At 68.7% G+C, this 57,671-nt stretch carries 51 protein-coding genes, 1 other RNA gene and 3 pseudogenes; 24 read left to right on the top strand and 31 right to left on the bottom strand.

Going from position 1 to position 57,671, the window contains the following annotated elements; genetic code table 11:
* Nucleotides 1-113 precede the first annotated feature (113 nt).
* Complete coding sequence (locus LBW94_RS31870; RefSeq protein WP_225059327.1) at nt 114-437, bottom strand: ArsR/SmtB family transcription factor; 324 nt, start codon at nt 435-437, stop codon at nt 114-116.
* 68 nt (nt 438-505) lie between these two features.
* Here LBW94_RS31870 and LBW94_RS31875 point away from each other — a divergent pair, with 68 nt between their 5' ends.
* Nucleotides 506-1,726, top strand: a complete 1,221-nt coding sequence (locus LBW94_RS31875; RefSeq protein WP_225059366.1) for an MFS transporter — start codon at nt 506-508, stop codon at nt 1,724-1,726.
* A 20-nt stretch (nt 1,727-1,746) separates the two neighbouring features.
* Here the strand turns inward: LBW94_RS31875 and LBW94_RS31880 are convergent, their stop codons facing one another.
* Nucleotides 1,747-2,646, bottom strand: a complete 900-nt coding sequence (locus tag LBW94_RS31880) for an alpha/beta hydrolase family protein (protein ID WP_225059328.1) — start codon at nt 2,644-2,646, stop codon at nt 1,747-1,749.
* 603 nt (nt 2,647-3,249) lie between these two features.
* Here LBW94_RS31880 and LBW94_RS31885 point away from each other — a divergent pair.
* Nucleotides 3,250-4,926 carry a sodium:solute symporter family protein gene (locus LBW94_RS31885; protein WP_225059367.1) on the top strand — a complete coding sequence of 559 codons (1,677 nt, stop codon included), beginning with the start codon at nt 3,250-3,252 and terminating at the stop codon, nt 4,924-4,926.
* A 26-nt stretch (nt 4,927-4,952) separates the two neighbouring features.
* The gene (locus tag LBW94_RS31890; RefSeq protein WP_225059329.1) at nt 4,953-5,171 is read left to right on the top strand and encodes a hypothetical protein; all 219 of its coding nucleotides are present in this window, start codon (nt 4,953-4,955) and stop codon (nt 5,169-5,171) included.
* Nucleotides 5,172-5,496: 325 nt separating this feature from the next.
* On the opposite strand, the gene LBW94_RS31895 is transcribed toward LBW94_RS31890, so the two are convergent.
* The 8 genes and pseudogenes from LBW94_RS31895 to LBW94_RS44505 all read right to left on the bottom strand — a co-directional run bounded on the left by LBW94_RS31895 (nt 5,497) and on the right by LBW94_RS44505 (nt 15,361).
* Nucleotides 5,497-7,068: a PepSY-associated TM helix domain-containing protein gene (locus LBW94_RS31895; RefSeq protein ID WP_225059330.1), complete on the bottom strand. Its 1,572-nt coding sequence runs from the start codon at nt 7,066-7,068 to the stop codon at nt 5,497-5,499.
* 584 nt (nt 7,069-7,652) lie between these two features.
* A complete protein-coding gene (locus tag LBW94_RS31900) occupies nt 7,653-8,240 on the bottom strand; it encodes a hypothetical protein (protein WP_225059331.1) in 588 nt (195 codons plus the stop codon).
* Between the two features lie 30 nt (nt 8,241-8,270).
* On the bottom strand, nt 8,271-9,929 hold the full coding sequence (locus LBW94_RS31905; protein WP_225059332.1) for an acyl-CoA synthetase: 1,659 nt from the start codon (nt 9,927-9,929) through the stop codon (nt 8,271-8,273).
* A gap of 153 nt (nt 9,930-10,082) precedes the next feature.
* Nucleotides 10,083-11,315: an acyl-CoA dehydrogenase family protein gene (locus LBW94_RS31910; RefSeq protein WP_225059333.1), complete on the bottom strand. Its 1,233-nt coding sequence runs from the start codon at nt 11,313-11,315 to the stop codon at nt 10,083-10,085.
* A gap of 49 nt (nt 11,316-11,364) precedes the next feature.
* Nucleotides 11,365-12,750, bottom strand: coding sequence for an acyl-CoA dehydrogenase family protein (locus LBW94_RS31915; protein WP_225059334.1), 1,386 nt, complete (start codon nt 12,748-12,750; stop codon nt 11,365-11,367).
* Nucleotides 12,751-12,955: 205 nt separating this feature from the next.
* Nucleotides 12,956-13,738, bottom strand: coding sequence for a histidinol-phosphatase (hisN, locus tag LBW94_RS31920; RefSeq protein ID WP_225059335.1), 783 nt, complete (start codon nt 13,736-13,738; stop codon nt 12,956-12,958).
* A gap of 10 nt (nt 13,739-13,748) precedes the next feature.
* The gene (locus LBW94_RS31925) at nt 13,749-14,561 is read right to left on the bottom strand and encodes an SDR family oxidoreductase (protein WP_225059336.1); all 813 of its coding nucleotides are present in this window, start codon (nt 14,559-14,561) and stop codon (nt 13,749-13,751) included.
* A 141-nt stretch (nt 14,562-14,702) separates the two neighbouring features.
* A pseudogene (locus tag LBW94_RS44505) lies at nt 14,703-15,361 on the bottom strand (nuclear transport factor 2 family protein).
* Between LBW94_RS44505 and LBW94_RS31935 the strand changes: the two are divergent.
* Nucleotides 15,353-16,002, top strand: a pseudogene (locus LBW94_RS31935) (alpha/beta hydrolase); the annotation flags it as partial. The pseudogenes LBW94_RS44505 and LBW94_RS31935 overlap by 9 nt on opposite strands.
* A 132-nt stretch (nt 16,003-16,134) precedes the next feature.
* On the opposite strand, the gene LBW94_RS31940 reads toward LBW94_RS31935, so the two are convergent.
* Nucleotides 16,135-16,731, bottom strand: a complete 597-nt coding sequence (locus LBW94_RS31940; protein WP_225059337.1) for an NADPH-dependent FMN reductase — start codon at nt 16,729-16,731, stop codon at nt 16,135-16,137.
* A gap of 275 nt (nt 16,732-17,006) precedes the next feature.
* Here LBW94_RS31940 and LBW94_RS31945 point away from each other — a divergent pair, with 275 nt between their 5' ends.
* The 8 genes from LBW94_RS31945 (at nt 17,007) to LBW94_RS31980 (ending at nt 24,635) form a co-directional block, all read left to right on the top strand.
* A complete protein-coding gene (locus tag LBW94_RS31945) occupies nt 17,007-17,915 on the top strand; it encodes a helix-turn-helix domain-containing protein (protein ID WP_225059338.1) in 909 nt (302 codons plus the stop codon).
* A 168-nt stretch (nt 17,916-18,083) separates the two neighbouring features.
* Nucleotides 18,084-19,196 (top strand): peptide chain release factor 2, encoded by a 1,113-nt coding sequence (prfB, locus tag LBW94_RS31950; RefSeq protein ID WP_225059339.1) that lies wholly within the window; start codon nt 18,084-18,086, stop codon nt 19,194-19,196.
* A gap of 110 nt (nt 19,197-19,306) precedes the next feature.
* On the top strand, nt 19,307-20,164 hold the full coding sequence (locus LBW94_RS31955) for a mechanosensitive ion channel family protein (RefSeq protein ID WP_225059340.1): 858 nt from the start codon (nt 19,307-19,309) through the stop codon (nt 20,162-20,164).
* Nucleotides 20,157-20,342: a hypothetical protein gene (locus LBW94_RS31960; protein ID WP_225059341.1), complete on the top strand. Its 186-nt coding sequence runs from the start codon at nt 20,157-20,159 to the stop codon at nt 20,340-20,342. Before LBW94_RS31955 ends, LBW94_RS31960 begins: the two co-directional genes overlap by 8 nt.
* Before the next feature lie 73 nt (nt 20,343-20,415).
* Nucleotides 20,416-21,105, top strand: a complete 690-nt coding sequence (gene ftsE / locus LBW94_RS31965) for a cell division ATP-binding protein FtsE (RefSeq protein WP_225059342.1) — start codon at nt 20,416-20,418, stop codon at nt 21,103-21,105.
* Nucleotides 21,105-22,010 (top strand): permease-like cell division protein FtsX, encoded by a 906-nt coding sequence (gene ftsX, locus LBW94_RS31970; RefSeq protein WP_225059343.1) that lies wholly within the window; start codon nt 21,105-21,107, stop codon nt 22,008-22,010. The genes ftsE and ftsX overlap by 1 nt, the downstream gene beginning before the upstream one ends.
* 155 nt (nt 22,011-22,165) lie before the next feature.
* Entirely contained in the window at nt 22,166-24,235 is a 2,070-nt protein-coding gene (gene recQ, locus LBW94_RS31975; RefSeq protein ID WP_225059344.1) for a DNA helicase RecQ, read from the top strand.
* A gap of 160 nt (nt 24,236-24,395) precedes the next feature.
* Entirely contained in the window at nt 24,396-24,635 is a 240-nt protein-coding gene (locus tag LBW94_RS31980) for a hypothetical protein (RefSeq protein ID WP_225059345.1), read from the top strand.
* Between the two features lie 9 nt (nt 24,636-24,644).
* On the opposite strand, the gene LBW94_RS31985 is transcribed toward LBW94_RS31980, so the two are convergent.
* The 3 genes from LBW94_RS31985 to LBW94_RS31995 form a co-directional block, all read right to left on the bottom strand.
* Entirely contained in the window at nt 24,645-25,565 is a 921-nt protein-coding gene (locus LBW94_RS31985; RefSeq protein WP_225059346.1) for an esterase/lipase family protein, read from the bottom strand.
* Nucleotides 25,562-26,461 (bottom strand): alpha/beta hydrolase family protein, encoded by a 900-nt coding sequence (locus LBW94_RS31990; protein ID WP_323137971.1) that lies wholly within the window; start codon nt 26,459-26,461, stop codon nt 25,562-25,564. Before LBW94_RS31990 ends, LBW94_RS31985 begins: the two co-directional genes overlap by 4 nt.
* Before the next feature lie 308 nt (nt 26,462-26,769).
* Nucleotides 26,770-27,591 (bottom strand): hypothetical protein, encoded by an 822-nt coding sequence (locus LBW94_RS31995; protein WP_225059347.1) that lies wholly within the window; start codon nt 27,589-27,591, stop codon nt 26,770-26,772.
* Between LBW94_RS31995 and LBW94_RS32000 the strand changes: the two genes are divergently transcribed.
* Entirely contained in the window at nt 27,572-27,829 is a 258-nt protein-coding gene (locus LBW94_RS32000; protein ID WP_225059348.1) for a hypothetical protein, read from the top strand. The genes LBW94_RS31995 and LBW94_RS32000 overlap by 20 nt on opposite strands.
* A gap of 278 nt (nt 27,830-28,107) precedes the next feature.
* On the opposite strand, the gene LBW94_RS32005 is transcribed toward LBW94_RS32000, so the two are convergent.
* A complete protein-coding gene (locus LBW94_RS32005; RefSeq protein ID WP_225059349.1) occupies nt 28,108-28,728 on the bottom strand; it encodes a dihydrofolate reductase family protein in 621 nt (206 codons plus the stop codon).
* A gap of 142 nt (nt 28,729-28,870) precedes the next feature.
* Here LBW94_RS32005 and smpB point away from each other — a divergent pair, with 142 nt between their 5' ends.
* Both smpB and ssrA read left to right on the top strand, forming a co-directional pair.
* Nucleotides 28,871-29,344 carry an SsrA-binding protein SmpB gene (smpB, locus tag LBW94_RS32010; RefSeq protein WP_225059350.1) on the top strand — a complete coding sequence of 158 codons (474 nt, stop codon included), beginning with the start codon at nt 28,871-28,873 and terminating at the stop codon, nt 29,342-29,344.
* A 102-nt stretch (nt 29,345-29,446) separates the two neighbouring features.
* Nucleotides 29,447-29,816, top strand: a transfer-messenger RNA (tmRNA) gene (ssrA, locus tag LBW94_RS32015).
* Between the two features lie 155 nt (nt 29,817-29,971).
* Here the strand turns inward: ssrA and add are convergent.
* From add to LBW94_RS32030, 3 genes are read right to left on the bottom strand one after another with little or no spacing between them, the layout of a single operon-like run.
* The gene (add, locus tag LBW94_RS32020) at nt 29,972-31,009 is read right to left on the bottom strand and encodes an adenosine deaminase (protein WP_225059351.1); all 1,038 of its coding nucleotides are present in this window, start codon (nt 31,007-31,009) and stop codon (nt 29,972-29,974) included.
* On the bottom strand, nt 31,002-31,976 hold the full coding sequence (locus LBW94_RS32025) for an isopenicillin N synthase family dioxygenase (protein ID WP_225059352.1): 975 nt from the start codon (nt 31,974-31,976) through the stop codon (nt 31,002-31,004). The genes add and LBW94_RS32025 overlap by 8 nt, the downstream gene beginning before the upstream one ends.
* Nucleotides 31,973-33,373 (bottom strand): purine-cytosine permease family protein, encoded by a 1,401-nt coding sequence (locus tag LBW94_RS32030; protein WP_225059353.1) that lies wholly within the window; start codon nt 33,371-33,373, stop codon nt 31,973-31,975. Before LBW94_RS32030 ends, LBW94_RS32025 begins: the two co-directional genes overlap by 4 nt.
* A 136-nt stretch (nt 33,374-33,509) precedes the next feature.
* On the opposite strand from LBW94_RS32030, the gene LBW94_RS32035 reads away from it, so the two are divergent.
* Nucleotides 33,510-34,133 carry a helix-turn-helix domain-containing protein gene (locus LBW94_RS32035; protein WP_225059354.1) on the top strand — a complete coding sequence of 208 codons (624 nt, stop codon included), beginning with the start codon at nt 33,510-33,512 and terminating at the stop codon, nt 34,131-34,133.
* A 64-nt stretch (nt 34,134-34,197) separates the two neighbouring features.
* Entirely contained in the window at nt 34,198-34,401 is a 204-nt protein-coding gene (locus LBW94_RS32040; protein ID WP_225059355.1) for a hypothetical protein, read from the top strand.
* A 22-nt stretch (nt 34,402-34,423) separates the two neighbouring features.
* Here LBW94_RS32040 and LBW94_RS32045 read toward each other — a convergent pair whose 3' ends face one another.
* The gene (locus tag LBW94_RS32045; protein WP_225059356.1) at nt 34,424-35,122 is read right to left on the bottom strand and encodes a helix-turn-helix transcriptional regulator; all 699 of its coding nucleotides are present in this window, start codon (nt 35,120-35,122) and stop codon (nt 34,424-34,426) included.
* A gap of 56 nt (nt 35,123-35,178) precedes the next feature.
* On the opposite strand from LBW94_RS32045, the gene LBW94_RS32050 reads away from it, so the two are divergent.
* Nucleotides 35,179-36,903 carry a recombinase family protein gene (locus LBW94_RS32050; protein ID WP_225059369.1) on the top strand — a complete coding sequence of 575 codons (1,725 nt, stop codon included), beginning with the start codon at nt 35,179-35,181 and terminating at the stop codon, nt 36,901-36,903.
* A gap of 9 nt (nt 36,904-36,912) precedes the next feature.
* Here the strand turns inward: LBW94_RS32050 and LBW94_RS32055 are convergent, their stop codons facing one another.
* Entirely contained in the window at nt 36,913-37,044 is a 132-nt protein-coding gene (locus tag LBW94_RS32055) for a hypothetical protein (RefSeq protein ID WP_255634578.1), read from the bottom strand.
* A gap of 145 nt (nt 37,045-37,189) precedes the next feature.
* Complete coding sequence (locus LBW94_RS32060; protein ID WP_266272653.1) at nt 37,190-37,792, bottom strand: hypothetical protein; 603 nt, start codon at nt 37,790-37,792, stop codon at nt 37,190-37,192.
* Between the two features lie 423 nt (nt 37,793-38,215).
* Between LBW94_RS32060 and mobF the strand changes: the two genes are divergently transcribed.
* Entirely contained in the window at nt 38,216-42,883 is a 4,668-nt protein-coding gene (mobF, locus tag LBW94_RS32065) for a MobF family relaxase (protein ID WP_225059358.1), read from the top strand.
* A 176-nt stretch (nt 42,884-43,059) separates the two neighbouring features.
* Here the strand turns inward: mobF and LBW94_RS32070 are convergent, their stop codons facing one another.
* The gene (locus LBW94_RS32070; protein WP_225059359.1) at nt 43,060-44,397 is read right to left on the bottom strand and encodes a helix-turn-helix domain-containing protein; all 1,338 of its coding nucleotides are present in this window, start codon (nt 44,395-44,397) and stop codon (nt 43,060-43,062) included.
* Between the two features lie 840 nt (nt 44,398-45,237).
* On the opposite strand from LBW94_RS32070, the gene LBW94_RS32075 reads away from it, so the two are divergent.
* The 3 genes from LBW94_RS32075 to LBW94_RS32085 all read left to right on the top strand — a co-directional run bounded on the left by LBW94_RS32075 (nt 45,238) and on the right by LBW94_RS32085 (nt 47,143).
* Nucleotides 45,238-45,894, top strand: a complete 657-nt coding sequence (locus LBW94_RS32075) for a histidine phosphatase family protein (protein WP_225059360.1) — start codon at nt 45,238-45,240, stop codon at nt 45,892-45,894.
* Between the two features lie 322 nt (nt 45,895-46,216).
* On the top strand, nt 46,217-46,822 hold the full coding sequence (locus tag LBW94_RS32080; RefSeq protein WP_225059361.1) for a hypothetical protein: 606 nt from the start codon (nt 46,217-46,219) through the stop codon (nt 46,820-46,822).
* Nucleotides 46,823-46,828: 6 nt separating this feature from the next.
* Nucleotides 46,829-47,143, top strand: a complete 315-nt coding sequence (locus LBW94_RS32085) for a hypothetical protein (protein WP_225059362.1) — start codon at nt 46,829-46,831, stop codon at nt 47,141-47,143.
* A 102-nt stretch (nt 47,144-47,245) separates the two neighbouring features.
* Here the strand turns inward: LBW94_RS32085 and LBW94_RS32090 are convergent, their stop codons facing one another.
* The 3 genes and pseudogenes from LBW94_RS32090 to LBW94_RS32100 form a co-directional block, all read right to left on the bottom strand.
* The gene (locus tag LBW94_RS32090) at nt 47,246-48,253 is read right to left on the bottom strand and encodes an IS3 family transposase (RefSeq protein ID WP_225062797.1); all 1,008 of its coding nucleotides are present in this window, start codon (nt 48,251-48,253) and stop codon (nt 47,246-47,248) included.
* Between the two features lie 29 nt (nt 48,254-48,282).
* Nucleotides 48,283-48,744, bottom strand: a complete 462-nt coding sequence (locus tag LBW94_RS32095; protein ID WP_225062796.1) for a hypothetical protein — start codon at nt 48,742-48,744, stop codon at nt 48,283-48,285.
* Nucleotides 48,745-49,570: 826 nt separating this feature from the next.
* Nucleotides 49,571-49,723, bottom strand: a pseudogene (locus LBW94_RS32100) (transcriptional regulator); the annotation flags it as partial.
* 131 nt (nt 49,724-49,854) lie between these two features.
* Here LBW94_RS32100 and LBW94_RS32105 point away from each other — a divergent pair.
* Together LBW94_RS32105 and LBW94_RS32110 are read left to right on the top strand one after the other, a co-directional pair.
* A complete protein-coding gene (locus LBW94_RS32105; RefSeq protein WP_225062054.1) occupies nt 49,855-50,898 on the top strand; it encodes an aldo/keto reductase in 1,044 nt (347 codons plus the stop codon).
* Nucleotides 50,899-50,919: 21 nt separating this feature from the next.
* Nucleotides 50,920-51,231 (top strand): putative quinol monooxygenase, encoded by a 312-nt coding sequence (locus LBW94_RS32110; RefSeq protein ID WP_225062053.1) that lies wholly within the window; start codon nt 50,920-50,922, stop codon nt 51,229-51,231.
* On the opposite strand, the gene LBW94_RS32115 is transcribed toward LBW94_RS32110, so the two are convergent.
* The 6 genes from LBW94_RS32115 to LBW94_RS32140 all read right to left on the bottom strand — a co-directional run bounded on the left by LBW94_RS32115 (nt 51,210) and on the right by LBW94_RS32140 (nt 57,493).
* Nucleotides 51,210-51,899, bottom strand: coding sequence for a DUF899 domain-containing protein (locus tag LBW94_RS32115; protein WP_225062052.1), 690 nt, complete (start codon nt 51,897-51,899; stop codon nt 51,210-51,212). The two genes, LBW94_RS32110 and LBW94_RS32115, sit on opposite strands and share 22 nt — an antisense overlap.
* A gap of 78 nt (nt 51,900-51,977) precedes the next feature.
* On the bottom strand, nt 51,978-54,212 hold the full coding sequence (locus tag LBW94_RS32120) for an MFS transporter (protein ID WP_225062051.1): 2,235 nt from the start codon (nt 54,210-54,212) through the stop codon (nt 51,978-51,980).
* Nucleotides 54,213-54,302: 90 nt separating this feature from the next.
* The gene (locus tag LBW94_RS32125; protein WP_225062050.1) at nt 54,303-54,842 is read right to left on the bottom strand and encodes a MarR family winged helix-turn-helix transcriptional regulator; all 540 of its coding nucleotides are present in this window, start codon (nt 54,840-54,842) and stop codon (nt 54,303-54,305) included.
* Nucleotides 54,839-56,461: an FUSC family protein gene (locus tag LBW94_RS32130; protein WP_225062049.1), complete on the bottom strand. Its 1,623-nt coding sequence runs from the start codon at nt 56,459-56,461 to the stop codon at nt 54,839-54,841. The genes LBW94_RS32125 and LBW94_RS32130 overlap by 4 nt, the downstream gene beginning before the upstream one ends.
* Nucleotides 56,462-56,534: 73 nt before the next feature.
* Nucleotides 56,535-56,963 carry a nuclear transport factor 2 family protein gene (locus tag LBW94_RS32135; RefSeq protein ID WP_225062048.1) on the bottom strand — a complete coding sequence of 143 codons (429 nt, stop codon included), beginning with the start codon at nt 56,961-56,963 and terminating at the stop codon, nt 56,535-56,537.
* Nucleotides 56,964-57,058: 95 nt separating this feature from the next.
* Nucleotides 57,059-57,493 carry an SRPBCC family protein gene (locus LBW94_RS32140; protein WP_225062047.1) on the bottom strand — a complete coding sequence of 145 codons (435 nt, stop codon included), beginning with the start codon at nt 57,491-57,493 and terminating at the stop codon, nt 57,059-57,061.
* Between the last annotated feature and the right edge of the window lie 178 nt (nt 57,494-57,671).

A 57,671-nucleotide genomic window follows, 5' to 3' on the forward strand; every position in this document is an offset into this window, starting at 1 on the left:
CGCGACGATGATCGTCACGCCGCCGGGAACGGCCCGGAACGGGTGGCGGCCGGAGCACTTCGAGCCGGGGCGCGCCGCCGCCGTGAATCCGGTTCCGGCGCACTGTGATTCGGTTACCGGGCGTCGGCGCCCAGTATCGCCTGTAGCAGGCCGGGGAAGCGGGCCTGTACCTCGTGGCGGCGCACCGTGACGATGCGCTTGCGGCCGTCGGCCACCGACCGGATCAGGCCCGCCTCCCGCAGCACGCGGTAGTGGTGCGACAGGGTCGGACTGCTCAGCTCCAGGCCGGCCTCGCCGACGAGGACGGCGCAGTCGACGGGCTCGGACCGCCGGTACAGCGCGGTCATCAACGCGCGCCTGCCGGGATCGGCCAGGGCGCTGAGAACGACGGTGAGATCGAAGGATTCGACCGCGGGCTCCGGCAGTGTGCGCGGCATCCGTGGCTCCTCTCGATGCGCTGATTCTTTGACGGTCATCGAATAATAACCTAGCCTTCGATAGTGTGATGATTCGACAACAATCAAACGAATTGGCCGGGTGGCGTCTCGTCACACTGGCCGTGGGCACGTTCGCACTCGGCGTCGACGGCTTCGTGCTGCCCGGGCTGCTGCCCCACCTCGCGGCCGGCCTGTCGGTGAGCGTCCCGGCCGCGGGCCAGCTGACCACCGCGTTCGCTGTCGCATACGCGGTCGGCTCGCCGGTCATCGCCACCGTGACCGCGCGATTCGATCGGCGCACCGTCATCGGAACCGGGATGGGTGTGTTCCTGGCCGGCATGATCCTCCAGGCCGCCGGGCCGACCTACGGTCTCGTGCTGACCGGTCGCGTCGTCGCGGCGCTCGGCGCGGCGGCGTTCCAGGCCAACGCCTTCGCCGTGGCCGCCGTGCTGTCCCGCCCCGAACGCCGGGCCCGATCGCTCGCGGTGATCGGTGCGGGCTCGAGTCTCGCCGCGGTGCTCGGCGTTCCGCTCGGGCTGCTGATCGGGCAGTGGCTGGGGTGGCGCGGCACCCTGTGGGCCATCGCCGCGCTCGCCGCTGTCGCCGCGGTGCTGGCCACCGCGGTCCTGCCCGCGGTCACGCTGCCCGCGACCTCGTTGCGCGACCGGGTGTCGGTGCTGGTCGAGCGCCGTATTCTCGTCCTGCTGGTCACCAGCGCGCTGGTGCTCGCGCCGGTCTACCTCGTCACGGCCTATACCGCCGCCCTGGTGGACGAGAGCACCTCGGCGGACAACGCCGTGCTGGTCGCGCTGGTGGTGTTCGGCCTCGGCTTCTTCCTGGGCAATCGTCTCGTCGGACGATTCGTGGACCGATTCGGCTCCCTCACCGCACTCACGCTCGCACTGGCGGTCACGATCGTCGCCACCGTCGTCCTCGCCGTGGCACAGCAGGTGTTCGGGGCGACCCTCGTCATCCTGTTCGTGCTCGGCCTCGCCGGATCGTTCCTGTTCATACCGCAGCAGAACCGGGTCTTCGTCGCCAGCGGCAATCTGGCCACTGTGGCACTGGCCATGAACGGCTCGATGAACTATCTCGGCACCGCCATCGGGGTGGCCCTCGGCGGTATCGTGCTGTCGGCCACGGGAATTCGCTGGCTCGCCCCGGCCGCGGCCGTTCTCGCCGCCCTCGTGCTGAGCATCACCGTGGCGACCGCGCCCGAGCGCCACCGAGCCGCGGCCAGCACCGGGCCGGCACCGGCGCCCGTCGGCCCTGGCCCGGCGGGCAGCTGAGCGCGGCCCCGACCGGCGCGCTACTTGACGGCGCTGCCGGACCAGTCGGTATTGTGCACCAATTCGGCGTCGTCGCCAGTGAACGCGGCGGTCGCCCGCTGGTCGCCACGCAGTTCGGCGAGGAACCACGCCGTCGTGTATCCGAGGTCGGCGTCCGGCCGAGACTTGTCGGTCGGCATGGCGTGATCGGTGTCCTTGGCCACGATACCGAGCGCCGCGTGCCCGGGAACGCTGTCGTAGTAGGCGGTCTCGGTGCGCGGTGAGGCGATCGCGGCATCGAAGGCGCCGCGGGTGCCGATCAGGAAGATCGGGGCGCGCAGCTGATCGGGATGGGTGCTGCACGCCGCGGCGGTCGGGCAATCGGAGTTCGGCCGGGACCACGCCTGGTCGGGAAGCGAGAAGGTCAGCACGGCCGCATAGCGATCCGGATCGTGCAGCGCCGCGTTCACCGCTCCCGCGGCGCCCTGTGAATGGCCGAACACACCGATGCGTGCGGTGTCCAGACGACCGGACAGCTCGCCCGCTCCCGCGGCGTTCTGCGCGACCAGATAGTCTGTCCCGGCGTCGATTTCGACACCGCTGCCGGTATTCGACAGCTCGCTGGCGACGACGGTGAACCCGTAGGACGCCAATTGACCCAGCAGCCGGGTGTATTCACGAGGCGTCGAGGCGGTTCCGTTGCCCCAGCTGAGGATCGGGCTCGGGAACCCCAGGGCCGAATAGTCGGCCGGGCGCACGATGGTGAACCCGCGTCCCTGCTCATCGACGACGGTGCTGGTCGTCGTCGCGTACGGCCCTGCGGCACTGTAGGAGGACTCGATCGTGTTCGCCCCGTCCGCCGCGGCGTCCGGCGCACCGCCCGCCACGATCGAGGCGCCGACGCCGAGGGCCGCCGAGACGGATGCCGTGATTGTGCTCATTCGCATACCGAAGTCCAATTCTCCGAAAGCTGTTGGGAGAGTGTTCTTTCCGTGTACAATCCGATCCAGCCGGTACCTGCGGACCGATCCGGAGGTGATCCCGGCCCGATCTGCTCGCTGCCGGGCCACTTGCTCTTACGACGTCGTCGGCCCACCGTACCGGCTCCGGAGGCTTCGCCGACAACGGCGACACCCGGAATCCTCACACCTCCGGCCACCGGAGCGAGCACAATTGATGCGGTGGTGACAGCCAGAACGACGGCCGGATCCTGGAAGGCGAGAGGACGGCAGACATGAACGGCCTCCTCGGCACGATTCTTCCAGTCATCGCATAACCACACCTGTCGGCATCGCGTAGCACGAAGCGGAAGACCAGACAGTGGATGCCGCCGAACCGACCGTAGAGTATGTGGCCCGTCCGAGACGCCGGCTGCGTTCCAGGCTGTCCGCTACCACCGTGACCACGCCCGGGTGAGCTGGCGCTGCGGCGGGGTATGCGGTGGCTAGGATCCCAGGGGCGCGACGACTGAGCTCCGGGACCAACAGCACCGACAGGAGAGTTGTATGCCGCCTACCGCTGCCGCGGGGCACACGATCGGTTCGATGGCGGCGGGGGGTAGTCAGCTGCGGCTGGATGCCGCACCGGTCGATTACGCCCTGGTCGCCCTGTATTTCGTGTTCGTGCTCGGGATCGGGTTGCTGGCCCGGCAACGGGTGTCGTCGAGTATCGACTTCTTCCTGTCGGGGCGGTCGCTGCCCGCGTGGGTGACGGGGCTGGCATTCATCTCCGCGAACCTCGGCGCGGTGGAGATCATGGGCATGTCGGCAAATGGCGCCGAGTACGGCATGCCGACCATGCACTACTTCTGGATCGGCGCGGTGCCGGCCATGCTGTTCCTCGGCGTGGTCATGATGCCCTTTTACTATGGCTCGAAGGTGCGCAGCGTGCCGGAGTTCATGCGGCGGCGGTTCGGCACCGGGGCGCATCTGGTCAACGCGCTGAGTTTCGCGGTGGCGCAGGTGCTCATCGCCGGGGTGAACCTGTATCTGCTCGGGTCGATCGTGAACGTACTGCTCGGGTGGCCGTTGTGGTTGTCGGTGATCGTCGCGGCCGTCATCGTGCTCTCGTACATCACCCTCGGCGGATTGTCGGCGGCGATCTACAACGAGGTGTTGCAGTTCTTCGTGATCGTGGCGGCGCTGCTGCCGCTGACCCTGGTCGGGCTGCACCGCGTCGGCGGGGTCAGCGGGCTGAAGAACAAGGTGCTCGGGCAGCCGGACGGCTCGCAGCAGTGGCATTCCTGGCCGGGTAACGAGTTGAGCGGCTTCGCGAACAACACGCTGTCGGTGATCGGCATCGTGTTCGGGCTGGGGTTCGTGCTGTCGTTCGGGTACTGGACCACGAATTTCGTGGAGGTGCAGCGGGCGCTGGCCACCCATTCCATTTCCGCGGCCCGGCGCACGCCGATCATCGGCGCCTATCCGAAGATGTTCATCCCGTTCATCGTGGTGATCCCGGGCATGATCAGCGCGCTGCTGGTGCCGCAGATCGCCGATCTCAAGGCCACCGGGCATGGCGACGCCACCTACAACCAGGCGTTGCTGTATCTGATGAAAGCGGTGCTGCCCAACGGATTGCTGGGGGTGGCGCTGGCCGGACTGCTGGCGGCGTTCATGGCCGGGATGGCGGCCAACATCTCCGCCTTCAACACGGTGTTCAGCTACGACCTGTGGCAGCAGTACGTGAAGAAGGATCGTTCGGACGGCTACTACCTCACCGTCGGCCGGTTGGCGACCGTCGGCGCCACGGTGATCGCGATCTTCACCGCCTTCATCGCGGGCAGCTTCTCCAACATGATGGACTACCTGCAAACCCTGTTCTCGTTCTTCAACGCGCCGCTGTTCGCGACGTTCATCCTCGGCATGTTCTGGAAGCGGATGACCCCGACCGCCGGGTGGGTGGGCCTGGTGTTCGGAACCCTCTCCGCGATCGTGGTTTTCGTGCTGAACAAGACCGACGTGTTCCATTTGTCCGGGCAGGGTTCGAGTTTCGTCGCCGCGGGTGCGGCGTTCGTGGTGGACATCGTGCTCAGCGTGCTCGTCAGCCGGGTGACCACTCCGAAGCCCGCCGCCGAACTGGTCGGCTTGGTGCATTCGGAGACCCCGAAGGACCAGCTCAACGATCCGGACGCCGCCGGGCTGCCCTGGTATCAGCGGCCGGTGCTGCTGGCCGGTATCGCGCTGGTGATCGTGATCGTCCTGAACATCGTGGTCGGCTGACCCGCCGTCCGACATCGGAGGAATCCATGCTCTTCGACATCCGCACCATCGTCGGCGCCCTGCTCGGCCTGTACGGCCTGGTCCTGACCATCACCGGCCTGGTCCACAACCCCGCCGCCGACCACGCCCGCACCGGCGGCTGGAACATCAACCTGTGGACGGGAATCGCGATGCTGATCGTCGCGATCGCCTTCCTCGCCTGGGCCCGGCTGCGCCCGGTGGTCGAGCCGAAACGCAGCGAGTAGCGATCGTGGATCGGGGTGGTCGGTGGGCCGACGATCCCGATCCACCTGCGGTAGTGGCTCGTTCGTACCCGGCCGATTCGGTCCACGGCGACCCGTGCACCGGCCCGATGGTGTCGCCGCCGCGCGACCCACGCCGAATCACGATCCGCGCGAGGTGATGTCGAGGATGGCCGGCGTGCCCCTCACTCGGCGTTGCCGCCGATGCACTCCGGCGCATCCTCGACCTACTCACTTCCTTTGCCGCTCAGGCTGTTTCGCTCCGATCGAGCCTTGCGCAGACTTCCGTACCGACACTGGCTGTGCCGGAGGGCAAGTCGCGATCCGGCTACGCGACGGCGTTGTGGCGGAGCAATCCGATACCGGTGTCGACGGCCAGGAACGCCAGCAGCGGTACGCCGATCAGCGGCGCGAACCAGCCCACCACCGCGGCGATCACGACCAGCGGCGTGAGCACCGTGAGCGGGGTGCGGCGGAGAACGCCTCGGCGGGGCGCTTTTCCGGCCACGGATCGCCGGCCGGACCGCGTCGGCCGCCGCTGCCACCACATCAGATAGCCCCGGATGACCACCGTGAGCAGTCCGATCATGGTGGCCAGCAACAACAACTGATTGGCCAGGCCGAACATCAGGCCCATGTGCAACTGGATACCCCAGTTGGCGAGCTTCGCCATCACCGGCCAGTCGGCATAACGCACGGTGTCGACCACGGCACCGGTGGACCCGTCGACAGCCACGGCATCCTGGGTGAGCACCCCGGACAACCGCCGTTCCTCGACCGTGAACGCGTCACCACCGCTGTCCGGAACGCTGATCTCCACCGGCCCGTCGAGCCCCTGCGCACGAGCCGCAGCGAACACCACATCCATCCGATCCCCGGCGTCGGCAGGAGGAGCAGCCTCCGCCCGATTGCCATGGTCGGCAGGAGGAACCGTATCCGCCCGGTCACTGCGGCCGGGGGTGGGAACGGTGTCGGTCCGAACGTTCCGGTCGGCGGGAGCGGTCGTGCCGTCGCGGCCGGTGGCGGGGGACATCGGCCCGGCGTGATGGTCGTGCTCCCCGGCGGCGTGTGCACCGGGAACATCGTTGCCGGGCAATGCGGTTCGCACCGACGGCGTGGTCCAGCCGAGTTGTGCCCGCAATCGGTCGATGTGGTCACCGGCATAGGTCGACCACGTCATACCGGTCGCCGACAGGAACAGCAGCGGCAGCAGGATCCACACACCCACGGCCGCATGCCAACCGGTCGTGCGATGGCGGCCGGGTCGGGACCGATCCGGCCACAGCATCCGCCGCGCACCGCCCGACCGCGACCGCCGCAGCCACAACACCAGACCCGCGAGCGCGACCACCCACAACCAGGACGCCGCCAACTCGCTGTACAGCCGCCCGATCTGTCCCAGATGCAGTGTGCGATGCAACTGGTCGATCCAGGTCCGCAGCGGCAACGCCCCGGAACTCCCGTACACCACACTGTCGCCGACGGTGTGCGCGGTCTGCGGATCGACGAACACTGCCCGCCGCTCCGATTCCCCCAACCCGGGATCGGTGAACAGCACCCGCGTGGTGTCCCCACCACGCTGCGCCGGATCCACCGCGGACAGCTCGAGATCCGGCTCGGCATCCCGCGCCGCCGCCACCTGCTCGGCCAGCGGCCGCGCCGGGCCCGTCGAATCCACATGCAGCAGATCATGATTCACGATCGACTCCACGGTCGGCGCGACCGAGTACAAGGCCCCGGTCACCGCCGCGACCAGAATGAACGGCGCGACGAACACCCCGGCATAGAAATGCAGCCGCAACGCCAGCGCGGCCAGCGCCCGCCGCACCGGATATCGGCCCGGCTCTACCCCCGGCGGCCCCTCGGTGTCGGCCTCGACCGCCAGATCAACAGAACTCACGAAAAACTCCTGTATCGAAGAACGAAAACACCCGCATATGTCCTGCCGTCAGCTCACCTCGGGTGAGCCCAGCCCGGTCACATCCCGTGACGGCGCGATCGGCCGGTGGTACCGCCCGCCACCGCGGCGTAACCGGCCACAGCTCTGGGCAACCCGGCACATATGCGACCGAATCACGCACCAGCGACGCACGATGCAAGACCGCTGACGCATCCGGTCGACTGTGTCGCGCGGCCTCGGCACAGCCGGATCAGCCACCGCGTCACATAGCTGTCGCCACGGTGGGATGGACCGCCCTGGTGCGGAGACAGGTGGCCGAATCGGTGCGCCGGATCAGCTTCGGTTCGAGCAGTCCGTATCCGGCCGTGACTCCGTTGACGATCCGGTTCCCCTGGGTCGCACCACAACTCCGGACGAGGCGTGGTGCGGCGGGCATGAACCCGGCACCGGGATGCCCGATCGGCACGGCTCCGCACCGGCATGCGAAGGCCGTGTCAATCGGATCTCGGGACGAGAACTCACCCGCGTGAACCACAACCGGCTCACCCGCGAAAGCTGTTCGCGTGTACGGGGTGTGGGAAAGGTCAGAGCGCAGCGGTCGCCGGCGGGCCGCGAGTGCGGAAGGTGTCCGCGGGGAACAGACGCAGGATCACGCGAGCGCGGTGGGCGATCGGCAAGCGGGGCGGCGGGGCCGTGGCCGGGGTGCGCAGCAGGATCGGCAGGACTCTCGCCACGGCGGCGCAGCCGATGCGGTAGGCGGCCTCGGCGCTGCGGATGAGAAGGGCGGCGGCCAGAGCGGCCACCGCGTGCGCGGCGAGCATGGCGGGGGTCCACGCGGACCGGTGCGGCATGCCTGCCATGTCCAGGGTGAGGGTGGCGTGGCCCAGGAGCTGACCGCCGAGCAGGGCGCCGGCCAGGGGAACGGTGCGGGCGCCGGGGGTGGCGAGGCCGAGGCCGGTGACCAGGGCGCCGACCACGCTCGCGGCCGCCAGCACCAGGGTGAGCGTGCCGGAGGAGACCGGCATGCCGCCGGAGGCCCAGCCGTGGGCGGCGATCGACAGTGCCGCCGACATCGCCCCGGCGCAGCCGCCGCGCAGCCGCGCCACCGCCAGCCGGCGCGAGTGCGCCGCGGCGAGGGTGCGGCCGCGACTGCGGCCGGGGGCGATGATCATGCGCCGATGGTATCCGGAGGGTACGACGGGTTATTCCGCCGGGACGTCCATCTCCACCAGGGAGCGGCGCAGCAGCTTGCCGGTGGCGTTGCGGGGCAGTTCGTCGAGGAAGATCACCTCGCGCGGGACCTTGTAGCGGGCCAGGTTGACCTTCACCCAGTCCTTGATCTCCTGCGCGTCGCGGGTGGCGCCGGGACCGGGAACCACGAAGGCGCGCAAGCGTTTTCCGAATTCGCGATCGTCGACGCCGATCACCGCCGCCTCCAGCACGTCGGGGCGGTTGGCGATCAGGTGCTCGACCTCCTGCGGGAAGACGTTCTCGCCGCCGGAGACGATCATGTCGTCGTCGCGGCCGTCGATGAACAGCAGCCCGTGCTCGTCGAAGTGGCCGACGTCACCGCTGGACATCAAGCCGTCCACGGTCTCCTTGGTGCGGCCGTCGGTGTACGCCTTGAACGAGTGCGCGTTGGCGATGAAGATGGTGCCGGTCACGTGCGGGCGGGTGATGCGCTTGCGGTTCTCATCGTAGAGGGCCAGCCGGATGCCGACCGGCGGGCGGCCCGCGGTGTCGGCGGCGATCCGCAGGTCAGCGGGGGTGGCCACGGTGATGATCGCGCACTCGGTGGAGCCGTACACGTTGTAGAGCACGTCGCCGAAGTAGTCGAGGCTGCGGGTCACCACGTCCGGCGGGATGGCCGAGCCGGCCGCGAAAAGGACTCGTAGCGAGGACATGTCGTACTTCGCCAGCACCTCCGGCGGCAGATCCAGGATGCGCTGCAACATGGTCGGCACCACCACCAGCGATTCGGCGCGATAGCGCTCGATGTTCGCCAGCGTGCGTTCCGGGTCGAAACGGCGCTGCTGGAACACCATTCGATTGCCGAGCGCCAGCCCGAGGGTGAACTGCGACAGGCCGGTGGCGTGGAAGATCGGGGCCGCGACCACCATGGAACCGTTGACCGGCAACGGAATCCGATCCAGGAACTGCGCGGAGATGAGCGGGCTCACCTTGTCGCGCGGGGCGCCCTTGGGGGTGCCGGTGGTGCCGCTGGTGAGAATCACGGTGCCGCCGGGCTTCTCGGGGGCCGGCAGCGGATCGGCGGACTGCCCCGCGGCCAGCGAGTCCAGGGTGTCGGCCGCGGGATCCACCCCGTCGGCCGCGTCCACCCAGGTGAGCACGCGCGGCACGGTCTCCGGAATCGCGCTCATCAAGGCGGTGAACTCGCTGTCGTGCAGCACGGCCTTCGCCTGTTCGCGGGCGGCGACATCGGCCAGTTGCGGCTTCGCGAAGCCGGTGTTCATCAGTACCGCGCGCACGCCGAGTTTGCCGGTGGCGGCGAGGGTGAGCACCATGCCGCGGTGGTCGCGGGCCAGCACCGCGATCACATCCCCGGGGTGCAGTCCGGACGCGGCCAGCCCGCGCGCCAGCTGATTGGACTGCTGGTCGATCTGCGCGAAGGTCAGTTCGCCGCGCTCGTCGACGATGGCGGGGGCGTCCGGGTGGGTCTGCGCCGCGTGCATGATCACCCCGGCGAACGGCCCGTAGCGGGTGACGTTCAGTGCGGAGCGCAGCGCGAGGTCCAGGCGCAGCGGGTTGAACAGGCCGCCCTTCCGCATGGCGCGAACTCCCAGCGCGAGGTCGCCGACTTTACGGAGAGCGGTGCTGGCCGACGGAAGGGCAGCTGACATGGGTACAACCTTCCGCGATACCGCCGAGAAGGCCGGCGGATCGCAACATCGAGATCCGGTGCGGAGCCGACACCGCGCGGCGGTCCGGCGGACGCCGCGCCGATGTCTGTGTTACCGAGAGTATCTTATAACCGGCCGGTCCGACCGCAACCCTCACTTGAGCTCGGTGCTGGTCAGGTTCAGCACCCGGCGCGCGACGATGAGTTGCTGGATCTGCTGGGTGCCCTCGAAGATGTCCAGGATCTTGGAGTCGCGGCCCCACTTCTCCAGCAGGGTGCGCTGCGAGTAGCCGAGGGTGCCGCCGAGTTCGACCGCCTTCAGGGTGACGTCGGTGCCCATCCGGCCGGCCTTGGCCTTCGACATCGACGCCTCCAGCGAGTTCGGCTTCTTGTTGTCGGCCATCCAGGCCGCGCGCAGCGACAGCAGATAGGCGGCCTCCCAATCCGCTTCCAGCCGAAGGAATTCCGCCGCGGCGGCGGGCTGGTTGTTGGGCGGCACGTCGTAGGAGATCTCGATGCCGGCCTCGGTCAGGATGCCGCGCAGCTCCTCCAGCGCGGCCCGGCCGACGCCGACGGCCATCGCCGCCACCAGCGGGCGGGTGTTGTCGAAGGTCTGCATGACCCCGGCAAAACCCTTCTCCACGTTGACTTCCGGGCTGCCCAGGATGTTGTCCTTCGGGATCCGGCAGTCCTCCAGCCGCAGTTCGGCGGTGTCGGACGCCTTGATGCCGAGCTTGTGCTCGAGCCGGGACACGGTGAGCCCCGGGGCATCCCGCGGCACCACGAACGACTTGATGGCCGCGCGGCCCTTGCTCTTGTCGACGGTGGCCCACACCACGATGTGGGTGGCGCGCGAGCCGGCGGTCACGAAGATCTTGGTGCCGTTGAGCACCCACTCGTCGCCGTCGAGTACCGCGGTGGTCGTCACGGCGGCCGAATCGGAGCCGAAGGACGGCTCGGTGATCGCCATCGCGGCCCATACCTTGCCGAAGCGCTGCAACTGCTCGTCGGTGGCGACCGCGGCGATGGCCGCGTTGCCCAGGCCCTGATAGGGGATGGAGAGCATCAGGCCGACATCGCCCCAGCAGGTCTCCAGCGCGTTCAGCAGCGCGGACATGTTGCCGCCGTTGTTGTTTCCGGACCGCTCCGGCGCGGCTTCGGCCTCACCCTCGGACTTGACCTTGCGGCCGCCGGCGGCGCCGGAGATGTTCTGGGTGCCGGAGTCGGACAGGCCCTCGATCATGGCCGACATGGTGTCCAGCTCGACCGGGTATTCGTGCTCGGCCAGGTCGTACTTGCGTGAGATCGGGCGGAAGATCTGCGCCCCCACCTGATGGGCCTGGTTGGCGCTGGCCCGCAGCTTCTTGGGCAGTTCGAGATTGATCATCGGATTGTCTCCATCGAAAGTCTTGGATCGTCGGCGGCCGGGCGGCGGCCTACACCAGCACGATGCCCTCGGCCACGCCGATGCCGCGCAGGTCGCGGTACCAGCGCTCGACCGGGTGTTCCTTGGTGAAGCCGTGGCCGCCGAGCAGCTGCACGCCGTCCAGGCCGATCTGCATGCCCTTGTCGGTGGCCAGCTTCTTGGCCAGCGCCGCCTCGCGGGCGAACGACAGCCCCTGTTCGGCGCGGGAGGCGCCGCGCAGGGTGACCAGCCGGATGCTGTCCAGCTCGATGGCGATGTTGGCGACCATGAACGCCACCGCCTGCCGGTGCGAGATCGGCTCGCCGAACGCCTCGCGCTCCTTCACATAGGGGATCACGTAGTCGAGCACGGCCTGACCGGTGCCGACGGCCAGCGCCGACCAGCCCAGCCGGGCCAGCCGCACCGCGTCGGCGTAGTCCTCGGCGTGCGCGGCGGCGTCGCCATCGCCGAGCACGGCCTCGGCGGGCACGGCCACGTTGTCCAGGATCAGCCGGCCCAGCCCGGCCGCGCGCAGGCCCATGCCCGGATCGGCCTCGATGATCACGCCCGGGGTGTCGGATTCGACGATGAACAGCGCCGGTCGCCCGTCGAGTTCGGCGCCGACGATGAACAGCTCGGCGTCACCGGCGGCCGGGACCAGGCTCTTGACCCCGTTGAGCCGGTAGCCGCTGGGGGAGCGGGTGGCCTTGGTCTGCAAGGTGAACGGATCGAACAGCGGCCGCGGCTCGGCGAGGACCACCGACGCCTGCGGCACGTTCTCCCCGGCGAAGGCGCCGAGGTAGGTCTGCTGCTGGGCGTCGTTGCCCCACTGCGACAGCGCCACCGCGACGCCCGACGGTGCCAGGATCGGCAGCGCCAGGCCCATGTCGCCGTGTGCCAGCGCCTCGGCGACCAGCGCGTTGGTGACCGCGCCGCGCTCGGTGGCCGCGCCCTCGAGCTCCTCGGGCACGTTGATCACGGTGATGCCCAGCTCCGCGGCGCGCTCCAGCAGATCGCGCGGCGCCTTGGCGGCGCTGTCGGCGTCGAAGGCGGCCGGGCGCAGGATCTCACCGGCGAAGTCGCGGACCGTCTCGACGATCATCTGCTGGTCGTCGGTCGGGGTCAGGTCGAAGTACGTCTTGGTGCGGGACTCGTTGTCGGGCAGGCGTTTCGGCTTGCCGCCACCGGTCACCCGGCCGAACGCGCGGGTCGCGGCGCCGAGGGTGCGGAATCCGGTCCTGGTGCTCTCGTAGGCGATCCGCTCGATCGGCTTGCGCAGGTTGTACTTCTCGGCCAGTTCGGACCCCGTGATGGTCGTCATGACCCGCATGGCCGCGCCCATCCAGTCCCGCTTGACCGGATTGAGGCCGACGGCCGAATCCGCTCGGCGCTTCGTTGCGGAGTCTCGAGTACTCATGGTCACCAGTCTTCTCAGGTGGGTGTGGGGAACGCGTCGTTCGCATCTTGCTGTCGGGACAAGGCTATCTTACTCCTGAGTAAGAAAGCCGTCGAGCGGCAGCATACACCGCGCGAATCGGGCGCGGAGCCGCACAGTGACAGGCCACAGACAGGCGTGAGCGCCGCGCTCGCCGGGGCGGCGGCGCGGTCCGGACGGAACGGAATCAGCGCAGGTGGGCCAGCACCCGATCGTGCAGCAGCCCGTTGCTGGCCACGGCGCTGCCGCCGTGCGGTCCGGCGCTGCCGTCGAGCGCGCTGAACGCGCCACCGGCCTCACGGACCAGGATGTCCAGCGGCGCCAGATCCCACAGCGACACCTCCGGCTCGGTGGCGATGTCCACGGCCCCCTCGGCCAGCAGGCAGTAGGAGAAGAAGTCGCCGTAGCCGCGCGTGCGCCACACCTCGTCGGTGAGCCCGATCAGCTGATCGCGCAGGCCCAGGTCCCGCCAGCCGGACAGGCTGGAGATGGCCAGGCTGGCGGCGGCCAGCTCGCCGACCGCGGACACCCGGATCGGCCGCGGCTCGTCCGCGGCGAACCGGCTCCACGCCCCCGCGCCCGCGGCGGCCCACCACCGCCGCGACAGCGCGGGCGCGCTCACCACCCCTACCACCGGCACCCCGTCCACCAGCAGCGCGATCAGCGACGCCCACACCGGCACGCCGCGCACGAAGTTCTTGGTGCCGTCGATCGGGTCGATCACCCACTGTCGGCCGGTGAACTCCGCCGCGCCGCCGAATTCCTCGCCGAGCACCGCGTCGGCGGGCCGCTGCCGCGCGAGGGCCGCCCGTATCGCCTGCTCCACCGCCAGGTCGGCGTCGGAGACCGGGGTCAGATCCGGTTTGCTGTCCACGGTCAGATCCAGCGCGCCGAACCGGGCGCGGGTGATCGTATCGGCCTCGTCGGCCAGGCGCAGGGCGAGTTCGAGATCGGCGGCAAATGCGGTCACCTCGGACAGGTTACGGATGCAGCGGAATGTCCCACATGGCCGGCCAGTCCTTGCCGCGGAAGGCCGCGTCGATGCCGCCGTCGCAGAAGATCACCGAGCCGACGAAGAATCCGGCCCGCTCCGAGAGCAGGAACGCGACCAGGTCGGCGATCTCCTCGGGGCGGCCCGCGCGGCCGATCGGGGTGGCGCCCAGGAAGCCCTTCAGGCCCTCGCGGGTCAGCGCGTCGTCGCGGCCCGCCTGCGTCATCGGGGTGTCGATGAGGCCCGGCGCGACGGCGTTGAGCCGGATGCCCTCCTTGATGTACTCCGCGCAACGGGTGCGGGCGTACCAGGCCAGCGCCGCCTTGGTCGCCGGATACGCCTGGATCGCGCCCAGGTCGCCGAAGGATTCGGCGATGCCGCGGGCGCGTTCCTCGTCCCCGGCCAGGCACGCGTCGGCCAGCTCCACCGGCCAGCCCGGCTGGGTGGTGGTGGAGTTCGACGAGATCAGCACCACCGACGGATTCGACCCGGCCCGCAGCAGCGGCCGCAGCCCCTCCAGCAGGGTGATCGCGCCGAAGTAGTTGACCGACACCAGCAGCCCGCCGGGCCGCCCGGTGGCGGCCGCCAGCCCGGCGAACGGCAGGAAACCGTCGAGGCTGCCCTCGGCCAGCCGGGTGACCTCGGCGATCGCGTGCGCGCGGCCGTCCGGCGTCGCCAGGTCCGCGGTCACCTCCGCGTTCCGCAGATCCACCCCGATGACCCGGTGCCCGGCCTTGGTCAGATGTTCGGCCAGCGCGGCCCCCATTCCCGACGCGCTGCCCGTGATCGCGATCACGCCCATATCTCTCCGCCTCTCTGCGTCGCACCGGCGACCGGCCCGGCGCCTGCGGCCGAGCCTACGAGCAACCCGAGGTGCGAGGGGGTGGCCCGTCCCATCCAGTGAGCGGAACGACGCGCAACCGAAATCCGGCCGCGCTCCGGGCTATTCGCCCAGCGGGGTGCCGCTGCGCCAGCCGCCGCGGGCGCGGACGTGGGTGAACCGCCACCCGGCCGGCTCCCGCCGGACGGTGCAGTCGTACCAGCCGCCGGCCTGGCGGATGATCGCGCCGACGGCGGTGGCGTGGGTGGCGAAATAGTGTGTGCGCAGGCGTGCGGTGTCGCCGTCGATCTCGATCGACGGGGGCCGATCACGTGATGGGACACGTCGACTCCGGTCTGGATCCGTGCGCACAGCTCGGGAATCCCGTCGTGCCCGACGGTCACCGGTCCGTGTTCCATCAGCCCGTCCGCGGTGTACATCCGTTGCAGGGCAAGCCAATCCCGGCTGTCGATGGTGCGCACGTACGTCGAGAACAGATCCGTGAGTTCGGCGCGGTCGGTCAGCCATCGGATCGGATCCGAGGGGTCATGCCGGTCTCCTAGAGGTCGAACGAGGGGGAGTCGCCGCGCGGCGGATCCTGCTCGGCGAGCAGGCGCAGCGGATCCTCGAGTATCTTCCCGATGTTGTTGCGGGGCAGCGACTCCAGCCGCCGGAAATACTTCGGCTATTTGAATCCGGCGAGCTGTTCGCGGCAGTGCCGCGGCCGTCGCCGGGACGTCCGGATCGAGGACCACGAAGGCGAGGGGGATCTCGCAGCGCATCTGGGCCGCCCCGACGTCCTCACCGCGTGGAGCGACGGCTCGGTCGTCGACGAGAACGACCCGCTGGCAACCGATCCCACGCTGGACCTGTTCAACCCGGACAACGGTCCCGCGTACCCGCCGGAATTCGTGCGGCGCTACCGCGAGGCGCAGGTGGCCCGCAACCACCGCATCACCGCCTGGGTGAAGGCGGAGCTGAACCGGTTGTCCGCGGCCGGATATCACGACCGGCCGTTCTCGATGGCCCGCACCTGGCCGACCCCCGCATGGTCGACCCCACCCTGGAGCCGACCGGCCGCGAGCCGAACAGCTGCTACGCGGGCGTGCCGGCCCGCGCCAACAAATCGGTCTTCGGGATCGCCTCGTCGGTCACCCTCCGCACCTGGCTGTCACTGTGGAGCCTCGAGGATTCACAGACCCGGGCCCATGCCCACCTGCCGCACATCACCGTTCCCACACTGGTACTCAACGCGAACCGGGACACCGGGGTGTTCCCCAGCGATGCCGCGGCCATCTTCGACACGCTCGGCGCCACCGACAAACAGGCGCACGAGTTCGACACCGACCACTACTTCGCCACCCCCGGCGCCCGGGACGCTGCCGCGGATCTGATCGACGCCTGGATCGCCGAAAAGTTCTGACCGCGCCCGCCGACCCGGCTGCGCCCGCCGACCCGGCCGCGGGTGACCGGCCCGGTTGCGAGTGGTCGGCCTGGTTGCGGCCCTGGTGACCCGGCCCGATCCGGCCGGTCCACCGATGGCGGCTCGGCGGGCTCAGCCGACCGCGACCCGGCGGGCAGTGGCCAGTGCGCTTGCCCACCAATGCAATTGGTCGAGCATCGTCGCGGCGGCCGCGTCGGGGCCGTTCGGGTCGAGCAGTTCGCCGGTGGTCATGTCGAACAGCTGGAAGTAGCGGGCGAACGACACGTAGTTGCGGACGGTGTGGGCATCGAGTTCGCTGAACACCGCGCGCAGATGTTCGATCGCGATCAGCCCGCCGCTGTGGCCGCTGTAGCCGACGAAGCCGATCGCCTTGCGCGACCACTGCGCGAAATGCCAGTCGATGGCCGTCTTCAACGAGGACGGATAGCTGTGATTGATCTCCGGGGTCACGATCACCATCGCATCCGCGTCGTCCAGGGCGCGGGTGAGTTCCGGGAGCGTGCCCGGCCGGTCCGGATTCGGATTCATCAGCGGGGAGACCGCGGGCAGGGCGTGCGGGAGCGTGATGTCGGCGAGGTCCACCACCTCGACGGTGAATCCGCCGTGCCGCTCGGCCTGCCCGGCGATCCAGCGGGCCACGTTCGGCCCGAACCGGCCGTCGCGGACGCTGGCGATGATCACGACGAGCCGTAGTGCGGGGCTGGACATGCTGTTCTCCTCTGAATCGGGTCGCGGCCCGGCTGGGCCACCTGTCGCGGCCCGGCTGGGCCACCTGTCGCGGCCCGGCTGGGCCACCTGTCGCGGCCCGGCCGGGCCACCTGCGCGGCCGGCGGGCCGACTCGCACCGTCCGGCGGCCCGGATCGCGCGGCCCGGCGGTGCTGCCTCTCGACTCTGCGGCCCCGGCGCGACCGGAGGGAGTCCGCGCCCAGAGTGGTAGTGGCACGGCCACCCTCCGCCGCACCCGCGGGATTACCGTGGAGAAATGGCGGGATCGGCGACGGGTGACGGCGCATCAGCACAGGACAACGAGCTGGGCCTGTTCCTGCGCAGCCGTCGCGAGGCCCTCACCCCGGCGGCGGCGGGGCTGCCGACCGGGCCGCGTCGGCGGACTCCCGGCCTGCGCCGCTCCGAACTCGCCACTCTCGCCGGGGTCAGCGTCGAATATCTGACCCGCATGGAACAGGGCCGAGACCGGCACCCCTCGGCCGCGGTGCTGTCGGCGCTCGGCGAGGCGCTACGGCTCACCCCGCGCGAACGGGTCCACCTGAACCGCCTGGTCAAGGCGATGACGCCCGGATTCACCTGCCGCGGCAGCCTGGAGTCGAACCGTCTGGTCCGCCCGGCCGTGCGCGCGGTGCTCGATCAGCTGGAACCCGCACCCGCCGCCGTGCTGAACCGGCTCGGCGAGGTGCTGGCCTGCACCGACGGCTATCGGCGGCTGGTCGGGCCGACCGGCCAGCTCGACCAGGGGCTCCCGGCCGCCTTCCTGCGCTATCTGTTCACCGACCCGAGGGCCCGCACGGTGTATCCGGACTGGGAGCACAAGGCGGACAAGGCGGTGGCGACCCTCAAACAGGGCCCGTACCGGCAGGATCCGCTGGTCGTGGCACTGATCGATGAGCTCACGGTGACCGTCGGAGCCGAGTTCACCCGGCGGCTCGCGACCGTGCCGGGCCTGCCGGACACCAACGGCACCGTGCGGATGACCCATCCGGAGGCGGGCCTGCTGCGGCTGGCCTACGAGCGACTGGAACTGTCCGCCGACGACGACCAGCACATCCTGATCCATCTGCCCGCCGACGACGCCACCGCCACCGCCCTCGACGCGCTCATCGGCCGCCGGCCCGGCGGCCTGCGCGCGGTCGCGGGCGGATCCCCCGTCGCCGGCTGACAACGCCTGTCCGGCGAGGCGGCGCACCACGACTCGCCGCGTTCCGGCGGCATCGCCGCCGGCCGGGCGAATGGTGTGCGCGGTACCGCAACCGGCGGGTTCGTCTCGCGGGCCCGGTGTGGAGGCGGATCTCCGGTCCGGCGCCGGAGACCACTAAGCTGGACCATCGTGCATCCTGACGTCTCCGCCGACCTCGCCGAACTCGACACCACCCTGAAGACCGTCGAGGCGGTGCTCGACGTCGATGAGCTGCGCCGACGGATCGATGAGCTCGAACACCAGGCCTCGGATCCCGACCTGTGGAACGACCAGGAGCACGCGCAGCAGGTCACCAGCGAGCTGTCGCACGCCCAGGGTGAGCTGCGCCGCGTCACCGATCTGCGGCAGCGCCTGGACGATCTGCCCGTGCTGTACGAACTGGCCGAGGACGAGGAGGGCGAGGCCCGCACCTCGGCCCTGGCCGACGCCGACGCCGAGCGGACCGCGCTGCACGCCGATGTGGAGGCCATGGAGGTCCGCACGCTGTTGTCCGGCGAATACGACAAGCGTGAGGCGCTGGTCAACATCCGCTCCGGCGCGGGCGGCGTGGACGCGGCCGACTGGGCCCAGATGCTGATGCGCATGTACGTCAGATGGGCCGAACGGCACAAGTACGCCGTGGAGATCTACGACACCTCCTACGCCGAGGAGGCGGGCATCAAGAGCGCCACCTTCGCGGTGAAGACGCCCTACGCCTACGGCACCCTCTCGGTGGAGATGGGCACGCATCGGCTGGTGCGGATCAGCCCGTTCGACAACCAGGGCCGTCGCCAGACCTCGTTCGCCGAGGTCGAGGTGCTGCCGGTGGTCGAGACCACCGACCACATCGACATCCCGGAGACGGAGATCCGCGTCGACGTCTACCGCTCCTCCGGCCCCGGCGGGCAGAGCGTGAACACCACCGACTCCGCGGTGCGCATCACGCACATCCCCACCGGCATCGTGGTCACCTGCCAGAACGAGAAATCGCAGCTCCAGAACAAGATCTCGGCGATGCGGGTGTTGCAGGCCAAGCTGCTGGAACGCAAGCGGCAGGAGGAGCGCGCGCAGATGGACGCGCTCAAGACCAACGAGGGCGCCTCGTGGGGCAACCAGATGCGTTCCTATGTGCTGCACCCGTATCAGATGGTGAAGGATCTCCGGACGAACTACGAGGTCAACAACCCGAGTTCGGTGCTCGACGGCGACATCGACGGGTTCATCGAAGAGGGCATTCGCTGGCGGATGCGCCAGAACGCCTGAATTCTCATGGTTGGAATGCCCCCGCCGGGCCGTAGTAGCGTGTTCGGCGTGAGTTTCGGCGGCCGGATCGGGCGCAGCGTCATCGACTTCCGGCCGGAAAGGATGTGGCGATGACCGACTACCTCGCCGCCGGTACCGGGTCCGACCTCGTGAACTGGCTGCGTTCCAGCGGACTGGAGATCGTACTGCTGGTGATCGGAGCGATCCTGTTCGCCCGGCTCGCCACCTTCGTCCGCGATCGCATCACCCGGCGGATCGACAACGGCTTCCGGTCCAGTGACTCGCTGGTCCGCACCGAGGCCGCGAAGCATCGGCACGCGCTGGCACAGGTGATCACCTGGGTGCTGCTGACGATCGTCTACTTCCTGGTGGCGCTCGAGGTGCTCAAGCGCCTGGGCTTCGAGCTGGGCGGGCTGGTCGCGCCCGCCGCGGTGCTCGGCGCCGCGCTCGGTTTCGGCGCGCAGCGCATCGTGCAGGACCTGCTGGCCGGGTTCTTCCTGATCACCGAGCGGCAGTACGGGTTCGGTGACGTGGTGAGCATCGCGGTCACCGGGCAGTCGGAGCCGGCCGAGGGGACCGTCGAGGACGTCAATCTGCGGATCACCACGCTGCGCAACGTGGACGGCTCGGTGATCACCGTGCCCAACGGGCAGATCGTGAAGGTCACCAACCTGTCGAAGGACTGGGCGCGCGCGGCCATCGACATCCCCGTGCCCGCCACCGCGGACATCACCAGGATCAACGAGATCCTGCACGAGGTCGGCGAGCGGGCCTATCAGGACGGCCCGCTGAAGTCGCTGCTGCTGGACGAGCCCTCGGTGATGGGCGTCGAGGAACTCACCGTCGATCAGATGAACATCCGAATGGTTGCCAGGACATTGCCAGGCAAGCAATTCGACGTGGGACGTGAGCTGCGCGCCCGGGTGGCCGCGGCCTTGCGCCGGGAAGGTCTGAGTGAAAGTGCGTAAGAGTTCGACCGTCGGCGGATCCGCGGCAGTCCGTAAATCCACGGCGATCCTGGGTGGCGTCTGGGTCGCCACCCTCATCGTGTACCTCTTCGTCAAGCCCGCTACGCCCGAGCACACCGGGTTCCCGATCGCGAACACCTTTCAGAAATCGACGATGACGTCGACTCCGGCCCGCTGACGCGAATGCGACAGATCACATCCGGCGGAGGTCACGGGAGCGCTGCCGGGCGGATGCTGGCTAGACTCTCTGCGTGATCACGCTGCGGAACGTCACCAAGTCGTACAAGACCTCGACACGTCCCGCGTTGGACAATGTCTCGGTCGAGATCGGCAAGGGTGAGTTCGTCTTCATCATCGGCCCGTCCGGGTCGGGTAAGTCGACCTTCATGCAGATCCTGCTCAAGGATGTGAAGCCGACCGCGGGTGAGGTGCTGGTCGCAGATTTCCGGGTCGACCGGCTGCCCGGCCGCAAGGTACCGAAACTTCGGCAGCGCATCGGCTGCGTGTTCCAGGACTTCCGGCTGCTGCAACAGAAGACCGTCGAGCAGAACGTGGCGTTCGCGCTGGAAGTGATCGGCAAGTCGCGGAAGTTCATCAGTCGTTCGGTCCCGGAGGCCCTGGACCTGGTCGGGCTGTCCGGTAAGGCGGATCGGCTGCCGAGTGAGCTCTCCGGTGGCGAACAGCAGCGGGTGGCGATCGCCCGCGCGTTCGTGAACCGGCCGCTGGTGCTGCTGGCCGACGAGCCCACCGGCAACCTCGACCCCGACACCAGTCAGGACATCATGGCGCTGCTCGAACGTGTCAACCGCACCGGAACCACGGTGCTGATGGCCACCCACGACAATCACATCGTGGACATGATGCGGCGGCGGGTGATCGAACTCGACCGCGGGCGGATCATCCGCGACGAGGCGACCGGCGTGTACGGGGTGGGCCGGTAATGCGCATCGGCTTCCTCATTCGCGAGGTCCTCATCGGCCTGCGCCGCAACGTCACCATGACGGTGGCGATGATCCTCACCACCGCCGTCTCGCTGGCGATGCTCGGCGGCGGTCTGCTCGCGGTGCAGATGACCTCCAAGACCGAGAGCATGTTCCTGGGCCGGCTGGAGATCCGGATGTTCCTCACTCCCGAGGTGTCCCAGACCGATACCGACTGCACCCAGGATCTGTGCAAGAACCTGATGTCGCAGCTGAAGCAGCAGTCCGGCGTGGTGAGCGTGCAGTTCACCAACAGTGCCGACGCGCATCGGGAGGCGACCGAGGTCACCTTCAAGGACCAGCCGGAGATGGTCCAGATGATCAAGGACACCAGGTTCCCGGCGTCGTTCCGCGTGAAGATGACCGATCCGGGCCAGTATCCGAAGTTGATGCAGCAGTACTCGACCCGGCCCGGGGTGCTGAGCGTGCACAGCGACCAGGACTTCGTCGACCGGCTGGTCGGCCTGTTCGGCGGGCTGCGCAACGCCGCGTTCGGCCTGGCCGGATTGCAGGCGGTGGCCGCGTTGCTGCTGATCGCGAACATGGTGCAGATCGCGGCGTTCACCCGGCGGGAGGAGGTCGCCATCATGCGCATGGTCGGCGCCACCCGCTGGTACACGCAGTTGCCGTTCCTGCTGGAGGCGATCTTCGCGGCGCTGGTGGGTTCGGTGCTGGCGGTGGTGGCCCTGTTCGTCGCCCGCCCGCTGGTGATCAATCCGGCGCTCGGCGCGCTGTCGGACAACGGCATCGTGCCGCGGCTCAGCGATTCGGACATCGGCGTGGTCTCCGGCTGGATCATGTTCGGTGGCATCGTCTTCGCCGCCGTCACCGCCTACGGCACGCTCCGCTACTACGTGCGTGACTGAGGCGGTCCGGGCCGGTTCGCAGGGAAAGTGTGCGGCTGTGCGGACCATCCGGCGGCGGGCTGGCGTGTCGGGTCAGGGTCCGTAGGATGGGCGGGGTGAATTTCGCGGAGACGTCTGAGACGACATCCGGTTCGCTGTCCGCCACCAGTTCCGAAATGTCGGGTTCTACCGCGAATTCCGATGCCGCGCACGAGGTTCTGCGCCGGGTCTTCGGATACGACAGCTTCCGGGGCTTGCAGCGGGAGATCGTCGAGCAGGTGATCTCCGGCGGTGACGCACTGGTGTTGATGCCCACCGGCGGCGGTAAATCGCTGTGCTATCAGATCCCGGCGCTGGTGCGGCCGGGGGTCGGCGTGGTCATCTCCCCGCTGATCGCGCTCATGCAGGACCAGGTCGACGCGCTCACCGCGCTGGGGGTGCGCGCGGGCTTCCTCAATTCCACCCAGTTCCCGGACGAGCGCCGGACCGTCGAGGCGCAGTTCCTCGCCGGTGAGCTGGACCTGCTGTATCTGGCCCCCGAGCGGCTGGGGGTGGAATCCACGCTGAACCTGCTGGACCGGGGCAAGGTGTCGGTGTTCGCCATCGACGAGGCGCACTGTGTCTCGCAGTGGGGCCACGACTTCCGGCCCCACTATCTGGCGCTGTCGGTGCTGCACGAGCGCTGGCCGGACGTGCCGCGCATCGCGCTGACCGCCACCGCCACCCAGAAGACCGCCGCCGAGATCGCCGAACGGCTCGACCTGACCCGGGCCCGGCATTTCGTCGCCGGATTCGACCGGCCCAACATCCAGTACCGGATCGAGCCGAAGAACCGCCCCGAACAGCAGCTGCTGGCCTTCATCACCGGCGAGTACGCCGGCGAGGCGGGCATCGTGTACTGCCTGTCGCGCAACTCGGTGGAGAAGACGGCCGAATTCCTCACCCGCAACGGTGTGGAGGCGGTGCCCTATCACGCCGGGCTCGACGCGCGGGTGCGCGCGGCCAACCAGTCCCGGTTCCTGCGTGAGGACGGCCTGGTCGTGGTCGCCACCATCGCGTTCGGCATGGGTATCGACAAACCCGATGTGCGCTTCGTCGCCCATCTCGACCTGCCCAAATCGGTGGAGGGTTACTACCAGGAGACCGGGCGCGCGGGCCGCGACGGTCAGCCGTCCACCGCGTGGATGGTCTACGGCCTCGCCGATGTGGTGCAGCAGCGCAAACTCATCGACTCCTCCGACGGCGACGCCGCCCATCGCCGGCAGTTGCAACTGCACCTCGACGCCATGCTGGCGCTCTGCGAGACGGTGGAGTGCCGCCGCACCCAGCTGCTGGCCTACTTCGGGCAGCGCGGCGAGCCGTGCGGCAACTGCGACACCTGCCTGAACCCGCCGGAGTCCTGGGACGGCACGGTCGCCGCGCAGAAGGTGCTGTCGACGGTGCTGCGGCTCAAGCGTGAGCGCAGCCAGAGTTTCGGCGCGGGCCACATCGTCGACATCCTGCTCGGCAAGTCCAACCCGAAGGTCGTGCAGCACAACCACAACGAGCTGAAGGTGTTCGGTATCGGCGCCGACCTGCGCGATGTGGAGTGGCGCGGCGCGATCCGGCAGTTGCTCGCGCAGCGGCTGCTGGCCGTGCACGGTGAGTACGGGGTGCTGGTCCTCACCGAGGCCAGCGACGAGGTGCTGTTCTCCGGCCGCAAGGTGATGTTGCGCCGCGAACCGGAACGGTCCAAGGCCGCGAAGGCCCCGCGCGCCAAGACCCCCCGTCTCGCGGCCGCCGACCTCGCACCCGGCGACGCGGACCTGTTCGAGCGGTTGCGGGCCTGGCGCGCCGGGGTGGCGAAGGAGCAGGGCGTGCCCGCCTACGTCGTCTTCCACGATGCGACGCTGCGGGAGATCGCCGCTCGGAAGCCCGCCGGCCTGGCCGATCTCGCCGCCATCAGCGGTATCGGCGAGAACAAGCGCGCCAAATACGGTGAGGGAGTGCTGGAAGTCGTTGCGGGAGAGGCTGTTTCGGGGGCTCCCGGTTCCGCCGATCGCGACGCCGGGTCGGTCGCCGCATCGGCCGCGGGCCGCGGTACGCGCCCGGCGGCCGGTCGGGGTTCGCGCACCACGGAATCCGCGCCGTCCCGGCCCGCTCGCGCCTCCGGCCGGACGCCCGTGTCGGAGGCCCCGGCCCCCGACTGGGGGCACGAACCCCCACCCGACTGGGATTTCGAGCCGCCGCCCGACGAGGGCTACTGATTTCGACGGACCACCCGAAACCCGCAGCGCCGGTATCATTTGTCGCAGTAGGGCGGCAAGCACCGGGCACCGGTGCCTGGAAAGGTCCGGCAGCGCGGGGCTTCGGGTACGACCGGGCATCTCACCACACGAACCGGACGTGATGGGATAGCGTGCGGCTATGGATCACCACCAGCACCACGGCGACGACAGCGCCAATATCTCCTCGGATCCCGGTGGTCCGGACGGGCCGGAACTGCGAGGTCGCGGCGGTGGTAGTGGCAGGCACAACGGGGTGGTCGACGTCGGTCTGCTGCGCCCGGCCCGGCGCGCGCTCGGTCACCCGCGCGTGTCCACCATCACCCTGATCCTGCTCTGGATCGCGGTCTTCGTGCTCTATCTGGTGGTCCATCCGGGCTGACGTCTGCGGTCAGCAGGGCGGCTCCGCGGCGTCACCGGCCAGGGCCGCCGCGACCAGGGCCGCCGCATGCGGATCGGCAAGCAGGCCGTTGTGGTCGACCGGGTGGAACGGGCAACCGTCCTGCACCCAGATGTCGCGGTCGCCGGGACCGGGCGCGGTGAGCAGGGCTGTGTCGGGTGGGGTGATGACCTCGTCGGTCCGGCTGGCGATGGCGGTGAAGCGCACCCCCGGCCGCGCTTCCCCGGCCGCGTTGAGCCGGGCCAGCCACGGCGATCCGGCCGTCTGCTGGACACCCGCGGCACCGAAGATCTGGGCGGCGATGTGCGGGCCGTCCATGCCGAGCTGGGCCAGATCCGGATAGTCGTCGGGTAATCCGGCGTAGGTGGAGCCGCGGTACGGGGTGCCGAGGGTGACCACCGTGCGGGCCGCATCCGGATGGGCCAGCAGATACTGGCGGATCACCGTGCCGCCGGTCGAATGTCCCACCAGCGCGACACGATCCGCGCCGGTCGCGGAGCGGACGGTGTCCACGAACCCCGCGAGTTCGACGGCGGTGCCGGCGATATCCGCGACCCCGTACACCGTGCGCCCCGCCAGCGCCGCCCCGATCGGGCCCAGCCCCGGCCAGCCCCGCACGGCATCCGAACCGCTCACCGCGGCGCCCGGCAACTGCGCGCGGCCCAGATTCGCGGTGAACACGCAGAAGCCGTCGCCGCGCAGCGCCGGCGCCAGTATCGAAAAGCTGCGCTGCGCATCGGTTCCCGAGCCGTGCACGAGCACCACCGGATCCGGATGCGCCGCCGCCGGGCGGCAGGAGAAGTCGTCGGCGCCGGGCGGCACCGGTTCCGCTCCGGCGGGCGCCATCCACATCAGCGCGATCAACGCCACGACCCATTGTGCGGCAAGAAAATTCGATATCACCCGCCTCACGGCTGCACCTCGAGCCCACCGGCCAGCACCGGCCACGAATCCTCCAGATCGTCCTGCCAGTAGCCCCACGAATGGGTGCCCGTGGGATAGAAGTGGTAGGTGGCCGGGATGTTCAGGCTGTTGAGCCGGGTCTGCATATTGTGCGAGCAGTAGTCGGTCGCGGCCTCGATGGCGCCGCCCAGCACGATCTGATTGGCGAACAACCACGGCCCCTGCAACGAGTACCGGCCGCCGTACACGTCGTACTTCCCGGGCAGCCCGCTGCCGTTGGAGATGTAGATCGCCTTGCCGCGCAACCCTTCCGCCTGGACGTACGGATCGTTGCGCACCCAGTTCGGATCGTCCGGCGGCCCCCACATGTTCTCCACATCGGCCAGCCCCCAGTCCTCCACGGTGAGCCGCACGAATTCGTGCCCCACCGGATCGCTGGTCTGCGCGCACCCGCTGTAGGCGGCCACCGCCTGATACAACCCCGGCGTGGTGGCCGCCAGCGCCAGCGTGCTGGTGCCCGACATCGAGTATCCGGCGATCGCGTTGCGGCCGTTGGACTTCAGATGCGCGTCGAGCAGCGGCGGCAACTCCTCGGTCAGGAAGGTCCGCCACCTGTTGCGGCCCAGCCGCGGATCGTCGCGCTCCCAATCGGTGTAGTAGCTGAACATCCCGCCGATCGGCGTCGCCACCTCGACGTTCTTGTCCGAAAGAAACTGCATGGCATCGGTTTTCGTGGCCCAGGTGGACCCGTCGATACCACCCGCGGAACCCAGCAGCAGGTACAGCACCGGCCGCGGCACACTCTCGTCCGCGGCCCGCTGGATCTGCACCGGGATATCGGCGTCCATCGCCGCCGAATGCACGGTCACCGTCTCGTGCCGAGCGTCGACGGTCTCGACACCCACGATCGCCGAACCCCCCCGGTTCGGCCCGCGCGGCCGCCGTCCCCCCGGCCGCGATGATGATCCCCAACAGCGCTGCGCACAGCCGCCGACGCCCGTCCCGAGCCTTGTCCGTCATGATTTTCTCCGAGCGTTCCCGAACACCGATCAACGGGCGGCGTTTCGCACCCGCCGACTCAGGTTATGAACGGCTACAAGGGATTTCACGACGGAAATTGCGGGGACAGGAACTTTCGGGGCGTAACATCGGGGGCCGGTTTGCGATGTCCGGTTTCGGTGTCCGGCCCGGTTCGGCCGGATCCGGCGTCCGCTCAGGACCACCTGAGCATCGCGGCGCCGGTCAGTTTCTTCGCATCGGTCTCGGACAGATTCACCATGGTCGGCTGGCTGTGGCCGTCGGTGCCGACCACGTACACGGTCGGGAAGTTGTGCTGGACCCGATCGGGATCATCGTAGAAGAATGCGATCCGGGAGCCGTCCTTGTTGCCCACCGGATCGTGTACCGATGCGGTGTTCGTGGCAGGCAGCAGCGTCACGTCGTTCTTCGTGGACTCCACCGGGCAGCCGGCCTTTTCCCGCTCGGTGATCGTGATCTTGGCAATTTGGGTGCCGGGGGCGATGACCGTCACCATGGTATTGGCGTCCAGCCAGCTTCCGTTCATATTCTCGCAACCGAACAGCAGACTGCCGTCCGAATTCAGCGAGATCCCGTGGTCCGCCGCGCCCGGGGGTGTCGTCGTCACCTGTTGCGGATTGCCGGTGGCGCCGGCCGCCACTTCGTCCACCTCGGTGTACATGGCGCCCTGCGAATTCTTTTTGTAGTAGAAGTTTCCGGCGCCGTCGAATCCGATGGCCGAATACGACGGCGGATTCCCTCCGAACGGACCCGGCGCCGCTGCCTGGGTCACCGCGGTGAACCGGCCCGCGGTATCGATCCATCCCGCCTGCGTCTGCCCGTTGATCATCTCGGTGACGGCGAACCTGGCGAGGTCGGGCGAGGCGGCGAGGTCCCCGGACGCGGTGCCCTCCGCACTCGCCTCCGCCGGGATCGTGAACGTCACGGCCTCGGCATACTGCCCCGAACCGGGATCCAGGTAACCGTAGATCCGCTTGTTGCCGTTCGCGCTGTACACCAGGATCCCCGAGGTCGGCTTGACCGCGGGCGCGGCTACCGCCGGCGAACTCGCCGTGGTACTCGGCAGACTCGGCCCGGCACTGCTCGGCGCCGCCGCGTGCGATGTCGTCGCCGTCGGCCCCGCGGGCGATCCGCCCGACGAACATCCGCCCGCCACCACCGCCACCGGTATGCAGACAGCGCCGACCATCCATTGCCGATTTCCTTTCGAACCCGTCACGGCGCCCTCCCGTTGAACCATGATCGAAACGGCACGGCCGCACCCCGGCGACTCGCACCCGCGCAGCCCGTACCGGGCAACGCGCGGCAAGTATGGCGCGGCAGAGTGCGTTCCGGAGGGGATTCGGTGTAACCGATCACAACGGTTCGAATTCGGGTGATCGTTTTCCGGCCCCGATCGCCGATCGCAATCCGACTCGGCTGCTGGAATGGTTTCTCCGATTATTCGACTCGCCTCGAAATAATTGCCCCGCAAGATTCGCACGGTATTTTCCGGTGTGGCAGCGGTTTCCGTTCACATCCGGCCGTGCTCGACCGGCCCGGCCGGTTCGTAGGTGCCGAGGACGATGCCCGGATCGGTCACCGTGAGATCGACCGGGCGCATCGTCGCCGGGAGGATGCCGTCCTCGAACAGTCGACGTCCGGAGCCGAGGATCAGCGGGAACGTCATCAGGCGGAAGCGGTCGACCAGTTCGTGGCGCAGCAGAGTCCGCAGCAACTGCCCGCTTCCCCAGATCTGGAGTTCGTCGCCGGGCCGGTCCTTCAACGCGCGCACTGCCGCGACGATGTCGCCGGTCAGGCGGTGCGCGGTGTCCGGGTACTCGCCGCGCCACGTGGCCGCACCCAGCGAGTCGGATACCACGTACTTCGGCAGCGAGTTGATCGCCGTGGCGAGGGGGTCGTTCGGGTCGGTCCGGTCGGGCCAGTGGCCGCGGAAGATATCGAAGGTGCGGCGGCCGAACAGGAATGCGCTCGCGTGGCGGTTGAGGCCGAGGACGAACTCGCCGACGGCCGGGTCCCGGAACGGGGCCTGCCAGCCGCCGTGGGTGAAGCCGCCGCTGGGATCCTCCTCGGGTCCGCCGGGCGCCTGCATCACGCCGTCGAGGGTCAGGAACGTCTGCACGGTGAGTTTCATGTGAGTACAGACGGCCCGGCACCCCGATTCCGATCGGTCCGGGAAGAAACCTCCGCCCGTGATTGTTGATCACACGTTCGGCCCTCCGCTACGAATCCGTAAGCTGGGTGGGCACGGCAGCCGGCACAACCGAGAAGGGGTCATGAAGGAGAAGGGGCGCAAGGTCATCGCCAGCAACCGCAAGGCGCGGCACAACTACTCGATACTGGAGACCTTCGAGGCCGGGGTGGCCCTGGTCGGTACCGAGGTGAAGAGCCTGCGGGAGGGCAAGGCGTCGCTGGTCGACGCCTACGCGACCATCGACGACGGCGAGGTGTGGCTGCGCGGCCTGCACATCCCGGAGTACGGTCACGGCACCTGGACCAACCACTCCCCGCGCCGCACCCGCAAGCTCCTGCTGCACCGCCGCGAGATCGACAAGCTGACCGGCAAGACCAAGGAGAGCAGCCAGACTCTGGTCCCGCTGTCCATGTACTTCTCCGACGGCAAGGTCAAGGTCGAACTGGCCCTCGCCAAGGGTAAGCAGGACTACGACAAGCGCCAGGACCTGGCCCGTCGCACCGCCGAACGCGAGGTCACCCGCGAGATCGGCCGCCGCATCAAGGGTATGCGCTGACCCTTGGAATGATCCACCGTACAAAGATGTTAATATGGGCAGCCCGGCCTACCAGCCGGGACCGCCACCCTCCGGGGTGGCAACTGAATCGCAACATCAGACGGGGCTGAACGGTTTCGACTGCGTACGTCGATTCAGGGGAAGCGTGTCGGTGCAGGCAGGAGACCACCGTAAGCGTCGCTGTAACCCTATAAGCGCCGATTCTCATCAGCGCGAGTACGCCCTCGCTGCCTAAGCAGTAGGACGTCTCTGTCAGCCCGGGCCCGCCCTCGGCCCGGTCACTGGCATCAGCTAGAGGGCTCACCGTCCGGGCCGGTCGCGGGTTCGGACGGGACAACAAACAGCGACTGGGATCGTCATCCCGGCTTGTTCGCGAGACCGGGAGATCCGAGCAGAGGCAGCGCGAACTGCACACGGAGAAGCCCTGGAGAAGCGGCGGAGGACCCGGGTTCGATTCCCGGCAGCTCCACCGAGAAGGCCCGGTCCTGGAGGACCGGGCCTTCGTCGTTCGGGAGGGTCGGCACGGAATCAGGGTCCTCGGTACGGGAGACTTCGGTCTGGGGGATGCCCGCCCGACTCGCGCTGGAGCGTGAGGTGCTGTTCGTCGCACCTCGACGATGAGTGCCATCAGGCCTTTGCCTCGGAGACCCGGGCGCGCAGCGCTGCCTTGTCCGACTCGTCCAACCAGGCAGCCTCGATGCCCGCCTCGGTGAATCGCATCAGCTGGTCCGGGCCGTAGCCGAGGGCTCGGACCAGCGCGGTGAGGTCGGTGGTGGGGTCGGTGCCGAACATCGGGGGGTCGTCGCCGTCGATGGTGACGGCGAGGCCGGCGTCGACCATGGCGGCGATCACCTCGTGGGTGCCGTCGCCGGAGCCGGAGTAGCGGCCGATGTCGGAGCTGACGGGGGTGCAGGTGAAGGGGATGTTTTCGTCGCGGCAGCGGCGGGTGATCGCGGGGTCGCGGACCACGTGGTAGCCGTGGTCGATGCGTTCGCAGTGCAACAGGTCCAGGAGGGTGAGGATGTTGGCCGGGGGGCCGGATTCGGAATGGGCGGTGCGGTGCAGGCCGGCTTGTTCGGCCAGGGCGAAGGCTTCCACGAAGCGTTGCGGGGGGCCGGTGATCTCCTCGTAGTCGAGGCCGATGCCCAGGATGTCGTCGGTGCGGTGGGCAATCACCTCGCGGACCAGGTCGACGCCGCGGGCGGGGGTGTCGTTGCGGTTGATGGCGAAGATCAGGCGGCAGATGATGCCGTGGTCGGCTTCGGCGTCGCGCAGGGCCGCGGTGATGCCGTCGATCATCGTCTTGTAGGGGACGGTCGGGTGGGACGGGGGGCTGATGAACATTTCGCGGTAGATCACGTTGTGTTCTGCTGCCAGCGTGAGGGTTTCGTAGGTGGCGCGGTGGAAGTCGTTGTGGTCGAGCATGACCGCGCCGACCAGGTCCAGGACTCGCAGGAATTCCGGGAGGTCCTCGTAGGAGCCGTGGTCGTAGAGGGTTTCGGGGGTGCGGCCGTCGGGCATCCGGACGCCGTGTTTGGCGGCCAGGGCGGCTACCGTGGCCGGTTGCAGGGTGCCGGTCAGGTGGCAGTGCAGGCTCACCTTCGGCATTGCGGCGGCGAAGGCGAATGTTTCTGCCAGGACCGGGGTTTCGGTGGTGTCAGGCAACGGAGGCTGCTTTCGCTCGTTCGGTCAGGTAGGTGTGGGCGGTCACCGGTGGGTAGTGGGCGCCGCCGCCGATCGGGGGTGCGAAAGGCTCGATGGGGATGTCCATATCGATCTCGAAGAAGGCGATCAGGGAGATCAGGTCCTCGTCGGGGGCCGATTCGGGAGGTGGGAGGACTCGGTGGCGGGTGGAGCGCCAGCGGTCGCCGGTCCAGCGGGCCAGCAGGTCGGCGATGTTGACGGTGAACGCGTCGGGGACGAACGGGGCGTCGGACCAGCTGCCGTCGGGGGCCTGGACCTGGAGTCCGCCGTAGCCCGGTTGACGATCCAGGATGGTGAGGGTGCCCCAGTCGGTGTGCGGGCCCACCCGGTACTGGCCGGCCGCCGGGCGGCCGGTGACGCCGATCGGCGGGTAGCGGTTGATGTTGAGGGAATCCGGGGCGTCGGCGGCGAGTGCGGTGAAGTGGTCGGGCGGCAGTTCCAGTGCTACGGCGCACATTTCGAGTAGCTCCAGGAACAGTGCGCGGACGGCTGCGGTGTAGGTCTCGACCAGGGGGCGTAGTTCGGGGACTTCCGTCGGCCAGACGTTCGGCGCGAACCAGGCGGTGTCGAGTTCTGGGTTGCCGGTGTGGTGTTCGCGGCCGATCGTCAGGCTTTCCTTCAGGTCGGGTTTCGAGGCGTCCGGGGCCTGGCCGTAGTAGGAGTTGGCTTCGACGCCGGTCGCGAGCCAGCCGCGGCCGCCTACGGTGGTGGCGTAGCGGGTCTTCGTCGCGAGCGGGAGGGTGAAGAATTTCCGTGCCGCCGTGCGGATGTCGTTTCGCAGCGCGGCGTCGATGCCGTGCCCGGCGACGAGGAGGAAGCCGGAGTTGCGCAGGGCGCTGTCCAGGCGGCCGGCGAGGGCGGCGCGGCTCGCGGCGTCTCCGTTACGCCAGACCGCGATGTCGATGAGTGGGATGTCCAGTGGGGTCATGCCGGAACGCCTACCGCATCGGCGGTGGTCACCTCGGCGGTGGGGACGCGGTAGCGGGATCGGGCGAACAGCCAGTAGGTGAATCCGCCGACGAGCAGTCCGGCGAAGACCGAGAAGTCCAGTCCACCGAGGGCTTTCGCGATCGGGCCCTGCCAGATCGTGGTGACCAGGAACAGTGCCGAGGCGGCCGAGCCCAGGAGTTGGGCGGCGACGCCCGCGCGGCTCCAGCGGATGGGGCGTTCGAGGCCGTCCCGTGGGTACCGGCCGCGGCGAAGGAAGTAGTCCACCATCAGGATCGCCGACCAGGGGGCGAACCACACGATCATGAACAGCAGGAAGTTGCTCAGCGCCTGGTTGAAGTTGTTGGAGGACAGTACGATTCCGGCCAGGACCAGGCACACCGCCGAATCCAGCAGGACGGCCGCTATCCGGTTCAGGGGGACGCCCGCCGATTGCAGTGTCAGGCCGGAGGAGTACAGGTTCATGCCGTTGAGCGCACCGAGCTGGACGATCAGCAGGAGCAGGAACGGGACCGTGAACCAGCTCGGGAAGGCGCCGGGCAGGCCGCTGACCGGGTCGGTCGCCGCGGGTGTCACCAGGCCGACGCCCACTCCGACCAGCATCAGCACGATCTGGGGTAGTCCCGCGCCGAGCGCCACGGCGGCGACCACTCCGCGCCGGCCGGTCCGTTCCGGCAGATAGCGGGAGAAATCGGCGCTGTTGGGGGTCCAGCCGAGGCCGGATCCACTGGCCACCAGCGCGATTCCGCCGAGGAAGGCGGACCAGCCGGCGGTCGGCAGGTCGTGGATGTGGACGCGGTCGGCGGTCAAGTATGCCAGTACCAGGAATCCGGCGGCGAACGGCCCGATCAGCATTCGGACGGTGCGCATGATGGCGGCGTGACCGAACAGGGGGAGCGCGCTCTGCGCCAGCGAAAGTACCAGCGTCACCAGCAGTTTCGCGGGCAGGCCGAGATGGACGCCGGCCAGGTCCAGCAGTGCGGTGACCGCGAGCACCATCAGGACCAGATCGAGCACCTCGTAACCGACCTGCATCAGCCAGTTCAGCAGTGCCAGCGGGCGATTGCCCCAGCGGCCCATGATGTTCCGGCTGATCACGAAGGTGGAGGTGCCGGCGGCGGGGCCGGTGAGGCTGCACAGGCCGGTGAGGATCCAGGTGAGATTGCCGATCAGGATCGCCAGGACGCACTGCCACGGTGAGAGCCCGAAGGTCACCAGCATGACGCCGTAGACGACGGTGAGCGGATTGAGGACCGCGCCGCCCCACAGACCGGACAGGTGGAAGGGTGAGCCGCGGCGCTCGTCCGCCGGGATGACGTCGATCCCGCGGGTCTCCACGGCGAGGGGCCGCGGGGACGTGGTGTCTCGGGGTTGCAAGATGACACTCCTACTGGACTCTATAGTCTGAGCCGATAGGCTCTGGAGCATTCAGGGTGAATGCTGGCGGCACTCAGAATCGCGATAATGAGTTACGTCAGCAGTCAGCATTCGTTAAGGTCAGGTGACGGTGTCGATGGAGTCCCTCGAAGAGGATCGAGTAGCCAAGTCTGTCGGCGCCCTGCTGCGCAACCTCCGTGAGCAGGCCGGTCTGTCCACTCGGGCGCTGGCCACGAGAGCCGGTATCAGTCAGGCGTTCCTGTCGCAGTTGGAGCGCGGCGCCTCCACGCCGTCGGTCTTCACCATCTACCGGCTGGCCGAGGCCCTGGAGGTGCCGCCGGGGGAACTGTTGCCGGTGCCCCCGTCCGACGCGGCGGTGGTCCGGATCGTGCGCGCCGACGAAGGCGATCTGATCCCGGTGGCCGACCGCCCCGACTCCGCCGTCGGCCGCTTCATGACCCTGGGCACGGACGCCCAGCTCGACATCAGCGAATATCGCATCGCCCCCGGCCAGTACGCGTCCGAGTGGTGGCAGCTCGACAACGACGGCGAGGTCGCCATCTATTTCGTCACCGGCCACCTCGACATCGAGTTCGACGGTGTCGGCCGCTATCGGTTCGGTCCCGGCGACGTGGTCGCCCACCCGGCCCGGCTGCGCAATCGCTGGCTCCCGGTCGACGATCAGCCGATCCACCTGACCCTCACCATGACTCGTCCCTCCGGTGACCCCACACCCGGATCACGGCACCCGGAACGCTGAGCCGGTCTCCGCCGCGGCCGGGGTCGAGTCGGTACACACCGCCGATCGCGGGTATGACCCGAACATGTTTGCCATCATTGCTGCGGTTCTGTTCGTCATCGCGTTGCTGCTCAACATCGGTGGGGGCTCGTCGGGTACCACCATCGAGGGGTTCGTCATCGCCGGATTCATCGGTATGTCACTGCACTTGGCCGGGTTGAGCGCCCGGGTGCCCACTCGCAGTCAGTGGCGGTCGCGGGGTGGGTGGCGCAGGCGGCGGCGCGTCTGACAGTGACGGGGCGGGAACCGGTTCAGGTCCGCGCGGGGGAGTGCGCGGCCAGGTTCGCCAGGAGTTGCAGGGCCGTGGCGCTGGGAGAGCCGGGGGTGACCGTGTGGGCTATCAGGGCCTGGTCGGGATCACCCGGGAGGCGCAGGGTTTCGAAGCCCAGATCGACACGGCCCACCAGGGGGTGCAGGTAGGCATAGCGGCCGTGGGTCTTCTCCTTCAGGCCGTGGCTCTGCCAGAGTGCCCGGAATTCTGCGCTGGCCGTGTGCAATTCGTCGATCAGGGCGATGATGCCCGGATCGTTCGGGTGGCGGATGGCTTCCAGTCGCAGATAGCCGACCACGTCGGCGCATTTGGCCGGCCAGTCCTCGTAGAGGGCGCGCATGCCCTCGTCGAGGAAGATCAGGCGGGCCAGGTTGCGATGGTCGGCGGGCAGGCCGCCGAAGTCGGTGAACAGGGCCGCGGCCAACGGATTCCAGGCCAGGACCTGGATGCCGCGTCCCAGCACCAGCATCGGTACCTCGGCGTTGTCGAGCAGCAGGCGCAGGCCGGGGCGGACCTGTTGTTCGGCGGGTTCGACGCCGGACCAGGGGCGGGCCAGGCGGTGCAGGTGGTCGCGTTCGACGTCGTCGAGACGGAGGGCGCGGGCCACCGCGTCCAGGACCGATTCCGAGAAGTGCAGGGTGCGGCCCTGTTCCAGCCGGACGTAGTGATCGACACTCACGCCAGCGAGGTGTCAGTTATACATTCCTTCCGTAGGTTGGTCTTATGACCAAGATGATGACCCGCACGGAACCGGCGTGGCTGGCAGAGATCAACGCGGCCTTGGCAATTGGAGTGGCCGGTATCGACCCCGCCGACTGGGTGTACGGGTACGTCCGGATCTCCCGGGATGAGAAGGACCGCGCCGAGGGTGTGCAGCTTCAGGCCAAGAATCAGGTGACGCACGCGGCCCGCAAGAGGTTGCCGTTGGCGCGGATCGTGTGCGACAACGATATGTCCGGCGCGGACTCGGATCGCCCCGGGTTGCGGGAGGTGCTGGCGATGGTGGCGGCGGGTCCGGCGAAGATCGTGCTTGCCCGTGATGTGGCCCGGTTGACCCGTGATTACGACCTGGGGAACGAGTTGATGAAGCTCGGACGTGACGAGGGGGTGCGGTTCGTGTTCGTGAAGGACACCGAATACGACCTCACGTCGGGGGCGGGGCGCAAGAATTTCATGGTGAAGGTTGCCGAAGCCGCCGAGTACCGCGAAACGAACACCGAAAACCTCTTGGATCGGATGAGCGAGGAAGCCGCGAAAGGTGCGATGCAGGGCGGGTCCCGTCGCTTCGGGTACGGCAAAGTCGTTGGGACACACCCGATTACCGGTGACGACATCCTGGACCGGTGCGCGTTGCGGGCCGAGGAGGTAACTGTGCTGGGCGAAGGCCGGGACCGGATCATCAACGGCGAGTCGCAGACCACGATCATCGCCGATTGGAACGCGCGGGGAATCACCACCTCCGAGGGCGGGTTGTGGCGGGTGGGCAAGCTGTCGCACCTGTTGTTGCTGGAGGCGTATGTGGCCTACGACCTGGGAGAGCACACCGACGCGAACGGGCAGCGCTGCGAGTGCCTGAATAACCCCGACGGCAACGGCATCCGATTGCATGCGCGCACCGGTACCCGGCATCGCGCGCAGTGGCCTGCGGTGTTCACCCGCGCCGAGCACGACGCCATGCGCGCGGCGATCACCGCGCGCAGCCGGGCCAAGGACCCCGACCGTCCCCGGCAACGCAACGGTGAGTACTGGCTGACTGGGCTTGTCCAGTGTGGCGGCACCTGGCCGGAGGGCAGTGAGAAGGCGGGTCGGGAGTGTGAGGGCTGGATGGTCGGTTCGCTGCTCGAGCGTCGACGCAAGAACGGCATGATCCTCCAGCGCCGGTACGTGTGCCGGGCCAAGGATTCGGCGAAGAGGCCGTGCGGGTGCGGGCGGGTGTTCCGGGATGCGGGCGCGTTGGAGATGTTCGTGGCGCAGGCAGTGATCGCCGAGTACGAGAACCCAGAGATCCTGGCGCGTTTGGATCGGGGCAACGACAACGCAGCGCGGATCGCGCAGCTTCAGCAGCGGATCGAGACCACGGCCGGGAATCTGGACGCCGAGACCGACCACCGCACCGAGATCCTTTCCGGTGCCGGGGATCCCGATGATTTGCGGGTGATCGACCGCACCATTGCCGGACTCAAGTTTGCGTTGAAATCTCTTCGGGCCGAACAGGATTCGCTGCGCAGCGTGCAAGCGCTGGCGGCGCTGGCCGATATCGGCTCCACGCCCGGGGAGCTGCGTAAGGCGTGGGAGACCAAGGGGGCGCGGTGGCGGCACGAAGCGACCACGCGGCTGGTCGAGAAGGTCATCGTGAAACCGGCGAAGGTTTACGCCGCGAGATGGACCGACCAGAACGGCAAGACGTGGCGGTTCCACGCAGGGCGGGAATCGGTGGAGATCATCTGGCGTGAGTTGTAGGCGCATCGGTTACCGGTGTGGGTGCGGGCCGCCCGGCTCGAGGGTGTCGAGGGCGTTGCGCAGGAACACCGCGAGTGATTCGATCACCGCCGGATTGTCGATCCGGGCCGGAAGCCCCTGGCGCAGACGGCTTTCGGCCACCAGGCGGCGTGTTTCTTCGCTGGTCGGCCCTACCCGTATCCCCGCCTCACGCCGTTCGGTCGGCGGAGGTCCGGCACTGGAGTCCACGCGCTCATCGTGCGGGCCGGTCGCTGGTCCGTTGTCGCTGTCGGCCGGGGGGCGGTGGTCAGTCATCGTCTGTTCCCGGGCTGTCCCAGTCGTCGGGATCGGTGTCGCCGCCGTAGGCCCGTTCCTGTTCGAGGTAGGTGGCGACCTCGGTGTTGTGGCGGCCGCAGTCGGGGCTGTGGCCGTGTTCGTTGTCGTCGGGATCGGCAGTCCACGGTTCGCGATCGGTCACCCGACGCCCGCACATGTCGCAACGCCACGACACCGAGCGGGAGGCGAACGGCTCGGCAGGCGCGGCGATGTAATCGAACGCGGCCCAACCAAGGCCGTGGTCCCCGCCGGTCAGGTTCAACGCCGCCCCGAGGTCGTCCCAGCAGCGGCCCGCCGCCCGTGCCGCCCGCGCGTACTCGGTCAGCAGTCGCCGCGCCGCTGCGAACAGGTCCCGGCTCGCTTGCAGGCCCGCCACCGGATCGGCCGCCCGCCGGGGCGCGGCGATCTCCCACAGGTGCGGATCGGCCCACAGCGTGACCGGTGTGTCGGTTACCGCGTCCGGGCCGTGCCGCGCAACCAATGCCGCGACGACGACACGATGCGCGTCGAAGGAATCCAGATAGGGACTGTAGCCGCCGGTCGAATGGATGGAATCGTTCACGAATACCAGCACACGCCGAATTCTCGCGGCCTGTCCACACATTTCGCACCCACGGTCGGTGGCCCCACCATCAGTGGTATCACCACCGGTGCGGATCAACCGATTCCCACAGCCGGAGAAAACGCAACGGCGAACAAGGTACCGCGACCATCGCGCACGCAACCCGCACCGCCGGTAGGGCTTCCGAACCGCCCCGGCCTGTGACGATGCCTCAGCGTCGGAACCCGATGCAGGTAACCACAGTCCACTACCATTCCCCACACCTCACACAATTCAATGCACACACACCACACACTAAACAAGCCCGCACAATCCACACACCCACCCACACCGACCACCACACCCATACACATACCAATCAGTACATTTTCGTTCTCACACCTGGTGCATCCAGGACGACGAAGAACGAATTACCGGCGTACGGTCGAGGGGGAAATGATGTCGCTGCACAAGCTTTCGGCGGGCGACGGCTACCTCTACTACACGCGGTCGGTCGCCGCGCACGATGCGGTCGACCGCGCCCCGGATTCGCTCGCCGACTACTACACCGCGCGCGGTGAGTCTCCCGGCATGTGGATGGGAACCGGTCTCGTCGCGTTCGGCGATATCCACGCCGGGGACACGGTGACCGAGGCACAGATGGCCGCCTTGTTCGGCATGGGTCTGCACCCCGACGCCGACAAGATCACCGCCGGTGTCGTCGCCGAACACCTCGCCCTGGGAGCCAGCCGCGAGCAGGCCGAGCGCGCGGCCGAACACACGGCGCGGCTGGGGAACCCGTTCCAGGTGTACCCGGTGCCCGAGGGCGGGTATCGGCATCGGGTAGGCGAGGCGTTCGCGGACTGGAACACCGGCCACGGCCAGCCCCGCCACGCCCCAGTCCCCGAGCAGGTGCGCCAGGCGATCCGCACGCGAGTGGCCGAGGCGATGTTCACCACCGAGTACGGGCGCGCCCCACGCGATGAGCGGGAACGCTCGGGATGGATCGCGCGCAACTCCCGCCCGCCCCGCATGACCGTGTGCGGATTCGATCTGACGTTCTCCCCGGTGAAATCGGTGTCCACGTTGTGGGCGCTCGCGCCGCGTGAGCTGGCCGCCCGGATCGAGGCCGCCCACCACGCCGCCGTCGCCGACGCGATGGCCTGGCTCGACCGGCACGCCGCCTACACCCGGTTGGGCCGCAACGGGATACGCCAGGTCGACACCGAGGGACTGATCTCGACATGGTTCACCCACCGCGATTCCCGCGCGGGCGACCCCGATCTGCACACCCACGTCACCGTGGCCAACAAGGTCCGCACCCGCGACGGACAGTGGGCGGCACTGGACGCGCGGATGCTGTACCGGCACAAGGTCACCGCCTCGGAGGTCTACAACACCAGCCTCATCGACTACATGACCCGGCTGGGGGTCCGCTTCACCGAACGCCCCGGCACCAGCGCGGACAAGCGGCCGATCCACGAAATCGCAGGCATCGACCCGGCGTTGAACCACGCGTGGTCCAAACGCGGCATCCGCATCCGCGCCCGGACCGGCGAACTGGCCACGGTGTTCCAGGCCGAGCACGGCCGCGAACCCCTCCCGGTCGAGGTGAACACGCTCGCCGAGCAAGCCAACCTGGAAACCCGCCCCCGCAAACACGCCCCCCGCAGCCCCGCCGAGCAACGCGCCGACTGGCGCACCGAAGCACGCACGGTCCTCGGCTCCGAGGCCGCCATCGATGCCATGCTCGCCGCCACCCTCACCGGCCCCGCCACCCCGCCGACACCCGTGGTCGCCGACGCCGCGTGGATCGATCGCACCGCACGCCGGGTGCTCACGACGGTGGAAGCGTCACGGTCGACCTGGGCCACACACCACCTCACCGCCGAAACCCACCGCGCCCTGCGCGCGGTCGCCGTGGCCGCCGACACCGGTGAGGAGGTGGCCGCACGGGTCACCGCCGCCGCGCTGGCACTGTCGGTTCCGGTCGGCTCGCTGACCCCGGCCCCCGATACCGATACCGCGCAGGCCGTCACGGGTGTGACCGCGCGCAGCGACGGCAGCAGCGTCCACACCGTCGCCGATTCGGTCGTCTACACCTCCCCGGCGATCCTGGCCGCCGAGGCCCGGTTGCTCGCCGCCGCCGACACCACCGGCGGACGGACCCTCACGGCGACCGGGGTCCAGGCCGCGATCACCGACCACGCCCGCCGCCACCCCGGCCGCGCACTCACCACCGGACAAGACGCCTTGGTGCGTGGGTTCGCGACCTCGGGCCGCCGACTCCAAGTCGCGGTCGCCCCCGCAGGCACCGGCAAAACCACCGCCATGCGCGTGTTCGCCGACGCGTGGCGCGCCGAGGGCGGCACCGTGGTCGGGCTGGCGCCCACCGCGGCTGCCGCCGCCACCCTGCAACTCGACTTGGGCACACAGGTTTTCACCATCGACAAACTCACCCACACCCTCGCCCGCACCGCCACCGACCCCGCCACCGTCGTGCCGGACTGGATACACCGGATCGACGCGTCCACCGTCGTCGTCATCGACGAAGCCGCCAAAGCCGCCACCCACACCCTCGACACCGTGGTCGGGTTCGCACTCGCCCGGGGCGCGTCGGTCCGGTTGATCGGCGACGACCGGCAGCTGGCCTCGGTCGCCGCCGGCGGTGTGGTCCGGGATCTCGCCGACCATCGGGCCTCGGTCACCCTCGCGGAGGTCATGCGGTTCAGCGACCCCGCCGAACGAGCCGCCAGCCTGGCCCTGCGCGACGGCGATCCGGCCGCGCTCGCCTTCTACACCGACAACGACCGCGTTCACATCGGCACCCTGGAAACCGTCACCGGCAACGCCTACACCGCGTGGCGCGCGGACATCACCGCCGGACACGACGCGGTACTGCTCGCCCCCACCCGGGCACTGGTCGCGGAACTCAACGCCCGCGCCCGCGCCGACCGCCTCACCGGCCTCCCACCCGACCAGCACGGACCCGAAACCACCCTCTCCGACGGGCTGGCCGCCTCCACCGGGGACCTGGTCTGCACCCGCCGCAACCATCCCGGTCTGCGGATCAGCCACACCGACTACGTCCGCAACGGCTACCGCTGGCACGTCCAGCACGTCCACCCCGACGGCCGCCTCACCGTGCGTCACCTCACCAACGGCCGCGTCACCACCCTGCCCGCCGCGTACGTACGCGCCCACACCACCCTCGGATACGCATCCACCATCGACACCGCCCAAGGCATCACCGCCGACACCTGCCACGGCGTACTCACCGGCACCGAAACCCGCGCCCGCGCCTACGTCATGCTCACCCGAGGCCGACACCACAACCACGCCTGGATCACCACCGCCCCCACCGACACCGAACAAGCCCCCCACACCACCACCCTCACCCACCCCAGCACAGCCGTCGAAGCCCTGACCACGATCCTGTACCGCGACGAAGACAACCTGTCGGCAACCACGATCACCCGCCACGCCCGCGACCCACACCGCCGACTCGGCCACACCACCGACGCCTATCTCGACGCGCTCGGCCTCGCGGCAGAACACCTCACCGAACCCGGCACCCTCACCGTCATCGACCACGCCGCCGACACCCTCGTGCCCGGACTCACCGACCAGCCCGCCTACCCGATCCTGCGCCAACACCTGTGCCTGCTCGCGCTCGACAGACGGGACCCCGTCACCGCGCTGGCCGACGCCGTCTCCTCCGGTGAACTCGACAGCGCCCGCGACACCGCCGCCGTCCTGGACTGGCGACTGGACCCCAGCGGCCGACACTCCCACCGCACCGGCCCCCTGCCCTGGCTCCCCGCCATCCCCCCACCCCTGCACACCCACCCCCAATACGGGCCGCACCTGGCCGCCCAAGCACGCGATATCACCACCACCGCCACCGCGATCACCACCACCGCCCGCGCCTGGACCCCCGCCACCGCACCCGCCTGGGCACGGCCCTACCTCACCGACACCAGCCGCGACCTGCTCGTGGAACTGGCGCTGTGGCGGGCAGGCCACCACGTCCCCGACGCCGACCACCGACCCACCGGCCCCACCGTCTACCCGACCGCCGAACGCCGCCATCAGCACACCCTCACCCAGGACGCCGCCCGCCACGTCAGCGTCCACCGCGCCAGCGGCCAGGACTGGACCGCCCTCGCCCACCACCACGACCACCGTCTCCTCGCAGACCCCTACTGGCCCGTACTCGCCGACCACCTCACCGCCGCCGCCACAACCGGAACCGACGACATCCACACGTGGGTACGCCAGGCCATCCAGACCGGGCCGCTACCCGACGAACAACCCGCCGCCGCACTGCGCTGGCGACTGGCCCGCTTCTCCGACCAACCCCACCCCGACCCCATCGAACACGCGGCCACCGCCGCCGACCCAGACCCGACACGAACAATCCTGACCACCGACCCGCTACGCCGCATGAGCGACACCGAACTCACCGAACACATCCGCCGACTCCACGCCACCGCCACCATCGACCAGGCCATCAACGCCGTCATCCGCCACAACCACCACAACGACCCCGCCCCGGCACGCAGACACCACGAACGCCTCGAAACCCTCGCCACCACGATCCGCGCCGCGCAACGCGCCCGCGCCGCCACCCTCGCCCAACAAGTCCGCGACAGCGCTACAGCCCTCGAAACCGCACGCGCACAACGAGACCGGGCCAAACGACGCCACCGCCGCGAACACGACCACCGCATCACCGAACTCACCCAACAGCACAACACCCTCACCACCCAGGCCGCCGCCGCCGACACCGCCGCCCGCAAAGCCGAAAAAGACACCCACACACCACGATTCGAATGGAACGACATACTTGACGAAGCAGCCGACCAGACAACACCCAACCAGCAACACACCGAAACACACGACCATCAACCATCGGACAACGACCGCAACACACCAGCGATCCACACCCGAATCCAGCAGGCACACAACGAACAACAACGCCGCGCCACCCTCACACCCCCCGAACGCGACCACGAACAACACATCCGCGACACCCTCGCCACCCACCCCCAGTCATTCCACCCCACCACGCCCACGGACATCCCGCCGCACCCCGACCACAGCAACGATTACGGCCTTTAAAGGCGGAACCTGAGGTTGCCCCGCTCTCCGAATCAGCGGGGCAACCTCAACCCTCGTCAGCGAACAATCAGACGACCGGCTGTTGCGAATGCTGAATTCGCCAACGACCTGCAATGTACCTAGCGGACTTGTCAGCGAAACCTATCGTCATGAAGACGACAGGCAACCCGAGGCAATTACGAGGAGGCTACAGGTCCCACCCCGGTCAGCAATCCATCGAACTGTCGGCCGAACAGTTCAGCATCGCCACTGCGCACCGTATCCACGACTGTCCTCACCGGTTGCAGCTCGCTCACGAGACGATGCGACTTCACCGGTCCGCCGAGCAGGGCGAGAGCAGACAGTCCCTCGGCGACCGCAGCTCCGTGCTCGCCCAGCCGTGCCAGCGCCGCCGCGTAATAGGCCCGGTAAGAGGCTTCGTCACGCGGCTTGTTGTGAGCACCGACACTCGTTTGGTAGATCGCTACAGCCTTGTCGTGCTGACCGAGGTAGGTCCAGGCTTGCGCAGTGATCGACTGAATCTCGGCAGGAGTCACGAAGTGCAGCCAGATCGGATCGTCTGCGTCGTCCAAGCCGCGATCGACTTCCCGTAGAGCGCGGTTGATCGAGGACATCGTTTCGCGCCGATCCCCGACAGCGGCGTAGGCCACGGCTTGGCGAGCCGCGTGCAACGCGTGCAGACGCGTCGACGGGATCGTTCGAATAGCGTCCGAGATACGTAGGCTGAGCTGCAACCCTTCTCGCATGTTCCCGACACGCCACGCCTGATGGCGGAGATCATCCATCACATTCGACCACAGGTAGGAATCGCCACTGCGCTCGGCCAGTATCAGCGCCTCCGTGAAGCACTCACGTGCCGCCCGCTGGTCACCCGAATCGAATGCCAGCCAGCCGGCGCAGTCGACAAGGTTGCCGGTGGCTCGTGCCAGTTCGATCCCCGTGCCATGGTCGTAGGTAGCCCGCTCGAGCAGCTCGCGAGCAACAGCGCACTGTCGCAGCGCTGGCCCGGCCAGGCCGCCGGAACCGAACTGACCGTCATGTTCGAACAGACCGTCAGTGACCTGATTCAAGTAGGTGACGTGGTCGTCACCCACCGTCATGCTCATTGCGGCCGAAGCCGTGACCGGCGAGGTTGTAGCGGCAGCTATCGCGGTACCGAACACGGCTAGTCCGAATTGCCTGCGATCCACGTCGTCGACTCCTTTGCCCTCACTACCTTCGATACTGCCGATCTCTGGTGTCTCGAGCAACAGGGGCAGTAGCGCGCGACGAGGAACACCCAAGATATCAGCGACTCTGGTTAACTCGCGGACATCGAATAGTGTCGAAACCTCCTCGCGTTCGACACGTCCAGCGTGGGAACGATCCCAGTGCAACAGAACACCGAAATCGGCTTGCGAGAGCCCGGAAGCACTCCGGATCAGGGCGAACGCTCGCCCCGGTCTCCGCGCCGCCAACAGCCCCCGAAACTTGGCTGTCTCCCACACAAAAACAGCATCATCAGCCACGGCCACCCGTCCGACCATAGACGTTATAGGTCAACAGTACAGGCACAACGAAGCTGCGAGCGACCGCAACGGCAGATACTGCGCAGCACTGCCGCGCAGTTGCCGACGTAGCCTTCCCGGACCCCAAACGGTGAGGATTCTAACGAGGCCGGGAACCGGGCCGGTTCGTACCGTCCGGTGGCCAGCCCCTCCGAACCGCACCGCAGGGAAGGCATTGCAATGAGACTGTTCTCATCACGGCCGAGAACCGGCAACGGCCGGAGTGTCGCCGAAATCCGCCAGCGGTTGCAGCGTGAAAGCAAGCAAAAGATCGCAACGGACATGTGGCCGCTCGGTTGGCCTCATGACGCACCCGACCAACCGCTCAGCGTGCACGAGTCCACGCTGACCGTGCAACGACATCGAGACTGTGATGTTCGCCGATGCCCACGCAAACGCGCCGCATGGCAAGTCCTCGAAGACTCGCGAAAAGAGCTGTACCGCAACAGCTACCGCGACCACAGCGCAAGCCGATGAACGCGAGCCAATCCGATATTCACAGCGCACCTAGTGCCGGAACGTTGACTGTCGCTGAGCAGCACGCCGTGATGAGCGATCCTCTGCACGCCGGTTGCACCTTCGATACGTGCGAGTTGTGGCGGTATTGCTGGCTGAATCTCCGAGCGCTCGGGCATTCACACCCGCAGGAGTCACCCGAGCGCTGTCCGCAATGTCGCGCCGACGCTCGCCCATAAGCTCCCCGGTCAGCGTAAGGATTCAGGGCCGCTGACCGGGGATCGGGTAGCCCCCGGATCTGACAGTGCTCGGGGCGGGGGCTGCCCCTTTTCATCTTTCCAGGAGACGATCGTGATCGATTACCACGCGCCGACGCGGCTGATATTGATCCGCCACGGCGAAGCACACGCCAACATCGACAACATCGCCGCCGGTAGCCGCACCTGCCGAGGACTGACCGACACCGGCCGCAACCAGGCCGAGAAACTCGCCAAACATCTTGCCAGCCAACAGGACTACGAGATCGACGCCGTCTACAGCAGCACCGCCGCCCGCGCACGACAGACCGGGGAAATCCTCGCCGCCGCACTCGACCGCCCGTTGCTGCCCGCACTGTCGGCACCGGACTACGGCAAAGGCGACGGCCGCCCGTGGCCGGAGATCATCGCCGGATTCGGCGACGCTCCCGCCCTGCACCCGGACCGGCCGTTAGCGCCGGGTGCCGAATCCTGGACGACCTACCAGCGGCGCACCGGTCAAGACCTGGCCGACCTCATGGGCCGCTACCCCGGCCGCACCGTCGCCGTGGTCGCCCACCACGAAACCATCATCGCCGCCTCGATGAACTTCCTCGCCCTGATGCCCTGGGCACGCGCGGATGTCTCCTTCGCCGCCGACTACACCGGCGTCACCGTCTGGCAATACGGGCCACTGCGCCACACCAGCCCCCACGGCGGATACAACCGATGGAAACTGGTGCGCCACAACGACACTCGACATCTCGACTGACCTCCCACACTTCCCGGTCCGCCCCCTCACAGCACACCAGCACGGGCCGGGAACCCGGAGGAGAGCCAGCGTTTCCAGACCCGGCCACGCGAACCGGACGCAGACCCGGTCCGCACCGGAAACCCTTCTCCCTCCGGAAACCCCCTGTCGCACAGTCCGTTTCCTGCGCGCCACGGGGATCGAAGCCTCGGCGGTACCCGGCCCAACAGGTGCCGCCCTTCACCCAGCCGGGTACCGCCGAGGTGATCCACCAACCCACCGCGCCGACACTCACCCTCGGCACCGCCGAACCGCTCGCCACGCTGGAAGGACTCGCCCGCGTATGACCGGCCCCACCCATGTTTCCGCTGTCCCCGACACAGCCCGGATGTTCATCGGTACCACCATTCACGGGGAAACCTCCCCGACCCCACTGCACGCCGTCCCCGCCGACACCTATCGGCCCTGTGACCACCCCGCCTGCCACACTCCTCACGGCCGCGACGAGGACTTCCACACCGTCACCGTCCACACCCTCACCGAACCGGCACTCCCCTGGTGGACCACCGTGGAAATCCACCTCTGCGAGACCGGACACGGCGAACTCGTCGCCCGCCCCACCGCCGCAACCCTCCGGCCCCTCACACCGAGCACGACTCATGCAGGCATCGGGCTTCGGGCATTCGAGGTCGTCAGCGCCGACGGCCAGCACCGCAGCGTCCTGGGCACCGTCGCGACCGGCAACGGCTACGAATGCCAGAACTGCCGCCGCCCGTGGGCAATGACCTGGTACGAACTCCCAAACGACGCACGCGCCGCCATCCCCGAATGGTTCACCAACTGGCTGTCACTGGAAATCCACTGGTGCGACGGATGCGGACACGGCCAGATCAGACACCACAGCTACACCTGCCTAGCCGAACCAGCCCCGCCGGCGGTCGACCGGTAGACGCCGATGACCACCGCATCCACTGTCGCTGCCCTACACGACAACCACATGCCCTACCTGCACCGCCGAGCCGCCGCCCTGATACTGCAACTGGCCGAACACCCCCACGAGGACGGCTGGGCACTACTGCGCGAGGAACCCGCCGCCGTGGTCCACATGGCCGCCATAGCCTTGCAGGCCACCGCCGCCGAACTCGCCCAGCAGCAGAACACCAGCATCCTCGCCATCCTCGAACGCAGCGGCATCCGCACCTGCGCCACCAACGCATGCGGCCACCGACTCCCCACCGTCGACACAGGTGCGATCACCGGCCACCTGTAGAACGTCCCGCACCGGAGCACTTCCGGGATGGTCACTGTCGTGCGGCAGCGTGCGAGCGATACACGACCGGTGATCACGGAAGCTGTCAATCCGGATGAGACATCAGGCTGCGTAGGGGGTTTGTGGCGGGTGGTCGGTTCGGAGGGTGGCTGGCGGTTCGTTGATCCAGACCCGGATCGGCAGCCTGGGTGGTAGCGGTCGGCGGCCGTGGAAGCGTTCGGGGTGAGCCGTGAATGCCTGGTCCAGGGTCTGGGCTCGGCGTTGCTGGATCCCGGCGGCGGTGCCGTCGTGTACCGATGCTGCTGTGTGCCATGCGATCCCGGAATGGCGGTGCTCGTAATTGTAGTACCGGAAGAACGCCGCGCAGAATTGGCGTGCGTCTTCCAGCGAACCGAACGCGCCGGGAAATGCTGGGCAGTACTTCAAGGTTTTGAAGTTCGCTTCAGAGAAGGGGTTATCGTTCGACACGTGTGGCCGGGAATGGGACTGGTCGACCCCGAGCCGTGCATACAAGCCGGCGACGGTGTTCGATGTCATCGACGTGCCGCGGTCGGCGTGGACAGCGCCGGGTATGACGCCGTTATTTGCTTCGATGGCGTGGAGGATGAATTCTTTGGCGAGTTCACCGGTTTCGGTGGGCCAGATCTCCCAATGGATCACCTTGCGGGAGAAGATGTCGAGGATGACATACAGTTGATAATAGATTCCGCGGGCGGGGCCTTTCAATTTCGTGATGTCCCACGACCACACCTGGTTCGGTGCGTCGGCCATCAGTTCGGGTTTCTTGCGCGGCGGGTGGATGGCTTGGGCGCGGCGTTCGCCGGTCTGGCCGCGCTCACGCAGTAGTCGGTACATGGTGGCCACACTGGCCAGGTAGACGCCCTCGTCGAGGAGCACCGCCCACACCTGCGCGGGTGCTTTGTCCGCGAACCGCGGCGAGTCCAGCACCGCCAGAATCCGGTCGCGCTCGGCGTCGCTGAGCTGCGCCGGATGCCGACCCGGCCGCCGTTGCCGGCGCGGGTGCGGTATCGGATTACGGCGCCGATACTCGGTGGCACGAGACCTTCCCAACAGCGAACAGGTCGCCGAAACACCCAGTAGCTGTTCCAATCCCGGCGTCTGCTGGGTGAGGATGGCGTCTACTTGCCGTCGGAATCCGCGCTCTCGGAGATCTGTTCCAAGAGCGCGAAGGCTTTTCCCGCCAGATCCAGGGCAGCCTTGGTCTTACCCAGTTGTGACTCGAGTTTCTCGTTCTTCGCCGCCAGCTGCGTGGAATCGGATTTCAATTTCCGGTTCTCCGCCCGCAGCCGTTCCAACTCCTCGGTCACCGGATCCTTCGCCGGTTTCCCGGTCGTCGCGGACAGAGTTCCCTTCGACTGTTGTTTACGCCAATGCTCGATATGGGAATGGTAGAGACGCTCCGACCGCAACAAGGCGCCGCGTTCCGGGCCGCCTTCTGGCAGGGCGTCGTATTCGGCGAGGATCCGCGCCTTGTACGCGGCGGTGAACGTGCGCCGCGCCGGCCGCCCCGTCTTCTTGCCCACCGGCCCATTCTGCCCCGCCGCCGTCGCGGCGGCCTGGTCGGCCAAGGTCATCGTCACTGCTCGATCGTTCCTGTCTCGCCCTGGTCTACCTCAAAGGAGTACAGCGTCCCCCTGTCTCATCCCAGACTGACAGACAGGGTCAGGGCCACCAGCGACGGTGCGGGCAACCGCAGAACCTCCGGATGCCGAACAATCCCCTCGAGGCGTCCGGGGGTTCTCGCCATGTGCTCTACGCCAACGGTGGATAACGAACCAGAGCTACCGCGACACACCACGTGCCCAACCCCCGTAGCTCCCGCACAATCACCCACCAGCGGCATCACGTCCAACGGCAAACATCACGCGAGCAATCCGCTGTCTTGCAACCACCCACCGAAAATCCCGCCTACCAAGCCTTTTGGGCCGGGGCCCGTTCCCGCAGAGGCCGAAATTCTACTCATGCGCCGACGCGACACCTCAAGGGCGCTACTTCGTAGCGTCGCTACGCGATTACGCAAGCGCAACCCTTGACCTGCCACGCCGTCACACAGGTCCGGCCTGTATCGCGGAAACGGGGACACACCGACCCCGCCCCGCCCCGCCCCAGAGGCGACATCAAGACCTCGGCACCTGCATCCTCTGCCACGCCGACACGGACGGACTCCCAGGCTGGTGCTGCTGCTTCACCGACGCCAACCACACGCCGCCAGCCACAACGCGGCCTAGCATCAGGCCGAGCCCAGCCCCCAATCTGCAAGCCGCCACCCGAGCCCTACTCCCCGCCGCCCACGAACACACCCAACCCAACCAGAGTCGCCGCACCTACCTGCGTAAACTCACGCCCGCGCACCCCCCACCGCTGCATACCGGACCAAGCAGGCAATTAAGGAATGCGTAACCGAGATGTCACCCCGGCCAGCAGTGCCAGCTCCTCGCGGCGCAGGCCCGGGACGCGGCGGCGGGTGCCGTGTTCGATCAGCCCCACCTCGTCGGGGCGCAGGCGGGCGCGGCGGGAACGGAGGAATTCGCTCAGTTCGGCTCGCCGGTCCAGGGTCATGGCTTCCAGTATCGCGGAATCGGGTGGGTGCAGGGTGGGCACGGTGTGCCCAGGCTCGGGAGGCACTGGCCGAGGCGCCGGCGCTCGGCGACTGTGGGTGGGGCAGTAGCCGATTCGAGCAGGAGATGGTTGTGAGCACTACTCGTTCCCTCGGGGTCACCGGAATGGACCTCGCCGCACTGGGTTTCGGCACCTGGGTGCTGGCCGGGGCCGGCTGGCAGTATTCGTGGGGGGCCACCGACGACGATGATTCGGTCGCGGCGATCCGGCATGCGGTGGATCGCGGGCTGAACTGGATCGACACCGCGCCGGCCTACGGATTGGGGCACGCCGAATCGCTGGTGGGACGGGCGCTTTCGGAGCTGCCGGAGGGGGAGCGGCCCTATGTGTTCACCAAGACCGGGTTGATCTGGGAGGACGGCGACGATCCGGCCGGGGCGCCACGGCGGATCATGCGGCCCGACGCCGTCCGGCGGGAACTGGAGCAGTCGTTGCGGCGGTTGCGGATCGAGCAGGTCGATCTGTATCAGGTGCACTGGCCCGATACCGGGGCCGCTTTCGACTATGGGTCCGATGGTCCGGTGACGGCAGCGGCCACGCCGCTGGAGGAGTACTGGCAGGTGATGGCCGATCTGCGCAAGGAGGGCAAGGTACGGGCCATCGGGCTGTCCAATCACGATGTGGGGCAACTGGACCGGGCCGAGGTGGTGGCGCACGTGGATGCGATCCAGCCGCCGTTCTCCGCGATCAATCGTTCGGCGGCGGCGGAAATCGCCTGGGCGGCGGCGCATTCGACCGGGGTGATCGTGTACTCACCGTTGCAGTCGGGGCTGCTGACCGGGGCCCACCGTGCCGATCGGGTGCTCGGGGCCGACGACTGGCGTTCCGGGAGCCCGGATTTCACCACCGGGCTGGCCGCGAATCTGGCGCTGGTGGAGGCGTTGCGGCCGATCGCGCGGCGGTACGAGGTCGGTGTGGCCGAGGTGGCGCTGGCCTGGGTGACCGCCTGGCCCGGGGTCACCGGTGCGATCGTCGGGGCCCGCACTCCGGCCCAGATCGACGGCTGGGCGGGGGCCGGTGCATTGCGCCTGGACAGTGACGATCTCGCCACGATCGCGGCGGCGATCACCGCGACCGGTGCGGGCGTGGGACCGGCCGCACCCGAATCGGTCTGAGCCCGAGGACGTCCCGGGCCGATGACGGTGTTCGTCGTCGCCGAATTCCGTGCCGCGCCCGGCCGGGAGGATCGGCTGCGCACCGCGCTCGAGGCGATGATCGAGCCGGCGCTGTCGGAGCCGGGCTGCCTGGCGTATCAGCCGTTCGTCGATCCGAACGATCCGGCGCATCTGGTCGCGATCGGGCAGTGGACGGGTACGGCGGCGTGGGACGCGCACCTCGATTCGGCGCACGGCCGGTACCTGGCCGGGGTGCTCACCGGGATTCTCGCGGAACCGGCCGTCGTCCACCGGGCGACGGCCGGGCCGGGTCAGGCCTCGGACTCGCCGTAGGCGGCGGCGATGTCCTTCGCACTGCCCCAGCGGCTGTAGGTGGGTGACTGCGGCCAGCCCTCGGGCGAGTCCTGCCACTCCTCCTGGCGGCCGTACGGGAGCAGGTCGATCAGGGCGAAGGTGTGTGAGAGCTGTTCGGTGCCACGGCCGTTGGTGTGCCAGGTGCGGTAGACGGTGTCGCCGTCGCGCAGGAACACGTTCACGCCGAAGCCGCCACCGGGCGGCGCGTCGACATCGGCGCCGAACGAACTGTTCGCCGTCGAGTACCACGGCATCCGGTTGCCGACCCGCCGCCGATAGGCCAGCGCCTCGTCGATCGGCCCCTGGGTGACGATGACGAAGCGGGCGTCGTAGTTGCCGAGGAATTCCAGCCGGGTGAACTGCGAGGTGAATCCGGTGCACCCGGGGCACTGCCACTCCTCGCCCGGAAACCACATGTGGTTGTAGACGATCAGCTGCGATGCGCCCTCGAAGATGTCCGCCAACCGCACCGGACCGTCCTCACCCTCCAACAGGTACTCGGGCAGTTCGACCATCGGCAGCCGCCGGCGTGCGCCGGCGATCGCATCGAGTTCGCGGGTCGCCGCCTTCTCCCGGACCCGCAACGCCTCCAGTTCCTTACGCCAGGCGGCGGCATCGACGACGGGTGGCAGCGCGTTCGTGCTCATCGGAATCCTTACCGGTCACGGTCTCAACCTCGGTCGGTGGTAGGACCGGTCCCGGACAGCGGATTCATCGGTCTGCCCTCAGTGCACCCGGGCGGGTTCCTCGTAGCCGAGTTGGACATCGTGGATGTTCTCGTTGCCGTTCACGTGGACGCTGGTGGTCACGGTGGGGTAGCCGCGGGTGACGACGACGTAGTCGCCGGCGGGGAGGTGGGGGACCTGGTAGCGGCCGTCGTCGTCGGTGCGGGCAGTGGCCACGCGGTTGCCGGTGGTGTCGAGGATGGTGACCTGGGCGTCGGGGACCGTGCGGCCTTCGGCGCGGACCACGCCGCCCAGGACCGCCAGGGGTTCCAGGTCGATGTCGTGGTGCAGCAGGCCGCTTTCCGGGACGGTCACGGTGGTCGCGGCGGGGCGAAGGCGTTCGGCGGTGACCACGATGGTGTGGGCGCCGGAGGGGACGCTGCGGCAGGTGAAGCTGCCGTCGGGGGCGGTGGTGGCGGTGCCGACGACGTCGCCGTGTGGATTCGTCAGGGTGACGGTCGCGGCCGGGACCGGGTCGCCGGTGTCGACGCGGTGGACGGTGCCGGTCAGTTCGCCCGCGTCGGGGAGGGTCAGGTCGATCGGGTGCGGACGGCCGCCGAGGGCGATCGCCGTCGCGACCGGCTGGTGGCCGTGGGCGGCGGCGATCAGGACGTAGTCGCCGGGGGCGGGGGCCTCGATGCGGTAGCGGCCGTCGTGGCCGGTCGTGGAGCGCGCGATCTGGTGTCCGCGCGGATCTATCAGGGTCAGCACGACGCCGGTGACGGGGGCGCCGCCGTCGTGGCGGATGTGACCGTGCAGGGCGGGGCCGTGCAGCGCGGCGGGGGCGTGCAGACCGGCCTGGAGGGGTTCCGGCGCGACGGTGTCGACGATCTCGGACTGCGGTTCCAGGGCGGGGACCGACGGAATGGCGAACGCGGCGATCGTGGCCAGCGCGGCGACGCCGCCCAGGAACCAGAAGACGTTGGCGTAGCCGGATTCGGCGGGCAGGCCGTGCGCGGTGTGGGTGCCGGAGGTCAGGATGACCGACGAGATCGCGCTGCCGATCGCGCCGCCGACCGTGCGGACGTTGGCGTTCATCCCGGTGGCGGCGCCGGTCTGGGCGGGCGGCACGGCGGCCACGATGATGGCCGGCATCGACGAGAACGACAGGCCGATACCCACCCCGAGCAGCGCGGCGGCCAGGTAGATCTGCCAGCCCTGCGAGTGGCCGACGGCCAGCAGCGCGAAGGCCGGGACGGTGAGGAGACTGCCCACCAGCACGATCAGCTTCGGGCCGACGCGGGCGGCCAGCGGGCCGAGGGTCAGGCCGATGAGGAACATGGCCACCGACAGCGGCAGCATGTACACCCCGGATTTGGTGATGCTGGCGCTGAGGCCGTAGCCGGCGACGGACTTCTGGGTCTGCAACAGCTGCGGCAGGAAGGTCATCATCGCGTACATGCCGACGCCGGTGAGCACGGCGACCACATTGGTCGTCCACACCGCCGGGATCCGCATCGTGCGCATATCGATCAGCGGGGTGGTCGAGCGCAGTTCGACGACGATCCAGCCGATCACGGTGATCACCGCCAGCGCGAACAGGCCGAGGGTCGTCGGTGAGGTCCAGCCCCACTTCGGCCCCTCGCTGACCGCCAGCAGCAGGCCGACCAGCCACGCCGACAGTAGTAGCGCCGCGAACCAGTTGATCCGGCCCGGACTGCGTACCGGTGATTCGGGGACGAACAGCACCGCGGCGACGGTCGCCAGCGCGGTCATGATCATCGGGATCCAGAACAGCCAGTGGTAGTTCAGGTGATCGATGATCGGCCCGGCCAGCACCAGGCCGATCCCGGAACCGACCGCGAGCAGCGAGGAGGCGATGCCGACCGCACCGTGCAGTTTCGCGGCGGGGAACTCGTCGCGGATGATGCCGAACGCCAGCGGGATCACGCCGCCGCCGAGGCCCTGGATCACCCGCGCCACGATCATCACGCTCACCGATTCGGTCAGCGCGGCGACCAGCGATCCGAGGGTGAGCGCGACCAGCGTGAAGACGAGCATCCGCTCCTTGCCGACCTTGTCGCCGATCCGGCCGAGGATCGGGGTGGCGACCGAGGCGGACAGCAGATACGCCGTCATCAGCCAGGTCGCGGTGGCCTGCGTGGTGTGCAGAGCGGGGATGAGCAGCGAGAAGACCGGCACCACCATCGACTGCAACAAGGCATACGCGGTGACACCGACCAGCAGGACCGCGAAAACGACGTTGTAGTGCGGGCGGGTTTTGACGAGCGCCATCGAACGGTTCCCTCCCACGAAAATATCCGTCCGCTTGACGGTAGCAGAAACGGAGGCTCCCTCCGAATCGGACGTCCAGGTCGACCGGGCTCAGCGCCCGCCCAGGCGGCCCTCCAGCACCAGCAGAAATTCGCTGAGAATGCGTGCCAAATCGGCCCGTTCGGCCTCCGGAAGGCCGGTGATCAGCCCTTTCTCATACGAGAGCTGCTGCGGGATGAGGTGGTCGGCGAGGTCGCGACCGGAGTCGGTGAGTGTGAGATGCGCAACGCGGCGATCGCGGGCGTCGGAGCGACGGGTGACGAGGCCGCGCTGTTCCAGCGCCCGCACCCGCTTGGTGACGGCGGCCGGGGAGGCATAGGTCTCGCGGGCGAGCTGACTGGGCGTACGGCCCGCCTCGCCCGCGGGGACCCCCGCCGGCTCCAGGGCATCGGCGCGGCGCAGCGCGCACAGGATCTCGAACTCGGTCCGGCTCAGACCCGCACGGCCCAGCGGCATCTCGGTGACCTCGTGCAGCAGGGTGGCGCAGCGGCTGATCCGGCCGATCACCGCGACCGGCTCGAAATCCATTCCGGGATAGGTGATCTCCCATTGCTGTAGGGCTCCGGCGACCACGTCGCGCGATTCGCTCATCGGGATGCTCCGGTGGTGAGTTCGGCCAGCAGCCGGTGGCCCCGGCGTTCGGCGCTGACGATACGCTCGTCCGGCAGCGCGGTGCTCCACCATTCCCCGGCGGCGGTATCGGCGGATTCGCGCAGGTCGACCAGGGCGGCGGCGAGCCGGTTGCGGTTGTCCGCGGCGGCGATGGCCGCCTCCACCCGGCCCAGCGCGGCGTCCGCGTGTTCGGTGACCCGGCGGTTGGGGATCGCGAAGCAGGCCAGCAGCCCCAGCACGGCGCCGACGCAGGTGTCCAGCCAGCGGTTCAGCACCAGTTCGGTGGTGGTCTGATGGTTCGCGAACTCCGTCATCAGCAGGGCCATCGGGGTCACGAAGGTGGAACCCAGCCAGTAGTTGCGCGACATGGTCGCCTCGGCGCCGACCTGACAGGCCAGCACCGCGACGATCATCGCGACCGGATGATGGGTGATCGGCGCCAGCGCCGTGTACGCCAGCACCCCGGCCAGGTTCCCGACCGCGCGCTGCACGGCACGATGCCAGCTCAGCGCGGTGTTGGCGACGAACACGGTGGCGGCGGTGACCACGGCCCAGTACGGCCGGTGCACGCCCAGCGCCATGGACACCCAGCCCGCGGCGGCGCACCCGACGGCCACCCGCAGCCCGATCGGGAAGTAGGCCGAGCCGGGGCCGAAGGCCCGGACCATTGCCGCGACGCCGCCGCGGCCCGGCGCCCGCTCGGTGCTCATACCGCGCAGTTCCGCGGCCTCGGCCGGTGCCGGTGACACCGTGGGGACCTCGCGGCCACGCCGCAGCTGCCGCGCCCACGCGGTGAGCTGTGCCGGGTCACCCGCGGCGGGGTCGGCGGCGATCGACTCGGCGCGGCTCAGCAGCCGGGCGGTCGGCGCGGGATCGGCGTGGGTCTGGCGCAGGGCCTGCCAGGCCGCCTGCACGGCGACCGCGGTGAGGTGCCGGGCCCGGACGGCCGCCGGATCGTCGGCGGGCAGGTCCGCCTGCCGGGCCACCGCGAGCAGGGCGCGCGCGACGGCGAGCCGTTCGGGGCCGCCGGGCCGGACCAGCGCGGGCGCCAGGCAGATCAGCCACGCGAACACCCCGGTCAGCAGGACCAGTGCCAGATGGCCGGGCAACTGCCCCGGCTGCTGGGGTGTGAACGTCGCGGTCGCGGTGATGAAGGTGAAGATGATGTTGCCGGGCGGGCCGAGGCGCGCGGCGTCGCACCCGACCTTGTAGGCCGCGGCGAGGACGGCGACGACCGCGACCCGGATCGCCGCGGCATCGGTGTACGCCGCGGTGGTCAGCGAGATCGCGGTGCCCGCCCACATACTCACCACCACCCAGGCCAGGGCCCGCGCGCGGGCCGCATAGGGCATGCCGTGCGCGTACAGGGCGCACAGGCCGCCCGCGGTGGTGTAGAGCGCCAGCGTCAGGTGGCCGGTGACCAGCAGCACCACATCCGGCACCCCGATCGCGACGACCCCGCTGATCGCGGGTTTGTACCAGATGTCGGCCGCCGGGCGTAGCCGCAGCATGCCCCGCACCGGCAGTACGCGGCGCAGGCCGGGACGGCGGACGGCGCGGTGCCGGCCGGGCCGGCGGGTGGGGGTGGAGGGGGGCACCCGAGAAGCTTAACGGATATTTTACTCGGAAAATAGTTGAGCCGCGCCACAGCGGCTGCGGTATTCGGGCCGGTCAGGGGACCAGCAGCTGATAACTCATCTCCTGATGCCGGCGCCGCAGCCGCCACCGGTCGTCGATGCGCGCCAACTCGTCGACATACCAGAGTCCGTTGAGCAGAACCCGCTGCCCGCCCTGCCCGTCGGACATCACCATCGGGTTGTGACACATCGAGCGGGCGGTGGCGGTGTCGCCGTCGACGGTGATCATCGCGTTCCCGACGAAGTGCTGATAGGCCAGGAAATTCGGCAGCACCTCGGCGAGGAATTTCTTCGCCGCCGCGAGATCGCCCGCGGCGCCGCCGGTTGCGGTGTAGTCGATGTACGCGTCCGCGGTGAAGAGGTCGTCCAGCAGATCCCACTGCCGGGAGTCGACCGCGTGCGCGTACCGGGCCATCAGGTCCGTGATCTCGAGCCGATCCGAAATCTCCTGCTGGGACAACATATCCGCCTCCGTGCGTGCGTGGGTGCGGATCCCATGCCAGCAGAGTCGCCGCGCGTTCCGGGCGGAATCGGCCGAACCGGTTGCGGCGCGGCCGGTTACGCGGCGTATAGGGTGACGAACCGGTGCAGGGACCGGTCGATGTCGCCCTTCAGCGCCTGGGCGACGACGGCGCCGATCGGACCGAACAACGGCCGCCCGCCGAGGTCGATGCGGACGGTGACCTCCGAACCGGTTCCGCGCGCGGCGATGTCGAGACTCAGGCCGAGTTTGGTGCCGCCCTTGCCCGCGCCCTCGAGGGCGAGCCGGCGCGGGGCGTCGGCGGTGCGGACCGTCCAGCGCACCTTGTTGCGCAGGCCCTTCACGGTAGCGATACCGACCAGTTGGGTTCCGGCGGTGAGCTGTTCGGGCACCTCGCCGCGCCACGCCTCGTGCATGACGAGCCAGCGGTCCAGTTCGCGGAGATCGGCGGCATGCGCCCAGGCCTGATCCGGCGGCAACGGCACGTCGACCGACACTGTCAGTTTCGCCACCCGAGCATGCTAACCGGTATCGTACCGCCGGGCACCTACTGGCCGGTTCGACCGGTTAGGCGCAGGTCTCGAAGGTGGCGGGAATGGACAACTCTGGGCGTGTCGCACGCGCCACGCCGAGAGAAGGTGGAATCTCGGCTAATCCAGAGTTTCGCTCGCGGCGGGATTCGACTAAAAA

This window comes from Nocardia sp. alder85J (assembly GCF_020176955.2).
Lineage (GTDB): Bacteria > Actinomycetota > Actinomycetes > Mycobacteriales > Mycobacteriaceae > Nocardia.

What these genes read in the sequence shown, in the direction of transcription:
- LBW94_RS31870 (WP_225059327.1), bottom strand. Translation starts at nt 437, where the DNA reads ATGCCGCGCACACTGCCGGAGCCCGCGGTCGAATCCTTCGATCTCACC.
- LBW94_RS31875 (WP_225059366.1), top strand. Translation starts at nt 506, where the DNA reads ATGATTCGACAACAATCAAACGAATTGGCCGGGTGGCGTCTCGTCACA.
- LBW94_RS31880 (WP_225059328.1), bottom strand. Translation starts at nt 2,646, where the DNA reads ATGAGCACAATCACGGCATCCGTCTCGGCGGCCCTCGGCGTCGGCGCC.
- LBW94_RS31885 (WP_225059367.1), top strand. Translation starts at nt 3,250, where the DNA reads ATGGCGGCGGGGGGTAGTCAGCTGCGGCTGGATGCCGCACCGGTCGAT.
- LBW94_RS31890 (WP_225059329.1), top strand. Translation starts at nt 4,953, where the DNA reads ATGCTCTTCGACATCCGCACCATCGTCGGCGCCCTGCTCGGCCTGTAC.
- LBW94_RS31900 (WP_225059331.1), bottom strand. Translation starts at nt 8,240, where the DNA reads ATGATCATCGCCCCCGGCCGCAGTCGCGGCCGCACCCTCGCCGCGGCG.
- LBW94_RS31905 (WP_225059332.1), bottom strand. Translation starts at nt 9,929, where the DNA reads ATGTCAGCTGCCCTTCCGTCGGCCAGCACCGCTCTCCGTAAAGTCGGC.
- LBW94_RS31910 (WP_225059333.1), bottom strand. Translation starts at nt 11,315, where the DNA reads ATGATCAATCTCGAACTGCCCAAGAAGCTGCGGGCCAGCGCCAACCAG.
- LBW94_RS31915 (WP_225059334.1), bottom strand. Translation starts at nt 12,750, where the DNA reads ATGAGTACTCGAGACTCCGCAACGAAGCGCCGAGCGGATTCGGCCGTC.
- LBW94_RS31925 (WP_225059336.1), bottom strand. Translation starts at nt 14,561, where the DNA reads ATGGGCGTGATCGCGATCACGGGCAGCGCGTCGGGAATGGGGGCCGCG.
- LBW94_RS31940 (WP_225059337.1), bottom strand. Translation starts at nt 16,731, where the DNA reads ATGTCCAGCCCCGCACTACGGCTCGTCGTGATCATCGCCAGCGTCCGC.
- LBW94_RS31945 (WP_225059338.1), top strand. Translation starts at nt 17,007, where the DNA reads ATGGCGGGATCGGCGACGGGTGACGGCGCATCAGCACAGGACAACGAG.
- LBW94_RS31955 (WP_225059340.1), top strand. Translation starts at nt 19,307, where the DNA reads ATGACCGACTACCTCGCCGCCGGTACCGGGTCCGACCTCGTGAACTGG.
- ftsX (WP_225059343.1), top strand. Translation starts at nt 21,105, where the DNA reads ATGCGCATCGGCTTCCTCATTCGCGAGGTCCTCATCGGCCTGCGCCGC.
- recQ (WP_225059344.1), top strand. Translation starts at nt 22,166, where the DNA reads ATGTCGGGTTCTACCGCGAATTCCGATGCCGCGCACGAGGTTCTGCGC.
- LBW94_RS31980 (WP_225059345.1), top strand. Translation starts at nt 24,396, where the DNA reads ATGGATCACCACCAGCACCACGGCGACGACAGCGCCAATATCTCCTCG.
- LBW94_RS32005 (WP_225059349.1), bottom strand. Translation starts at nt 28,728, where the DNA reads ATGAAACTCACCGTGCAGACGTTCCTGACCCTCGACGGCGTGATGCAG.
- smpB (WP_225059350.1), top strand. Translation starts at nt 28,871, where the DNA reads ATGAAGGAGAAGGGGCGCAAGGTCATCGCCAGCAACCGCAAGGCGCGG.
- LBW94_RS32025 (WP_225059352.1), bottom strand. Translation starts at nt 31,976, where the DNA reads ATGACCCCACTGGACATCCCACTCATCGACATCGCGGTCTGGCGTAAC.
- LBW94_RS32035 (WP_225059354.1), top strand. Translation starts at nt 33,510, where the DNA reads ATGGAGTCCCTCGAAGAGGATCGAGTAGCCAAGTCTGTCGGCGCCCTG.
- LBW94_RS32040 (WP_225059355.1), top strand. Translation starts at nt 34,198, where the DNA reads ATGTTTGCCATCATTGCTGCGGTTCTGTTCGTCATCGCGTTGCTGCTC.
- LBW94_RS32050 (WP_225059369.1), top strand. Translation starts at nt 35,179, where the DNA reads ATGACCCGCACGGAACCGGCGTGGCTGGCAGAGATCAACGCGGCCTTG.
- mobF (WP_225059358.1), top strand. Translation starts at nt 38,216, where the DNA reads ATGATGTCGCTGCACAAGCTTTCGGCGGGCGACGGCTACCTCTACTAC.
- LBW94_RS32080 (WP_225059361.1), top strand. Translation starts at nt 46,217, where the DNA reads ATGACCGGCCCCACCCATGTTTCCGCTGTCCCCGACACAGCCCGGATG.
- LBW94_RS32085 (WP_225059362.1), top strand. Translation starts at nt 46,829, where the DNA reads ATGACCACCGCATCCACTGTCGCTGCCCTACACGACAACCACATGCCC.
- LBW94_RS32110 (WP_225062053.1), top strand. Translation starts at nt 50,920, where the DNA reads ATGACGGTGTTCGTCGTCGCCGAATTCCGTGCCGCGCCCGGCCGGGAG.
- LBW94_RS32115 (WP_225062052.1), bottom strand. Translation starts at nt 51,899, where the DNA reads ATGAGCACGAACGCGCTGCCACCCGTCGTCGATGCCGCCGCCTGGCGT.
- LBW94_RS32120 (WP_225062051.1), bottom strand. Translation starts at nt 54,212, where the DNA reads ATGGCGCTCGTCAAAACCCGCCCGCACTACAACGTCGTTTTCGCGGTC.
- LBW94_RS32125 (WP_225062050.1), bottom strand. Translation starts at nt 54,842, where the DNA reads ATGAGCGAATCGCGCGACGTGGTCGCCGGAGCCCTACAGCAATGGGAG.
- LBW94_RS32135 (WP_225062048.1), bottom strand. Translation starts at nt 56,963, where the DNA reads ATGTTGTCCCAGCAGGAGATTTCGGATCGGCTCGAGATCACGGACCTG.